At 33.5% G+C, this 57,671-nt stretch carries 58 protein-coding genes (2 of these 58 running past the window's edge); 29 read left to right on the forward strand and 29 right to left on the reverse strand.

What is annotated here, in order from left to right; all coding sequences use genetic code 11:
• From GJV85_RS01920 to rfbA, 16 genes are all read right to left on the reverse strand, one after another.
• Positions 1–663 carry the 5' portion of a glycosyltransferase family 2 protein gene (locus tag GJV85_RS01920; protein WP_207562194.1) on the reverse strand. Its footprint begins 243 nt before the window's first position, so 663 of the gene's 906 nt are visible here — the first part of the coding sequence; its start codon is at positions 661–663; the stop codon falls past the left edge of the window.
• A gap of 29 nt (positions 664–692) precedes the next feature.
• Complete coding sequence (locus GJV85_RS01925) at positions 693–1,109, reverse strand: HAD-IB family phosphatase (RefSeq protein WP_207562195.1); 417 nt, start codon at positions 1,107–1,109, stop codon at positions 693–695.
• 170 nt (positions 1,110–1,279) lie between these two features.
• Positions 1,280–2,011 carry an SDR family oxidoreductase gene (locus tag GJV85_RS01930; protein ID WP_207562196.1) on the reverse strand — a complete coding sequence of 244 codons (732 nt, stop codon included), beginning with the start codon at positions 2,009–2,011 and terminating at the stop codon, positions 1,280–1,282.
• A complete protein-coding gene (locus GJV85_RS01935; RefSeq protein ID WP_242689816.1) occupies positions 2,008–3,300 on the reverse strand; it encodes an FAD-binding oxidoreductase in 1,293 nt (430 codons plus the stop codon). Before GJV85_RS01935 ends, GJV85_RS01930 begins: the two co-directional genes overlap by 4 nt.
• A 3-nt stretch (positions 3,301–3,303) precedes the next feature.
• Positions 3,304–3,693: a GtrA family protein gene (locus GJV85_RS01940; protein WP_207562197.1), complete on the reverse strand. Its 390-nt coding sequence runs from the start codon at positions 3,691–3,693 to the stop codon at positions 3,304–3,306.
• Entirely contained in the window at positions 3,694–4,575 is an 882-nt protein-coding gene (locus GJV85_RS01945; RefSeq protein WP_207562198.1) for a decaprenyl-phosphate phosphoribosyltransferase, read from the reverse strand.
• On the reverse strand, positions 4,572–6,521 hold the full coding sequence (locus GJV85_RS01950; RefSeq protein ID WP_207562199.1) for a hypothetical protein: 1,950 nt from the start codon (positions 6,519–6,521) through the stop codon (positions 4,572–4,574). Before GJV85_RS01950 ends, GJV85_RS01945 begins: the two co-directional genes overlap by 4 nt.
• 102 nt (positions 6,522–6,623) lie before the next feature.
• Positions 6,624–7,301 carry an NAD-dependent epimerase/dehydratase family protein gene (locus GJV85_RS01955; protein WP_207562200.1) on the reverse strand — a complete coding sequence of 226 codons (678 nt, stop codon included), beginning with the start codon at positions 7,299–7,301 and terminating at the stop codon, positions 6,624–6,626.
• 14 nt (positions 7,302–7,315) lie between these two features.
• A complete protein-coding gene (locus GJV85_RS01960; RefSeq protein WP_207562201.1) occupies positions 7,316–8,542 on the reverse strand; it encodes a glycosyltransferase in 1,227 nt (408 codons plus the stop codon).
• Positions 8,542–11,325, reverse strand: a complete 2,784-nt coding sequence (locus GJV85_RS01965; RefSeq protein ID WP_207562202.1) for a glycosyltransferase — start codon at positions 11,323–11,325, stop codon at positions 8,542–8,544. The genes GJV85_RS01960 and GJV85_RS01965 overlap by 1 nt, the downstream gene beginning before the upstream one ends.
• Entirely contained in the window at positions 11,312–12,592 is a 1,281-nt protein-coding gene (locus GJV85_RS01970) for an ABC transporter ATP-binding protein (protein ID WP_207562203.1), read from the reverse strand. Before GJV85_RS01970 ends, GJV85_RS01965 begins: the two co-directional genes overlap by 14 nt.
• Complete coding sequence (locus GJV85_RS01975; RefSeq protein ID WP_255550559.1) at positions 12,592–13,401, reverse strand: ABC transporter permease; 810 nt, start codon at positions 13,399–13,401, stop codon at positions 12,592–12,594. Before GJV85_RS01975 ends, GJV85_RS01970 begins: the two co-directional genes overlap by 1 nt.
• The gene (gene rfbB / locus GJV85_RS01980) at positions 13,398–14,465 is read right to left on the reverse strand and encodes a dTDP-glucose 4,6-dehydratase (RefSeq protein WP_207562204.1); all 1,068 of its coding nucleotides are present in this window, start codon (positions 14,463–14,465) and stop codon (positions 13,398–13,400) included. Before rfbB ends, GJV85_RS01975 begins: the two co-directional genes overlap by 4 nt.
• Positions 14,466–14,467: 2 nt before the next feature.
• On the reverse strand, positions 14,468–15,334 hold the full coding sequence (gene rfbD / locus GJV85_RS01985) for a dTDP-4-dehydrorhamnose reductase (RefSeq protein ID WP_207562205.1): 867 nt from the start codon (positions 15,332–15,334) through the stop codon (positions 14,468–14,470).
• Positions 15,327–15,905: a dTDP-4-dehydrorhamnose 3,5-epimerase gene (gene rfbC / locus GJV85_RS01990; RefSeq protein ID WP_207562206.1), complete on the reverse strand. Its 579-nt coding sequence runs from the start codon at positions 15,903–15,905 to the stop codon at positions 15,327–15,329. Before rfbC ends, rfbD begins: the two co-directional genes overlap by 8 nt.
• The gene (gene rfbA / locus GJV85_RS01995) at positions 15,906–16,790 is read right to left on the reverse strand and encodes a glucose-1-phosphate thymidylyltransferase RfbA (RefSeq protein ID WP_207562207.1); all 885 of its coding nucleotides are present in this window, start codon (positions 16,788–16,790) and stop codon (positions 15,906–15,908) included.
• A 209-nt stretch (positions 16,791–16,999) separates the two neighbouring features.
• On the opposite strand from rfbA, the gene GJV85_RS02000 reads away from it, so the two are divergent.
• From GJV85_RS02000 to GJV85_RS02015, 4 genes are read left to right on the forward strand one after another with little or no spacing between them, the layout of a single operon-like run.
• On the forward strand, positions 17,000–17,476 hold the full coding sequence (locus GJV85_RS02000) for a hypothetical protein (protein WP_207562208.1): 477 nt from the start codon (positions 17,000–17,002) through the stop codon (positions 17,474–17,476).
• Complete coding sequence (gene nfo, locus GJV85_RS02005) at positions 17,466–18,356, forward strand: deoxyribonuclease IV (RefSeq protein ID WP_207562209.1); 891 nt, start codon at positions 17,466–17,468, stop codon at positions 18,354–18,356. The genes GJV85_RS02000 and nfo overlap by 11 nt, the downstream gene beginning before the upstream one ends.
• 47 nt (positions 18,357–18,403) lie before the next feature.
• Positions 18,404–19,648: an OmpP1/FadL family transporter gene (locus GJV85_RS02010; RefSeq protein WP_207562210.1), complete on the forward strand. Its 1,245-nt coding sequence runs from the start codon at positions 18,404–18,406 to the stop codon at positions 19,646–19,648.
• Between the two features lie 8 nt (positions 19,649–19,656).
• Complete coding sequence (locus GJV85_RS02015; protein WP_207562211.1) at positions 19,657–21,393, forward strand: ATP-binding protein; 1,737 nt, start codon at positions 19,657–19,659, stop codon at positions 21,391–21,393.
• Here the strand turns inward: GJV85_RS02015 and GJV85_RS02020 are convergent, their stop codons facing one another.
• Positions 21,394–21,795, reverse strand: coding sequence for a hypothetical protein (locus GJV85_RS02020; protein WP_207562212.1), 402 nt, complete (start codon positions 21,793–21,795; stop codon positions 21,394–21,396).
• Between the two features lie 367 nt (positions 21,796–22,162).
• Between GJV85_RS02020 and GJV85_RS02025 the strand changes: the two genes are divergently transcribed.
• From GJV85_RS02025 to GJV85_RS02095, 15 genes are read left to right on the forward strand one after another with little or no spacing between them, the layout of a single operon-like run.
• The gene (locus GJV85_RS02025) at positions 22,163–22,552 is read left to right on the forward strand and encodes an NAD(P)H-quinone oxidoreductase subunit 3 (protein WP_207562213.1); all 390 of its coding nucleotides are present in this window, start codon (positions 22,163–22,165) and stop codon (positions 22,550–22,552) included.
• On the forward strand, positions 22,534–23,043 hold the full coding sequence (locus GJV85_RS02030; protein WP_207562214.1) for a NuoB/complex I 20 kDa subunit family protein: 510 nt from the start codon (positions 22,534–22,536) through the stop codon (positions 23,041–23,043). Before GJV85_RS02025 ends, GJV85_RS02030 begins: the two co-directional genes overlap by 19 nt.
• The gene (locus GJV85_RS02035) at positions 23,044–23,850 is read left to right on the forward strand and encodes an NADH-quinone oxidoreductase subunit C (protein WP_207562215.1); all 807 of its coding nucleotides are present in this window, start codon (positions 23,044–23,046) and stop codon (positions 23,848–23,850) included.
• Between the two features lie 12 nt (positions 23,851–23,862).
• Positions 23,863–25,104, forward strand: coding sequence for an NADH dehydrogenase (quinone) subunit D (gene nuoD / locus GJV85_RS02040; RefSeq protein WP_207562216.1), 1,242 nt, complete (start codon positions 23,863–23,865; stop codon positions 25,102–25,104).
• Positions 25,104–25,325: an NADH-ubiquinone oxidoreductase subunit E family protein gene (locus GJV85_RS02045; protein ID WP_207562217.1), complete on the forward strand. Its 222-nt coding sequence runs from the start codon at positions 25,104–25,106 to the stop codon at positions 25,323–25,325. The genes nuoD and GJV85_RS02045 overlap by 1 nt, the downstream gene beginning before the upstream one ends.
• 25 nt (positions 25,326–25,350) lie before the next feature.
• Positions 25,351–26,277 (forward strand): hypothetical protein, encoded by a 927-nt coding sequence (locus GJV85_RS02050; protein WP_207562218.1) that lies wholly within the window; start codon positions 25,351–25,353, stop codon positions 26,275–26,277.
• On the forward strand, positions 26,270–28,762 hold the full coding sequence (locus GJV85_RS02055; protein ID WP_207562219.1) for an NADH-quinone oxidoreductase subunit G: 2,493 nt from the start codon (positions 26,270–26,272) through the stop codon (positions 28,760–28,762). Before GJV85_RS02050 ends, GJV85_RS02055 begins: the two co-directional genes overlap by 8 nt.
• Positions 28,763–28,765: 3 nt before the next feature.
• Complete coding sequence (gene nuoH / locus GJV85_RS02060) at positions 28,766–29,755, forward strand: NADH-quinone oxidoreductase subunit NuoH (RefSeq protein ID WP_207562220.1); 990 nt, start codon at positions 28,766–28,768, stop codon at positions 29,753–29,755.
• Between the two features lie 10 nt (positions 29,756–29,765).
• Positions 29,766–30,383, forward strand: coding sequence for an NADH-quinone oxidoreductase subunit NuoI (gene nuoI / locus GJV85_RS02065; protein ID WP_207562221.1), 618 nt, complete (start codon positions 29,766–29,768; stop codon positions 30,381–30,383).
• Positions 30,384–30,395: 12 nt separating this feature from the next.
• Positions 30,396–30,959, forward strand: a complete 564-nt coding sequence (locus GJV85_RS02070) for an NADH-quinone oxidoreductase subunit J (protein ID WP_207562222.1) — start codon at positions 30,396–30,398, stop codon at positions 30,957–30,959.
• Positions 30,956–31,264 (forward strand): NADH-quinone oxidoreductase subunit NuoK, encoded by a 309-nt coding sequence (gene nuoK / locus GJV85_RS02075; RefSeq protein WP_207562223.1) that lies wholly within the window; start codon positions 30,956–30,958, stop codon positions 31,262–31,264. Before GJV85_RS02070 ends, nuoK begins: the two co-directional genes overlap by 4 nt.
• Before the next feature lie 5 nt (positions 31,265–31,269).
• Complete coding sequence (nuoL, locus tag GJV85_RS02080) at positions 31,270–33,195, forward strand: NADH-quinone oxidoreductase subunit L (RefSeq protein ID WP_207562224.1); 1,926 nt, start codon at positions 31,270–31,272, stop codon at positions 33,193–33,195.
• 3 nt (positions 33,196–33,198) lie between these two features.
• Positions 33,199–34,752 carry an NADH-quinone oxidoreductase subunit M gene (locus tag GJV85_RS02085; protein ID WP_207562225.1) on the forward strand — a complete coding sequence of 518 codons (1,554 nt, stop codon included), beginning with the start codon at positions 33,199–33,201 and terminating at the stop codon, positions 34,750–34,752.
• Positions 34,752–36,257, forward strand: a complete 1,506-nt coding sequence (gene nuoN, locus GJV85_RS02090) for an NADH-quinone oxidoreductase subunit NuoN (protein ID WP_207562226.1) — start codon at positions 34,752–34,754, stop codon at positions 36,255–36,257. Before GJV85_RS02085 ends, nuoN begins: the two co-directional genes overlap by 1 nt.
• A gap of 31 nt (positions 36,258–36,288) precedes the next feature.
• Positions 36,289–38,643 (forward strand): tetratricopeptide repeat protein, encoded by a 2,355-nt coding sequence (locus tag GJV85_RS02095; RefSeq protein ID WP_207562227.1) that lies wholly within the window; start codon positions 36,289–36,291, stop codon positions 38,641–38,643.
• Here the strand turns inward: GJV85_RS02095 and dapB are convergent.
• The 8 genes from dapB to GJV85_RS02135 all read right to left on the reverse strand — a co-directional run bounded on the left by dapB (position 38,640) and on the right by GJV85_RS02135 (position 46,650).
• Complete coding sequence (gene dapB, locus GJV85_RS02100; protein WP_207562228.1) at positions 38,640–39,407, reverse strand: 4-hydroxy-tetrahydrodipicolinate reductase; 768 nt, start codon at positions 39,405–39,407, stop codon at positions 38,640–38,642. The two genes, GJV85_RS02095 and dapB, sit on opposite strands and share 4 nt — an antisense overlap.
• A gap of 57 nt (positions 39,408–39,464) precedes the next feature.
• Positions 39,465–41,921 (reverse strand): cyclic nucleotide-binding domain-containing protein, encoded by a 2,457-nt coding sequence (locus tag GJV85_RS02105; protein WP_207562229.1) that lies wholly within the window; start codon positions 41,919–41,921, stop codon positions 39,465–39,467.
• An 18-nt stretch (positions 41,922–41,939) separates the two neighbouring features.
• Positions 41,940–42,806 (reverse strand): sulfurtransferase, encoded by an 867-nt coding sequence (locus tag GJV85_RS02110; RefSeq protein ID WP_207562230.1) that lies wholly within the window; start codon positions 42,804–42,806, stop codon positions 41,940–41,942.
• A gap of 100 nt (positions 42,807–42,906) precedes the next feature.
• Complete coding sequence (locus tag GJV85_RS02115) at positions 42,907–43,920, reverse strand: NAD(P)-binding domain-containing protein (RefSeq protein WP_207562231.1); 1,014 nt, start codon at positions 43,918–43,920, stop codon at positions 42,907–42,909.
• Positions 43,921–43,948: 28 nt separating this feature from the next.
• Entirely contained in the window at positions 43,949–44,890 is a 942-nt protein-coding gene (locus GJV85_RS02120) for an NAD(P)/FAD-dependent oxidoreductase (RefSeq protein WP_207563113.1), read from the reverse strand.
• 34 nt (positions 44,891–44,924) lie between these two features.
• Positions 44,925–45,413 (reverse strand): hypothetical protein, encoded by a 489-nt coding sequence (locus tag GJV85_RS02125; RefSeq protein WP_207562232.1) that lies wholly within the window; start codon positions 45,411–45,413, stop codon positions 44,925–44,927.
• 9 nt (positions 45,414–45,422) lie between these two features.
• On the reverse strand, positions 45,423–45,743 hold the full coding sequence (trxA, locus tag GJV85_RS02130; protein WP_207562233.1) for a thioredoxin: 321 nt from the start codon (positions 45,741–45,743) through the stop codon (positions 45,423–45,425).
• 127 nt (positions 45,744–45,870) lie between these two features.
• Positions 45,871–46,650, reverse strand: a complete 780-nt coding sequence (locus GJV85_RS02135) for a histidinol-phosphatase (RefSeq protein ID WP_207562234.1) — start codon at positions 46,648–46,650, stop codon at positions 45,871–45,873.
• A gap of 77 nt (positions 46,651–46,727) precedes the next feature.
• Between GJV85_RS02135 and GJV85_RS02140 the strand changes: the two genes are divergently transcribed.
• The 6 genes from GJV85_RS02140 (at position 46,728) to GJV85_RS02165 (ending at position 51,674) form a co-directional block, all read left to right on the forward strand.
• Positions 46,728–47,429 (forward strand): chemotaxis protein, encoded by a 702-nt coding sequence (locus GJV85_RS02140; RefSeq protein WP_207562235.1) that lies wholly within the window; start codon positions 46,728–46,730, stop codon positions 47,427–47,429.
• Between the two features lie 97 nt (positions 47,430–47,526).
• Positions 47,527–48,819: a peptidase U32 family protein gene (locus GJV85_RS02145; RefSeq protein ID WP_207562236.1), complete on the forward strand. Its 1,293-nt coding sequence runs from the start codon at positions 47,527–47,529 to the stop codon at positions 48,817–48,819.
• 59 nt (positions 48,820–48,878) lie between these two features.
• On the forward strand, positions 48,879–49,805 hold the full coding sequence (locus tag GJV85_RS02150) for an exopolyphosphatase (protein ID WP_207562237.1): 927 nt from the start codon (positions 48,879–48,881) through the stop codon (positions 49,803–49,805).
• 28 nt (positions 49,806–49,833) lie between these two features.
• Positions 49,834–50,331: a 5-(carboxyamino)imidazole ribonucleotide mutase gene (gene purE / locus GJV85_RS02155; RefSeq protein WP_207562238.1), complete on the forward strand. Its 498-nt coding sequence runs from the start codon at positions 49,834–49,836 to the stop codon at positions 50,329–50,331.
• Between the two features lie 8 nt (positions 50,332–50,339).
• A complete protein-coding gene (locus tag GJV85_RS02160) occupies positions 50,340–50,813 on the forward strand; it encodes a DUF3972 domain-containing protein (RefSeq protein ID WP_207562239.1) in 474 nt (157 codons plus the stop codon).
• 3 nt (positions 50,814–50,816) lie between these two features.
• The gene (locus GJV85_RS02165) at positions 50,817–51,674 is read left to right on the forward strand and encodes a damage-control phosphatase ARMT1 family protein (protein ID WP_207562240.1); all 858 of its coding nucleotides are present in this window, start codon (positions 50,817–50,819) and stop codon (positions 51,672–51,674) included.
• A 21-nt stretch (positions 51,675–51,695) separates the two neighbouring features.
• Here GJV85_RS02165 and GJV85_RS02170 read toward each other — a convergent pair whose 3' ends face one another.
• From GJV85_RS02170 to GJV85_RS02180, 3 genes are all read right to left on the reverse strand, one after another.
• Positions 51,696–52,019, reverse strand: a complete 324-nt coding sequence (locus GJV85_RS02170; protein ID WP_207562241.1) for a hypothetical protein — start codon at positions 52,017–52,019, stop codon at positions 51,696–51,698.
• 94 nt (positions 52,020–52,113) lie between these two features.
• Positions 52,114–52,476, reverse strand: a complete 363-nt coding sequence (locus GJV85_RS02175; protein WP_207562242.1) for a hypothetical protein — start codon at positions 52,474–52,476, stop codon at positions 52,114–52,116.
• A gap of 8 nt (positions 52,477–52,484) precedes the next feature.
• The gene (locus GJV85_RS02180) at positions 52,485–53,822 is read right to left on the reverse strand and encodes a M6 family metalloprotease domain-containing protein (protein WP_207562243.1); all 1,338 of its coding nucleotides are present in this window, start codon (positions 53,820–53,822) and stop codon (positions 52,485–52,487) included.
• A gap of 100 nt (positions 53,823–53,922) precedes the next feature.
• On the opposite strand from GJV85_RS02180, the gene glyQ reads away from it, so the two are divergent.
• The 4 genes from glyQ (at position 53,923) to GJV85_RS02200 (ending at position 57,199) form a co-directional block, all read left to right on the forward strand.
• The gene (gene glyQ / locus GJV85_RS02185) at positions 53,923–54,807 is read left to right on the forward strand and encodes a glycine--tRNA ligase subunit alpha (RefSeq protein ID WP_207562244.1); all 885 of its coding nucleotides are present in this window, start codon (positions 53,923–53,925) and stop codon (positions 54,805–54,807) included.
• A gap of 85 nt (positions 54,808–54,892) precedes the next feature.
• Positions 54,893–56,686: an ATP-dependent DNA helicase RecG gene (gene recG / locus GJV85_RS02190; protein ID WP_207562245.1), complete on the forward strand. Its 1,794-nt coding sequence runs from the start codon at positions 54,893–54,895 to the stop codon at positions 56,684–56,686.
• A gap of 59 nt (positions 56,687–56,745) precedes the next feature.
• On the forward strand, positions 56,746–56,946 hold the full coding sequence (locus GJV85_RS02195; RefSeq protein ID WP_207562246.1) for a hypothetical protein: 201 nt from the start codon (positions 56,746–56,748) through the stop codon (positions 56,944–56,946).
• Entirely contained in the window at positions 56,933–57,199 is a 267-nt protein-coding gene (locus GJV85_RS02200) for a type II toxin-antitoxin system RelE family toxin (RefSeq protein WP_207562247.1), read from the forward strand. Before GJV85_RS02195 ends, GJV85_RS02200 begins: the two co-directional genes overlap by 14 nt.
• Positions 57,200–57,292: 93 nt before the next feature.
• Here GJV85_RS02200 and GJV85_RS02205 read toward each other — a convergent pair whose 3' ends face one another.
• Positions 57,293–57,671, reverse strand: partial view of an exonuclease domain-containing protein gene (locus GJV85_RS02205; protein WP_207562248.1) — the 3' portion only. It continues 362 nt past the right edge of the window; only the last 379 of its 741 coding nucleotides appear in the window; the start codon falls outside the window, past its right edge; its stop codon occupies positions 57,293–57,295.

Here is a 57,671-nt window from a genome sequence, read left to right on the forward strand (position 1 = left end):
GCCTTTCGCACCTATAGTATTATCTGCATGTTGTCTATACTTTATAGTAGTCTCATCCACATAGCATATCTTTCCAAACTTGCTAGCAACTAAACCTATCCACCAGTCATGCATGATAGCAGTATCTGGTATGGGCAAACTTTTTTGTGCTAATTCTCTGTTTATCATAACTGTACAACCAGTAATAGTGTTTTGTATTAAAAGATTATGAAATTTATTTTTTGATGGATCTATTTTTTGAAAATCCATAAAAGAGCTATTTATACTGTTGAGTTTTTCATCAACTACTTCCAAGTCAGTATGCACTAATAAAGGAATATTACTATATTGTCTTTCCATTTCTTGCATCTGAAGTAGAGTTTTTTCTAGTTTATCCTCTTCCCATACATCATCTTGATCGCAAAACATTATATAATCAGTATCGCTATCTTTAATTGCATATTCCAATAATTTCCCAAAACTTCTTTTTACACCAAGATTTTCTTTTGACTCAATTATTGTGACATCATAAGAACGAAGTATTTCTAATGTTTTGTCACGAGAACCATCATCTCTAGCTATTATCTCAAAGTTTTTATAAGTTTGAGATAATAAAGAGTCTAATTGCTGTTTTAAATATTTTTCACCAGTGTATGTAGAAAGGAGTACTTTTAATGTCTTCATAATAAATCTTTTATCTTAAATTGTAAATTTTAAAATGAAAAGAACTTATAGTTCTTTTCATTCGCTAGGTCCAACATCTCTTTATCACCTCGACTATCACGGTAAGCATAAATATATTCGTAATCGGCTAAAGTATATATTTCATTTATTCTGTTTACTTTTTCAATACCATAGCAGTTTTTAGTCAGAAGTTTTCCCATAATTGTAGTATTTCTTATCTCTAACTTTGTGGCAATTAAACCTAAATCCATTTGCTCACACCATGGTTTCAACCAACACTCTATTGATGCAGATACAACTACAATCATATGCCCTTGTTCTTTGTGCCATATAATCCTTTCTATTACTTTTGACTTTATTATAGTGTTAATATGATTTATTGAATACTCTTGTGCAACTTTTTTAAATTGTATCTCACCCATTCCTTTGAAAAAATAAGATAGCATTATCTATTTTGCTCTGGAATAAATTTTAGCTTGTATAAGCTTATGATAAGCGAAAGAAATAGCATTCAAAAAAAAATCTATAATCACCAACAGCAAATCTTATAAATTCCAACAAACAATCATCAGTTGTAATTGTGCCATCAAAATCAAAAAATGCTATTCTCATATAACTATATACTCATCTTTTTAAATATAAATTCCGGAATATGTTTAATGATGAGCATTACGTACTGCCAGATCCATTTTGTATAGAGTATGTTTTTTCCTGCTTGTTGTGCTTTGAAAATATCTTCTGCCACATCTATCGATTGTGCAGTTAATTTTTCTGGTAAGTCTAGGTTCTCAGTCATTTTAGTTGCTACGAAACCAGGCTTAACCGTTAAAACATGGACACTACTTTCGTAAAGTCTGTTTCTCAAACCGCTCAAGTAAGTACTAAATGCAGCCTTCGCACTTCCGTAGATATAGTTAGCTTTACGACCACGATCACCTGCAACGGAACTCACTCCAACGATGAAACCATTTCTTTCGTTTTCAAAGTCGTTTGCTACTATGTTTAAAAGACTTACCGCTCCCGTATAGTTCACATTTATAGTGTTTAAGGACTCATTCCAATCTTTCTCAACTAAATGCTGTTCATTCATGTATCCCGAAACTACAACAACTCCCAAGGGTCTCTCTTTTAAAGAGTTGTAAAAAGTCTCATGAGTATTAAATGCAGTGATATCAAGTTCAAGCAGTTCTACTTGATTATTTGAACGCACCTTTAAATCATTTGCAAAATCCTCTAGTTCTTTTGAATTTCTTGCCGCTAAATATAAATCGTACCCATTTTGAGCATAAACTCGAGCTACCTCTTTTGCGATGTCACTCTTTGCACCAACTATTAAAATATAACTCATAAACCCAACCTTTTACTTTGTAGTGAATTAAACTTTTCACTCATATTATTATCTTTTCTATATTTTTTAAATGTTTCTATTTTGGAGTATCCCTTTTCAAAAGTCTCTTGTGAAACCCGAACATCTTTTGTAAGGTAAATGCGTCCGCCATACTCTACGACTATCTCATCAAGTTGGTCAAGTAGTTCAAACAAACCATCTTCTATCTTGAAGTCCAAAGCGAGAGAGTACCCCTCTATAGGAAATGATAGATAGTTTTCATTACCTTTTCCATAAAGTTTTAAAACGGCAAGAAATGAGCCTTTTCCACTCTGGGATATCTTTTGGAGTATATGTTCAAGTCCATCGAAACTAGACTCTTTTGGAAGTATAAACTGGTACTGTGTAAAACCATTTTTGCCATAAATACGGTTCCAGTTCCTAATGCTATCAAGTGGATAAAAAAAGCTATCAAAATGTACTTTCTGCTTTGAAACACCTTCTGGTGATTTCCAATAGTAGAGCCAGTTAAAGGCTTTTACACTCCAGTTGTTTAGGGCAAACGAAGGAAAATTAAAAGGAATGTTGAGTTTTGATTTCGCCTTGTATTTTAAGTCTCCATCATCTGCGAAGTCTCCAACCATTAAAAGACACTTTCCAAGGTTCTCGTCTTTTGCGAGACAGTCTATCCATGCAACTGAATATGAAAGATGTTTATACTCTTCAAACGCAGCGAAAGTCTCTTGGAGGTTTTTAGTTTTTATGGTTGTCTGTCTGATAAACTGCGAGTTTATTTTTTTAAGAGCTATTTTAGCTGTTAGAATGACACCTGTAAGTCCCATTCCTCCACAAGTAGCGAGAAAAAGTTCATCACCCTTTTTAGCAGTTTTGATCTCTCCATCTGCTATCATAATAGTAAATTCTTGGACACATTCGCTAAAGCAACCCTCGATATGATGGTTCTTTCCATGAATGTCCGAAGCGATAGCACCGCCAACTGTTATGAGTTTTGTTCCAGGAGTTACTTTTAAAAACCAACTACGAGAAACATAGGAGTCAAGGATTTCGCTGAGTAAAACACCGGCTCTACAGTGAAGTATTCCAGAATTTTCATCGAAGTCTAAAAAGTAATTGTACGGTCTAGTATAAACGATATTTTCGTTTATCGCACTGTCTCCATAGCTTCGACCATTTCCAAATGCGATGAGTTCATCATTATTTTTTAAAGTCTCTTTTAGGCTGTATTCATCTGTAAGTTTATGAACTCTATTTTTTATACGAGGATACATTCCCCAGCTGATTAAACTCAAAAATTAATCCTTAAAAACAAATTTTTTATCTAAGTTGTATTTTATTATATACCCGATACCAAGACCGATAACTGCACCGAGATACTTCGCATTTTCATCCATAAAGAGATAATCAAAACCAATCTCAAATCCCCAAAATATCAAAGTCGTAAAAACTCCCATGAGTGAGTAAAGTACAAACTTTGTACCATTATCTCTTTTGCTTTTTGTCTCGTAAAAGAAGATGTACTTTTTATCTAAGATGTATTTGGCAATTAAACCTGCCATTGTTCCCATAAACATAGCAACATAAAGTGCAGCGATGTTTGAATATACTAAAAAGCTTAAATATTGGAATAGAAGGTTAAAAAGTGTAGAGATTATTGCGAAGATAGTGTATTTAATAGCGAGCATTTAATATAGTATCCATGAGAAAGAAACAATCCATGCAAGTATAGACATCTGCATAAAACGGTCTTTAATTACTATTTTAGTTGGCGAACCACCATCAAGATAGACAAAAGAAATCTGTAAATATCTCATAATCCCTAAAATCACAAACAGTGCTGTCAAGTAAAGATATTGACTATGAAACTTTTCTACAACTTCCGCGGAAGTAGTATAGATAGTATAAGCTACAATAACAACAGCTGCCATAATAGCCATAGCAGTATCTAAAAACTGTAAATTATAACCATCTATTACCTTTCTCATCTTCTTACCAGTATCTAGAAAAATAAGAACATCATCTCTCCGTTTAGCAAGTGCCATAAAAAGAGCTAATAAGAAAGTCATGATTACAATCCACATAGAGAGTACTATTCCAGTAACAGCTGAACCGATAAAAAGTCGAAGTACAAATCCAGTAGCAATAATTGTAACATCAAGAATAGCAATATGTTTGAGATATAAACTATAAGCGATATTCATTAGAACATAAGCGATAAGTATAGCCATTGCTTGCACTGAGAGTGAGTACATTAGGGCTATACCAACTACAAATAAGATACACATAATAACAATTGCTTGATGTTTTGAGATGGCACCAGAAGCTAAAGGACGACTCTTTTTCTTTGGATGTTTTTTATCTTCTTCTATGTCGTGATAATCGTTAAGAGTGTAAACAGCACTTGCTGTGAGTGAAAAAGCTGTGAAGGCGATTGCTGCATTTAGTAATAAGTCTGTATCTGTAATCTTTAATGCAAAGAAAAGTGGTAAAAAGATAAATAAGTTTTTTATGTATTGTTGTATTCTAAATAATTTTATGTATTCTTTAAAAGTTTGTACATATATCATTGCTTCTCCTCAGATGCTATAAAAGTCATTTGATATAGTATAAAATTTGCTTTTTTATCTATTGGGTCAAGTCTAATATTATGTATATATTTTTGATTGTTACTATTTAATCTAACATAATAATCTATTGGCTGATTTATACTATCTACATTAAGTTTCAGACTATTCTGAAATTCAAAGCCATCACCATAATCAAAAATAATTTCAAATGTACCCATTTCGCTACTTGCTATTTTCAATTCTAAAAAGTTTTTGTTAGCCATTTTAAAATTAATATCTTTGATGTAAAGAAATGGATCTAAGCCAACAGAATTCATTTCAAAACTATTATTTGTATAACTAAGCAGTCCTGCATCTTCATTACTCTGGATATTTTTCTCATTAAATGTTAGTGTTTTAGAGATCGTTGTTCGAGATAATGAAGAGATTTTTTTATAAACGACATAATTATGTCCAAAAACTCTAGGTAAAATAAAGATGGGCTCATAGTTAGTATTAAAATATTTATTTTGTAATACATCGGTTACAGGTTGATAAAATACTGTATCAACAATTACTACATAGTCTATGTCATGATTTTGCAAGAGTTGTACAGAATATTTTTTATATCCACCATTTTTCACTACTTCAGGAGTAACTAGACCCAATAAGTCCCAAACCTTTCCAGGTATCATATAGCCTAAATAACCAACTTCAAAAGCATAAATAGACACTTTGTCTTTCTTGTCCTCCTTCATATCTTTTAAAATAATCTCTGACATCTGTCGTCTTTCTTCATTTTTATATGTATTGAGACCTAGAAAATCATTTTTTAAATGTAAATATGTTTTATTAACTTCTCCTGTAAAAAAACCTAAGGCTACAACAACTAACAAAATATTTATTAGAGATAAAGAATATGTTCTAAAAGAACTCGATGTACAAACTTTACGATGAATAAATTCTATCATACTAGATAATACAATTACAAATAAGGATATAAATATTGGCAGTACTGGTGCATAATACCATGGAGAATGTGGCATATGCTTTAAAATAAACATGCCAATATATAAAAAGGACCAAACAAAAATAAGGTTGCTTTTATCTTTAAGGATGTTAACAAAAGATTGTACTATCCCTATAACAACAATAGAAGAAAAAATAATCATTAAAAATGGATACTTTGCTACTGTTAATAACTGAAAATAGAAACTTATATGAAATACTCCAGATACTTCATCACCAAAAAAATTTTTTGCTTGAAAACTATTTGGTAATATCCCACCAAAATAAAGATATAGAAAAAGTAACCAAAAAACAAAAAATATAAGTGGGTATTTTGCACTTAGAAGTATATTTTTCAATCCTTGTAGTAAACTAATATTGCCTAAAGTTATAAAATAGTGAATAAGAATAATAGTTGGGACCAAGATTCCATCTAACCTTGTCATAATAAGTAATACTGATATCCATGATAGCAAAACTAATTTTTCTTTGCTATATAAATAAAATGATAGTATTATCAAAAGAGTATATAAAGATGTTTCCATTCCGTAAGATAAAAATACATGCATAGTTGATACAGTAAGAAACAAAAGTGCAAGCAATGCTTTAGTTATATCATATTTATTTTTTAAAATTTTATATATAAAATAATTCGATAAAGACCAAAAAATAGAACCAAGGAGCATGCTCGTTGCTGGTATATCGAATCCTACTTTATGAAAAAAAGCTAATAACACAGTGTATAAAAATGTTGTAGACCCATATATTGGATTACTATCATATGCTGACCACGATATAATCCCATGTTCAGATAAATTTTTTGCAAATTGATATGTAATCAAGGCATCATCTAAACCACCAATATGCAATGTTCCAAGTAAAATAATTGATATGTTTAAAAGAAAAAACGACACTAATATTATTTTTTCATACCTCTTTATTTTGTTACTAATTTCCATTTCTAATCCTTATACTACGTTTCTTAGTTGTTACATCACGTATAACTTACTCATTCTTAATTTATTCTTATAACTCTTTATTTGGATTAACTTCAATCAAAATCATTTATTATCATCCTTTACATATTTCATTAAAAGTTTAATCAAATAATTGCTATCAAATTCTACCCCTACTGCACTTAAGTATTTGTCAACTATACAAGTATTAATCTTATAGTATCCACCCTTATCAATAGTATTGTAGATTGCTTTTATATTTAAAATATTTTCTATATTTTTTACTATTTCAAGTATTTCATATGTATGCATTGAAGCAATATTTAAGATAGTATTTTTTTCTAAATTTTTACTAATTATATAGTCTACAATTTTATAAACATCATCAACATCTATTAAATTACGTCCACTTTTTTTCCATATATCAAATGTTTTACCAGTTTTTATTTGTGTAGCTATAAAATTAATCAAGGTTGGACTAGTTGTTTTACCAACAACTTGAGGCAATCTAAAAATATAATAGTTTTGCCCACTATTTTGAACTAGTCTTTCCATATTAAGTTTATGTACAACATAAGGAGTATTTTTACTTTCCGGATCATCAACACTACATGTACCAAAATAAACAACCGTTTTTCCTTTGTTGTCATTTAGTACTGTTTGCAGGATATTTGATTCTCTTTTAAAATTATCTTCATCTTTTTCTTGAGAGTTAGATACTCCTTGAGCAAATATTAGAATATTTTCTTGATCTTTATAACTTGCAAATGCTTTTGCAAGCATCCCATTACCCTTAATCACTTGTTCTTCCCTAATGCATTCAAATATATATCACGATATGCTAAACATTGTTGTTCTATAGTAATTACTTGATAGTTCTTGTACATATTTGTTTTAATCTTGTTTAATTTAACTGGATTGTCAATTATTTGCTCAACAACTTTCCTTAAATCATTAACATTAGACATTTTAAATACAAACCCTGTTTTTTCATCTTCAACCATTTCCGGTAAACTTCCAATATTTGAAACAACTGGAGGTAAGTTTGCTGCTATCATCTCTTGAAGTATAATAGGATTATTTTCATACCAAGCAGATGGAATCAATACTACATCATTTTCTTTAATCAGTTTTTTAGTATCTTCTTTAGAATAAGAACCAAAAAAGTTTATGTTATTTTCATTTTTAATTTCTTCAATAACATATTCTCTTAATGGCCCATCTCCATATATATTTAATATAAAGTTTTGATTTTCTAAACTTTTAAATGCTTTTACAACTGTATCAATACCTTTATGTTTTGATAAAGTTCCTGAATACAGAAAGTTTATTTTACTATTATTGTTATAAATGCTATTATTAACATCTAGATATGAAAAATTCAATCCATAGGGTATATTTATTGATTTAAAACTTTCTAAAGAGTGTGTCATCATGTTATGTAAAAACTTTGAAGAGACAATGTTTGCACATGATTCTTCTAATATTTGACTTGCTTGTTTAAATCGCTTTTCATAATACTCTTTCTCAAGGCCAGTACACATTTTTTGGCACTGCTTCCCTTCTTTGGGTCCATCGCACAGAGCACCATTGTCAACTAGCATTTGAGCTTTATGGCAAATAAACCAAAAATCAGTTAAACTTAAAACATAGGGGATATTAATCTTCTTTCCTGCTTTTAAGAATGCATTCATATACATTAGATGACCTACATGTATAATGTCGGGATTAATTTTTTTAATTATATGCTTATGCACAGAACTTTCATTTTCAATGAAGTAACTATTATTATATGCTATATCATTACTTTTTACAGCTATAACACTAAGCCCTTCAAAAATATATTCTTTATATAAAATTTCATCCATTTTATGTTGATATGCCTCATCTGGTTCATAACTATATGTTAAAACTGTAACTTTATAGCCGAGTTTTTGCATATACGATGCAGTACCAAAAATCACTCTTTCTGTTCCAGAATAGTGGTTAGGGTAGAACTGATGTATTAAATATAAAACATGCATTATACACCCTTCCCAAGTTTTTCAAATAATCCATTTAAAAATGGAAATTTCTCTAAATACTCTTTTTTATTTGTACCGAAACGAACACCACTCCATGTTCCATAAGTATTCAACATAAATAAAATATACTCTGAAATAATTTTTTCATCTATTAAAGTATACTTGTTTTCAATAAAATTTATTGCTTCACTATTAATATGATGCATAGAATAAAACAAATCTCCTTTTTTCAATTCTATATTATTTTTAAAAAGTACATCTATAACATTCATAATATTAGCATCATATTTATATAAAACTTCATGAACATGGCTATATTCATCTTTTAAATATTCTCGACCTAATAAATTATCAAGTGAATTTGACATACTAACTTTGAATTTATTGAAAGATATAGGAGAATTAATATTTTTTATTTCATTTAAAAAAAATGCTAACACAAATGATGTTACTAAAATATCTGATAATTGATCATCTAAATTTATTTTTTCAGTATTTTTTTCAAACATATCTTTAACAACTTCTGTTTCCACCATAGCTCTTTTCATATAATAGTAGGCAGGTCTTAGATGTGAATGGAGAACGGAAACTTCCGATGTCATTCCTATTCTATGTTTGTCTTTAATAAGTCTCAGCCCTAAATCTAAATCTTCAGCATATTTCCCTCTAAATTTATATTGCTTGAATACATTGGCATCAACTAAGCAAGAAACATTATCAAGTTGAGCCAACTTTCTTGCATATGTAGGATTATCTATATATTTTTCAGTAATTTTTGTTTTTGATTCACTTATATCTAAAAAATCATTAAACTGCTTTAATCCATAACATGTATACAAATCGGCTTCTGCATTTGGTATTTGACTACAACTTAAAGCTACTAATTTTGTTTTTTTAAAAATATGAACAAAAGAGTGCAACCAAAAGTTTGATGTGGGAAGGGCATCTTGAACCATAAAAAGCACTACTTTACCACTGCAGGTATCAAAGCCAAGGTTTCTTGCATAAGAATGTGAAAAGTTTTTCTGTTCTATGGTGATAAACTTAATGTCTGAAAAATTCTTAATAAACTCCTTTGTCCCATCTTCACTCGAGGAGTCAACTATAATAATTTCTATATCATGAAAACCTTGTTGATTAATAAGTTGAGGAATTAATTTTGTCAAATCACGTAAACCATTATGTGTTGGTATTACAATAGATACTTTATCGTGGACTATAGAAATATCCTTTATGCTTGCATCATTTGTATGAAATACAACAGCTTTACTTTTATACATTCTACTATTATAAAGTTGTTTAATTGTAAATAATAATCCATTGACCTTAACATATGAGTAAATTTTTTTCATTAAATAATGCGATCGTTTATATTTTATAATAAACATTTTTATCTTATTTCTAATTTCACTTGGAAGTAGTCTTTTTAATCTATTTTTCAATCTCATATATTCTGCCAATGCAAGTAAATTCTTTGTATGTAATTCTAAATCTTTGATATGCTTTTGCATTAGTTGGATCTGTTGGTTTTTCTCTTGTTCTTTTCTTTCAATCTCTTGATGTTGGCTTTCAAGTTCTTGACGTTGGCTTTCAAGTTCTTGACGTTGGCTTTCAAGTTCTTGAGTTAATTGGTTTATCATAAAATTCCTATCTATAGCTATTTCATTTACACATGCTTGTAAAGCATCATTTGATATATGTAAATATCTAATATTAGCCATTAAAGATATTGTACCTTTTAGCTCTTGACTACTCAGATCTTCAAAATAAATTTGCGGGTCATGATATTCAAAAAAATAGTTTTTATCATGATGTGTACAATCATTCGCAGATATTTTAGGAAGCACATTTACTTCACTACCATCTAACTTGATAATACTTAACTTTTCTATCTCTATAACACAGCTATCATTTAATGGGTCAAGTCGTAAATTTGTAATATTTTCATAGTTTGATATATCGAAAGTGAATTCTTGGATTTCACTAGGTTGATTTACTGGAAGTTTTATTGATGATTCTTCGGATATGCCTTTATTTTGGTCTATGAAAAGTTGAATAAAGTTTTTCGTATATGTTTTATATTCAATAGAAAAATCACTTACCAAAGGCATATGGTATTTTTTAATTTCATATACATACTGATAACTCTCGCCCCATGATAATCTCTTAAGATATTCAGAGAATTCTTCTGGTAAATCAGTATAGCTATTTCTAAATTCTGTATTTTCAGGATTTAAAAATATTGCTGTTTCGTAAGTTCTAAAATATCCTGTTTTCGCAATCAAATCATCAAAAGTTTTTTTTGTAAAAAATCGTATATGAGTGTCATCTAATAGTCCAGTCGGACTATAATTAAATTCATTTTTAACAAGATTGATGAGAATAGAGTTATGAGCTATATTTGGTATAGAAATCAATATGCTGCCGTCTCCTTTTAAAAATTCTTTTACACTATTTAAAACTTTTTCAGGGTAATACAAATGTTCCAATACATCTGCGAAAATTATGTAATCAAATTTTATGCTTTCAAATTCCTTCCCCCAAGTGTAGTTTTCTATACTATCTACAATAATTTTTTCTGTATATTGTGATGCATCTTTCGCAGCTTTCTCGTCTATTTCAACAGCATATACTTTACAATCTAGCTGTTCTTTCATATATTTTGTCATTCGACCATTTGCTGGTCCAAATTCTAAAACAGTAGAGTTTTCTTTTACTCGTTTTACTAACACAGATATACTATTTCTATCTTCTAAGTTTAAATCACAATCATATTTGTTCATATTTATACTCGATTTCCTTGGGATATAGTGAGAATATACAAGTATCTACAAAATCACACGATATAATATTTATGGTAGTAGCTGAATGAATCCAGTGTTGTTGTATATGATTTAGCTGAGTACCTTCAGATAATGCTACTGTCACCAAATACTCTTTTGGATTAAGTTTTGGTACTTTAAACTCAATTATTACTCTAGTTCTAGTCTCTTTTTTGACATACTTGAGAGGAGAACTATACATATATGAATTAAAAGTGAGAATTTCGTTATTTAAAGTATCTTTTAAAAGCACACCAATGCCTACATTATGCAAATCAATGGATGTAGCAAATTCACAAATAAATTTTACTTGTGTCGCTTGTTTTAAGTTTGTGATAGAAATATTGTTTTCATCAAAAAAACCAATAGATTCTATAAGAGCTTTTTTTTCTCCAAAAGAGTCTAGTGTACTGATATTTTTTAAGTTAAGTTGAGAACTATCTAGTCTGACTATTTCTTTTTCTGCAGTATTTTCATTTCTTTGTGTCTCTATTCCATAAGACATAAATGACATATAGTTTTCTAAAATAAACTCCGGTTTGCCTTGTTCTTTTATTGTTCCATTGTTTAACCATACTACTTTGCTACAAAATTTGTTTATCGTTTGGGTGTCGTGACTTACAAATAGAATAGTTATGCCTTTTTCTCCAATTTCTTCCATCTTTCTTATGCATTTATTTTGAAATGCAGCATCTCCTACACTCAAAGCCTCATCCACTATTAAAATATCAGGGTCAACATTTATAGCAACAGCAAATGCAAGTCTTGCAAACATACCACTACTATATGATTTCACGGGCTGATAAACAAAGTCTCCAATATCTGCAAAATCTAAAATAGCTTCTAATTTAGATTCCATCTCATCATGCATATATCCCATAAGTGTACCTTGTAAATATATGTTTTCTATCCCTGTATATTCAGGATTAAATCCAGCTCCAAGTTCAAGGAGAGAAGCTATACGACCGTTTACATATACATGACCACTTGAGGGAGTAAGTACTCCTGTTATGATTTTAAGTAGTGTAGATTTACCTGCACCATTTTTTCCTATTATCCCTACTGTTTCACCTTTTTTTATCTCAAAACTCACATCGTTAAGAGCATAGAAGTCTTTGTGGTACTGTTTCTTTAGCGGATGTAGAGACTCTTTTAGTCTGTCTATTGGTTTGTTGTAAAGTTTATATACTTTTGTAAGGTGGTTTACTTTTATTGCTGTATTACTCATTATAGTACATCCGCGAAGTGTGGTCGAAGCTTTCTAAATACAACGGCACCGGCAAAGAAAAATACAAATGTTACAATCCAATATTGAACACTTAGATTAATCTTTTCCCAAAACCATGTATTGTAAATGAGACTATCTCTATAGCCCTCTATAATATAAAAAGCAGGGTTGTATTGAATTAGATGATGATATTTCTCTGGTAATATTTTTATAGACCAAAATATTGGAGTTAACCAAAACCCAAATTGAATAATAATAGTTATAAATTGTCCTAAATCTTTAAAAAACACAACTATAGAACTTGTCATCCATGAAATACCCAATACGAAAATTATCGTACAAAATAGATAGTAGGGTATCTGTAACCAATATATAGTGGGCATGTATCCATAGTATAAAAACATTCCAAATAAAAACAAGATAAAAAATAGATGAACAGTTAGAGCAGATATAATTTGAACTATGGGAAGCAAGGAGACTCTAAATACTATCTTTTTTACTAAAAAACTGTTCGATAATATTGCATTTGTACCTGTTTGTAGACTCTCAGCAATAAAAAACCATGGAATCATTCCTGCCATCAGCCATAGAATAAAAGGAAAATTGTCTACGGGCATACTTTTAAAACCTACTTGAAATACAAACCAAAATATACCAATCATTGCAGCCGGCTGAATAAATGCCCAAAGTATCCCTAAATAATTAGCCATATATCTTGACTTGAAATCATTTTTTGCAAGATCTAGTAATAATCTTTTATTTTTAAATATATCTTTTAAAAATCTGTAAAAAGTTCTTAAGAAGTTCAATTGTTTATGCCTATAGAATATTTATCCATATACCAATCAACAGTCTTAACTATCCCAGAGTCAAAATCTTCATCAGCCTTCCAGCCAAGTTGTGTTTCTAGTTTTGTTGCATCTATAGCATAACGTCTATCATGTCCTGCTCTGTCTTCTACGAAAGTTATGAGCTCTTTGTATGAAGAAATGGATTGCTTTGCTTCGCTCGCAATGACGGGGGATAACGAGAGTGGAACTTTTTCATCTAGGATAGTACATATAGAGTCTACTATCTGAAGATTAGTTCTCTCGTTTCTTCCACCAATATTATATACATTAGCTTCTTTGCCTGTATGGTAAACTAAATCTATACCTTTACAGTGATCAAGTACGTATAACCAATCTCTTATGTTCTTACCATCACCATAGATAGGAATAGCTTCACCGCTAAGTGCTTTGCGGATAATAGTTGGTATTAGTTTTTCATTATGTTGTTTAGGACCATAGTTATTTGAACAGTTAGTTATAACTGTATTCATTCCGTATGTCTCTTGGTAAGACCTTACTATCATATCGCTAGATGCTTTAGAAGCTGAGTATGGAGAGTTAGGTGCATATGGCGTCTCTTCAGTAAAGAGGTCAGTTTCGTTTAGAGTTCCGTATACTTCATCTGTTGAGATGTGGTGAAACCTACATCCTTTGTAGTTCTCTTTGTAATTGAATGGTTTATCCATCCAGTATTTCTGAGCAACATCAAGTAGAGTGAAAGTGCCGTTTACATTTGTCTCTATGAACACACCTGGGTTTTTAATAGAGTTGTCAACATGAGATTCAGCAGCAAAGTGAATAACGCCATTAATGTCATACTCGTTAAATATAAACTCTACTAGTTCACGATTACAAATATCGCCTTTGATGAATTTATACTTAGGGTTGTTCTCACACTCACTTAGGTTAGCTAAGTCACCTGCATATGTTAATAGGTCTAGATTGATTACATTATACTCTGGATACTTCTCTAAAAAGTAGGGTACGAAGTTGCTTCCTATGAAACCTGCACAGCCTGTTACTAAGATGTTTTTCTGTTGCATTATTATTTTTTTTCTCCCATAACTGTTAAACACTCATACAAACTATCTTTCCAGTAGGGGATAGTAATGTTAAATTCTTTTTTTATCTTTGATTTGTTAAGTAGGCTATAGTGAGGCCTTTTTACGGGTGTTGGGTATTCCTTTGACTCTATAGGATTAACCTTACACTCTATCTTAGCAATTTTCATTATCTCTTTAGCAAAGTCGTACCAGCTAAGTACTCCTTCGTTTGAGTAGTGATATGTTTCTACTTGTTGATTATTAATATTTGGAATTATATCTAAAATTACTTTTGCTAAATCTTTTGCATAAGTTGGTGTTCCAACTTGGTCAAATATAACTCCAAGAGAGTCTTTGTCTTTACCAAGCCTCAACATTGTCTTCACAAAATTAGCTCCGAATGAAGAGTAGACCCATGAAGTTCTAATGATGATAGAGTTTAAAGGATTAATATTATTCATAGCTTTTTCACCAGTAAATTTAGTCGTGCCATAGACTCCATTAGGGTTTGTCGTGTCATCTTCAACATATGGCTTGAAGTTCTCACCATTAAAGACATAGTCGGTTGATATATGGACTAGTTTGATGTTTTTTTCTTTTGCTAATTCTGCTAGATATTTTACAGCTAAATGATTTATCTTGTCTGCATTCAGTTCATCTTCTTCCGCTTTATCTACAGCTGTATATGCGGCACAGTTTATAATGGCGTTTATGTTGTTTATATCGATGAAGTTTTTAACTTCACTAAAGTTTGTAATGTCTAGTCTGCTTCTATCTGTAAAAAAGAAGTTGTACTCATAGTTGGATGATATCCCTCTTATCTCTGAACCTAATTGACCGTTTGAGCCTGTAACTAGTATATTAGTCATTATAGTAGTTCATTCCATATTCAAATAAATCATTAGTCTGAGATAGTTTAGGTTGAACCTTGTCTTTAGCAGATAGGTTCAATTCGCTTGGCGGAACTTGCCAATCTATATTTAGGTCATTATCATTAAATAATATTCCTCTATCATTTTCTGGAGAGTAATAGTTATCTACCTTGTAAGCGAAGATAGTATCATCTTCAAGCACTACGAAACCATGAGCGAATCCTCTTGGAACTAACATCTGTTTTTTATTCTCAGCACTTAATTCTACTGCCACATGTTTACCAAATGTTAGTGAGCCTTTTCTGATGTCTACTGCAATATCAAGAACACGACCTTGAATAACTCTGACTAATTTAGTTTGAGCAGCTGGAGCTAGTTGGTAATGTAAACCTCTTAAAACACCACGAGAAGACTTAGATTCGTTGTCTTGGCGGAAGTTTATTTTATAACCTAAGAATGATTCTAATTTATCGGCTCTAAAAGTTTCTACAAAGTAACCGCGTTCATCACCATGAATGGTTGGCTCACATATGACTACATCTGGTATGTTGGCTCTTAGAAAATTCACTTACAGTTTACCTTGCTCAGCACGAGAGAGTAGGTACTGACCATATTGATTCTTCTTGAGTGGCTGAGCTAGTTCTATGAGTTTTTCTTTAGATATATAGCCCATCTCAAAAGCTATCTCTTCAAGACATGCTACTTTAAGAGATTGACGGTTTTCAATTGTTTGGATGAACTGTGATGCTTCTAGAAGTGACTCGTGAGTTCCTGTATCTAGCCATGCATAACCTCTACCCATAAGTTCAACTTTAAGTCTCTGCTCAGCTAGGTAATCTTGATTAAGAGTAGTTATTTCTAACTCACCTCTGTTGCTTGGTTTAACGTCTTTAGCTTTTTTTACTACGTCGTTAGGATAGAAGTAGAGACCTATAACTGCATAGTTAGATTTAGGATTTGTAGGTTTTTCTTCTATTGAAGTTACATTACCTTCTTTATCAAACTCTGCAACTCCATAACGTTCAGGATCTTTTACATAGTAACCAAATACTGTAGCTTTATTTTCAGCCTTTGCATTTTTAACTGATTTAGATAGAAGTTGAGTAAGTCCATGACCGTAAAAAATATTGTCGCCAAGAACAAGACATACATCATCATTACCTATAAATTCTTCTCCAAGTATGAAAGCCTGTGCTAAGCCGTCCGGTGAAGGCTGAACAACGTAAGAGAACTGCATACCTATGTCTGAGCCATCGCCTAACAATTCTTCAAACCTTGGAAGATCTTTAGGAGTAGAAATTATAAGAACTTCAGTAATACCTGAAAGCATTAAGACAGAAAGCGGATAGTAAATCATAGGCTTATCATAAATAGGAACCAACTGCTTACTCACACCTTTGGTTATTGGATATAAACGAGTGCCGCTTCCGCCTGCTAGTATTATGCCTTTCATGTATTTAAATGCCTCCATTTATGTTATTTAAATTAGTTTTATATAAACAGATTATAGTGTACTTTAGCATTGTCTTTGCTGAAAAATATTTGATTTATAAGAATGTAGCAATATGCTTTGATGAAAATATTTGAAGATTAAACCTGTGAAAGTGAATTGTAAGTTTAATTTTAAGTCCTTACTTTACTTTCAGCGCTATAATTTCAAATATGAAATATTTACTAATTATATTTATACTTATTTTTAATGCATGTAGTATTAAAAACTACAAACTAAATGAGAGTAAAATTTTTATAATTAAATCTCCTCAGTTGAAATTCTCAGATCTAGGATACTTGCGAAGTAGCGATGACAGTGTTGAGTTAGAGCTTTTTATTGCTGGTAAACCTATTCAAAAGATAGAAATAAATCATCTTATTTGTGTGAATGAGGGTTGTATGAGTAAGAGTAGTTTTAACGAGGAGTATTTATGTGAATCATATCCAGATGATTTACTCCAAAACATACTCTTAGGTCGCGCTATTTATAATTCAAAAAATATGAATAAGAAAAAAAATAGTTTTACTCAAACAATTAAAAATGAAAGTGTAGATATAAGGTATGAAGTCTCATCAAAGATGATATTTTTTAAAGACAAAACTAATAACATAATAATCAAAATAAAAAAGGTGAATAATGAAAAATAATAAATTTGTAGGAGCGCACTGCTCGGCAAGTGGTGGCGTTTATAACGCAATAACTAACGCAGAGGCTATAGGCGCAAAAGCGTTTGCGCTATTTACTAAAAACCAACGCCAATGGGTTGCAAAAGATTTGGACGCTGAAACTATAGATAAATTTAAAAGTATGTTAGACGCTAGCGGCATACTTCCTAAACATATACTGCCCCATGATTCGTATCTTATAAATCTAGGACATCCTGAAGTTGAAAAACTGGAAAAATCAAGAACTGCTTTCATAGATGAACTGCAGCGTTGTGAACAACTTGGACTAGACCGTTTGAACTTTCATCCTGGTAGCCATTTAGCAAAGGTTAAAAAGTCAGATAAAGAAAACATTGAAATAATGAAACCTATAGAAGACGTTTGTTTAGACGTTATAGCGGAGTCGATAAACATAGCGCTAGATAAAACGCACGGCGTTAGCGCGGTTTTAGAAAACACTGCTGGACAAGGGAGTAACCTTGGATGGCGTTTTGAGCATTTAGCGCATATTATAGATAAAGTAGAAGACAAATCTCGCATTGGCGTTTGTATAGACACTTGTCATATGTTTACAGCAGGATATGACATTAGAACTCGTGACGTATATGACAAAACATGGGCGGAGTTTGAAAAAATAGTAGGTTTTAAGTACCTAATGGGAATGCATATAAACGACTCTAAGCCACCACTAGGCTCTCATGTAGATAGACACCACTCACTTGGAAAAGGTGAAATAGGGCTAGATGCATTTAGATTTATCATGAATGATGAGAGAATGAATGATATACCATTAGTGTTGGAAACAATTGATGAGACTATTTGGAAAGAAGAGATAGAACTTTTATATAGTTTTGTGGATTAAGAAACAATAGTGTAGTATTACTTAAAAACATAATAAGGATAAAAAATATGAAAAAAATAGTTTTAGTGTCTATAGCTGCAAGCTCGGTTTTAATGGCTGGTGGGTATAAAATTCCAGAGACTTCAACAAACTCGGTAGCATTAGGTGGGGCGAATATTGCTCACACCAAGAGTGCTGATGCAGCTTATGATAATCCAGCAAATATGATTTTTATGTCTGAAAAGCATCATATGGAAGTGGATTTAATGTATGTAGGCATTAGTTCTACTAATTATGAAGGTTCATATACTGATCAGACAGGAACAACAACGGGTCATAACATCAGTTCTGAGAATGAAACTTTTCTTATTCCATCTTTACATTATGTATCACCAACTATTGGGAATGCAAAAGTCGGTCTGAGTATTGTTGTTCCAGGTGGACTTACTAGAAGATGGAAAGAGGATCCAGCTAAGAAGTCTGCTGAAGAGTTTACCCTTAGAATAGTTGAAGTAAACCCTACTGCAGCATTTAAGGTAAATGAAAAACTTGCTCTTGGGGTAGGTTTTAGAATAGTTCACTCAGAAGGTGTTGTTAAAGCTACTCCATCTTCAAACGCACTTGTTCCTATTTCACAAGATATGTCTGGAGATTCTTTAGATTTTGGATATAACTTAGCATTAGCATATAAGCCAAATGCAGATATAGAAATTGGACTTACATATCGTTCACAAGTTAACCTAACAGAAGAAGGTAGTGCTAACCTTGTTTATACACAGTTTACGCCTCCTGCTACTATTACTCCAGTAATGAATGGTACATATGATGCTTCAATCACAGTACCTCTTCCAGCTACATTTGCAGCTGCAATAGCATATACTTTACCTAGTGACACAACGGTTGAGCTTGTATATGAACATGCTCGCTGGTCTGCATATGAAAATATAAATTTTGATTATACTAATCCAACAGCAGAAGCAGTCTTTGGAACATCACGATCTAAAAACTGGAACGATACCAATACATTTCGTTTAGGTTTAACTCAAGAGTTGGATTCTGCAACTTTAATGGCTGGATTAGTGATTGATGAGACGCCAGTGCCAGAAGAGACTTTAGGATTTGAGACTCCTGGAAGTGATTCTATATCTGTGTCACTTGGTGCTCGCTATGATGTAAATGAGAAAATGGATGTAGCTTTTGGAGCTTTATACTCAATGAAAGAGGACAGAGTTGTTAAAAATAATAGCATAGATGGTAAGTTTACTGATTCAAATGTAATATTAATTTCTGCTGGTGTTGGGTATAAATTTTAAGGATTTTTTTGAAAAATTTAATTAATTTTCTCTCAGAAAAAAAGATTGAAAAATCTGATATTTTTGTACATTTAAAATGTAATAATACTGAGGCTATGATGCTTCAGTATTTAGCCAAACAGTATATGACTGGACAAGATGATGTTCTTGTCTTAGATCTTCTTCAAGAACTTTTTAGCATTGATGATTATGCATACTTAGATCATTTAAGTGAACTTAAAAACCTACTAGAACTTGGTTGGATACATCAACAAAGCTTTACCCCAATGAAAATATCAGATGTTACTCCTTTAGAGCTTTTAAATACAGCAGTTGGCTTAACACCATCTTTTTTAAGACTATTGCAAGAGGGAACGTTAGAATATGATTTACCTGATGTTAAGCCTTATTCAGATCACTTAGAGTATCTTCAAGATCAATTTTTTAGAATTGAACTTTATCAGAAAATGAGCACTATTCGACAAAATGTTCATGAACATTCCCTAGGGATAGATAGAGTACAAAAAAAACTGCAACTACTTGAAACTAGAATAGCTGAGAGAGTTGCTCAAACATCAGAGAATCTTGTTTTAGATAAGTTTTTTAAGCAAAAAAAGATGACTAATCTTGATCAAGTGATTTTTATTGCACTCCTTCGTGAGGAGTATAGTTCAACTGATGCAAGTTTAAGAGAGATGAATTCTCTTATAGATTTGATATCCTTGGATGATTATGAACGTATTAAAAATCGCTCACTTTTAGAAGATGGCTCAAACCTTCTGAGTAATGATATTATAGATTATGAAGAGATGCTAAACCCATTTGGTGGTATAAGTCGTGCATTTTATATTGTGGATGAGGTGCTTCAAAGTATTATACATCCTCAAAAAACAAAAAAAGTAACTCGACTGAAACTAAATGCTCTAATAGAAGAACAGGACATATTTGAACTTGTAGATAGTGATAGTTCTTTAGAAGATGTTGTGTTAAATGAAAAAACAGAAGAGACGCTTCATAATCTAATGCGTCAAGTTGATAAAGAAGTAGTCTCGCGTTTAGTGAAGTGGGGTATCAAAGATAAAAAGAGTGGCATTGATGCTCGTATAATATTTTATGGAGCAGCTGGAACGGGTAAAACGATGACAGCCTACTCTTTAGCCAAGTCTCTTAAACGCCAAGTACTTGCATTTGATTGTTCTAAGATTTTATCTATGTATGTAGGTGAGAGTGAGAAAAATGTTCGTAAAATATTTGACACTTTTTACGAGCTAAGTGAAAAGACAAAAACAGAACCTATACTACTTTTAAATGAAGCAGATCAATTTTTAGGAGCTAGAAGTAGTGGAACTATAACCGGTGCCGATCAGATGCATAATCAGATGCAAAATATTTTTTTAGAGCAGATCGAAAATTTTCGTGGAATGCTTATAGCCACTACAAATTTACTTGAAAATATAGATAAAGCATTTTCAAGACGTTTTAACTATAAGATAGAATTTAAAAAGCCGGATAAATTACAAAGAGAGAGACTTTGGGAGCTAATGCTACCAGTTGATGCCCCTTATGAAAAAGGTTTTGACTCTAAAGAGTTGGCTACTTATAGTTTAACAGGTGGACAGATAAATCTTATAGTTAAAAACACAGCATATAAGGTTGCAGTTAAAGAGAAACCAGTATTTAAGATAAAAGACTTTATTGATGAAATAAATAGAGAAAAAGATGCAAATTTTGATAGTGAAAAGTCTATGGGCTTTTTAAATAAATAACTAATATCTATGTTTACTCTTTTTTTCATCATATGTGAAAAAAAGAACGGTTATCCATATCATTGCCAATCCTGCGACAATTTCATAGCCTATGAGCCAGACTATTAAAAATGAATCAGTATCTGCAAAAACACTATTTTTGAAGTTTCCACCGGCTATAAAGTATGTTAGAAATAGATAACCAAAAATATAAGGGATACTAACAGCATAGACTGTAAACATAGTCCCTTCCCAACCTTCAGGTGCAAGTGTAATATCTTTTAAACTTAACTCTTGTTTTGCAAAAGAACGAGGTCCTTTAGGTTTTTGATGCTTTTTTTGATGCTCTTTGCGAGAGATAAAATCATAGTAAGTTCTATTTTTTTGCTCAATTTTGTATTCAATAGAATTGTCATCTGCCATAATCAAATCTCCTCGCTTTTTGTCATGAATTATTATAGCACTCTTTAGTGATATTTTAGTGATTAGTTAAAAATTAATGTATTTTAATAAGCTTAAAACCTATCTCTAATAATATAACATATTACTATTTTACACACTTGTTTTAGCTCCTAAAATTTACAATGTAGCAAATTGTGACAGTTAAATAAGAGTTAAAGATCTAATAACTTTTATTTAATACTCTTTTTGATATAGTGCAGTAACTGTTTTTTCCTATACTAAAAGTGCATATTATCCATATGTATAGGTGTTTTAGAGTATTGGAAAACAAATATTTTCAAGGGTTATATTTTTTATAAGTATGGCTTTTAATTTTAAAGGTAGGTATATGGAACATATAGTGACTTCAAATCCGTATTTTGGGGTATTTGTACTTTTTGTTTTAACATTTGGTGCATTTACGATGACAACGACCATCGCTCGTTTAGCGAGTCGTGCACTAGCGGCAAAAGATAGCGAAAAAATTAAACTCTCTGTTTATGAGTGTGGACCGGAAGTAACAAGACAGGCAAACAGAATATCACCACAGTTTTACCTCTTTGCACTTTTGTTTCTACTGTTTGATGTAGAGATCGTATTTATGTTCCCTTGGGCAGTTGACTTCAAATTATTGGGTTGGTTCGGTTTTGCTGAGATGTTAATGTTTATATTATTATTAACAATCGGTTTTGTATATGCATGGAAAAAAGGAGCCCTAGAATGGCACAACATAAAGTAAACTATACACAAGATGGTGGATTGCCAGTTGCACTTACAAGTATTGATAAGATTGTAAACTGGGGTCGTTCAAACTCACTATGGGCATTGACTTATGGTCTTGCTTGTTGTGGTATTGAGATGATGGCTTCAGGTGCTTCTCGCTTTGACTTTGACCGTTATGGAACTATCTTTCGTGCATCTCCTCGTCAAGCGGATGTTATGATCGTTGCTGGAACGCTAACTAAAAAACATGCTGAATTTATTAAGCGTTTATATGATCAGATGACAGAACCTAGATGGGTGATATCTATGGGTTCATGTGCAAATACAGGTGGTATGTTTAACACTTATGCAACTGTTCAAGGTTGTGATAGAGTTATTCCTGTTGACTTATATCTTCCAGGTTGTGCACCCCGTCCTGAAACACTCCAGTATGGCGTCATGTTACTTCAGAAAAAAATTCGTGCAAACAAAGCTGGAAATGCACAAAAAGCTAAAAGGTTAATGTAAATGAGAGCCTATACACCTAAAGATGATGTACAAGCAAAAGCTTACTATACAGATAGATATTACGTAGCGCCACAAGTGCCTAAGCAAGAAGTAGAGAGTGATGAAGTTTTCGCACAGGACTTAGCGGCGATTAAAGCGAAGTTTGAAGTTAAAGAAGCATATATTCAAGTAAAGCAAATGGTTGTATATATCAACGCTAATGATATATATAGTCTGCTTGAGTTTATGAGAGATGAGTTGGAATATACGCAACTTTCAGAGATGTCCGCTATTGACTGGTTAGCAAAAGATAACACTTTTGAAATCTTTTATCAGATGTTAAGTATGAATAAACGCAAGCGTATTCGCATTAAGTATTTTATTACAAATGGCCAGGCTGTTGATAGCGTTGAAAAACTTTTCCGCTCAGCTGATTGGTCTGAACGCGAAATGTTTGATATGTTCGGTATTGAAGCAAACAATCATCCATTTATGAAAAGAATCCTTATGCCATATGATTGGCAAGGGAATCCACTTCTTAAAACTTATCCATTAGAGGGTGATGAGTTTGCAGCATGGTATGAAGTAGATAAGATCTACGGTAAAGAAGCAAGAGATGTAATAGGTCCAGAAATCCGTGATACTGCAAAAGTAGATCGCTATGACTCTGAACGTTTTGCACGCCTTGGTTATGAAGTACCTAAGGGAACTAAAATTACAGGTGATGAGCCTAAATCTGAGAAAGCTTACCAAGAAGATGGTGGCGTTTTCTTAATTAAAAAATACGATAAAGAATCATCAGTTATTGTTGATGATCCACAAAGATAGGGTGGTAGAAATATGGCACAGGTAAAAAATAGATTAACACCGTTTTTTGAAAATATTACTTTTGATAGAGACGATAATGAGTTAGTACTAAACTTTGGTCCACAGCACCCATCTGCTCATGGACAGTTGCGTTTAATGCTTCACTTACAACAAGAACAAATAGTAAAAGCTCATCCAGATATTGGATATCTTCACCGCGGTATGGAGAAGATGGCTGAGAACATGATATACAATGAGTTTATGCCTACAACTGACCGTATGGACTATATAGCTTCATCTTCAAATAATTATGGCTTTGCGCTTGCAGTTGAAAAGCTAATCGATGTAGAAGTGCCTCGTCGCGCAAAAGTTATTCGCATGATGCTTTTAGAAATTAATCGTTTAATGTCTCACCTTTTCTGGTTAGCTACAACGGCACTGGATATTGGCGCGATGACAGTTTTCCTTTATGCATTCCGTGAGCGTGAATATTTAATGGATATTATAGAGGGCTACTGTGGTGCGCGTTTAACGCATGCTGCTATTCGTATAGGTGGAGTTCCTTTAGATATTCAAGATACTTTTATCTCTCAACTAAAAACGTTTTTAGATAAGTTGCCTCAAAATATCAAAGATTATGAGGACCTTCTTGACACTAACCGTATTTGGTTAATGAGAATGGAAGAAGTTGGAACAATTTCTAAAGAGATGGCGCTATCTTGGGGCTGTACTGGACCAATGCTTAGGGCATCTGGTTTCGCATGGGATATTCGTAAAGAAGAGCCATATGAGCTATATGATGAAGTTGAGTTTAACGTGCCATATTCGGACAAAGGCGACAACTTCGCACGTTATCGTATCTACATGGAAGAGATGAGAGAGTCTGCAAAGATTCTTTATCAAACAATAGATATGTATGAAGAGACTGTCAAAAACAATCAGACTGAGCTTATGGCTCATTCTCCAAAATATATTTCAGCTCCAAAGTTAGATATTATGACTCAAAACTACTCTTTAATGCAGCACTTTGTACTTGTAACGCAAGGTATGAGACCACCAGTAGGTGAAGTCTATATTCCGACTGAGTCTCCAAAAGGTGAACTTGGTTTTTATATTAACTCTCAAGGTGGACCATATCCATATAGATTAAAACTTCGCGCTCCATCTTTTTGGCACACGGGAATATTGACTGACCTTCTTCCTGGTCACTATATTCCAGACGTTGTCTCTATAATTGGTACAACAAATATCGTATTTGGTGAGGTTGATAGATAATGAAACGTTATGATTTAAGACATTTAAAAAATGAGTTTGAACCTCGTATGAAAGAGATTTTAAACGAGCATAAAGCAAAAGAAGTAGCGATATTTCTTTTTGAAATTGGTGATTTTACTACGGTTCAAAGAAGTGCAGATCTCGTTAAAGAGGCTGGCTATGAGTTAATGAACTCTTTAAAGTTTAACGAAGTCGATTGGACTATCGTAGTTAAGAAATAGGTATATAAAATAAATGGATGCACTAATGAGTTCAAAAAATTTAGATTTAGAATTATTTCAAAGATTTATGAATGCATATAGTTCAATAAGTGCTAGAAAAGACTATAGAGGCTCCTTAGACAAAGTAAAAGAGTCAGATGCAATTATTGTATTGGGTACAAGAATTTCATCTGAAAGTCCAGAATTGTATGATTCTTTAAAAATAGCCTCAGAAAAGAACTATGCAAAAATTTTGTATGCGCATCCTATTGAAGATGTATCTATGCAAGGCATAGCTACTCAGTTTATGAAATATGAAGCTGGTTCGGAAGAGGGCGTTATAGCATTGTTTGCCAATTATATATTAGAAAATAGTGTTTTACCTGAAGATAAAAGAGCATTTTTAAATGATTTAGATTTAGGAAACCTTGAAGCAGAAAGCAATATAGGCGAAGAAGAGTTTGAAGGGATGATTCAACTCTTTGAAAACTCTAAGAGTAAAATAATTATCATAGGTAACGACGTAATGGCACATGACAGAGCGGAGAATATTGCAAAGCTATGCGCCTTGATTGAGAATAACTCGGAATTTTCTTTACTTGTAATTCCTGATGAGAGAAATGAAATTAGTTTATCCTCTCTTAGCGAGGTTGATGGCGAATTAGAGAAGGTTGAAGAGTTGCCTGAATTTAATGGAACTGTGATCTATAATATAAACAGACTTGAAGATAGCGACAGTCGTTTACGTGGTTCGGAGCAGTTTGCTAGAGCGGCTAAAATCTCTGATGGAGATTTTATTTCAATTTCATTTGCTGGATTAACTATCAATAGAGAATTTAAAATTGAAAATGAATTAAAAGGAACGATTGCATTGAATCCTACATTCGACATTGCTGTGGACACAAGAAGATATAAGTTTGAGAGATCTGAAATAAACAAAATTAATCCAAATAGTGAGAGTAACAATGAGTAAAATTAATATAAATATCGACGGTAAAGAAATACAGACGCAAGAGGGTGAGTTTGTACTCAACGCAGCTCGTGCAAACGATATCTACATTCCTGCCATATGTTATATAACAAGATGTAGTCCAACGCTAGCTTGTCGTATATGTCTTGTAGAAGCTGATGGTAAACAAGTATACGCATGTAACGCAAAAGCTAAAGATGGTATGAACATTACGACTACCACAGAGGCTATTGAGAAAGAACGCCGTGCCATCATGGAAGTCTATGACGTAAATCATCCTCTTCAGTGTGGTGTTTGTGATCAGTCTGGTGAATGTGAACTTCAAAATTATACACTTGAAATAGGTGTTGATTCTCAAAGCTATACAGTTAAAGACGTTGACAGAAGCTCTCATGATTGGGGCCACTTACACTATGATCCAGGTCTTTGTATTGTATGTGAGCGTTGTGTAACTACTTGTAAGGACATGATAGGCGATAATTCACTTAAAACTATAGCTCGCGGTGGTGATCCACTTAACGCTGAGTTTAAAGAGACTATGCCTAAAGATGCATATGCAATGTGGAATAAACTTAACAAATCTGTAATCGGTTTAACAAATGGTACAGATGATTTAGACTGTACGTCTTGTGGAGAGTGTGCTGCTGTTTGTCCAGTTGGAGCGCTTGTAAACACAGAGTTTATGTACACATCAAATGCATGGGAGTTAAGTCAAGTGCCAGCCACTTGTGGGCACTGTTCAGCAGGTTGTCAAATTTCATATGATGTTAAGCATACGAGCATAGAAAATTCAGAGGACAAGATTTATCGCGTTATGAATGAGTGGAACTATGTATCTTTATGTGGAGCGGGACGTTATGGTTTTGATTATCAAAATGCTGATGTTGTAAAAGATGAGGCTAAGTTTAATGCTACGGTTGAAGCGTTTAAAAAGGCTGATACAATTAAGTTTACTTCAACTATTACAAATGAAGAAGCACTTATTCTAGAGAAGCTAAAAGATAAATATGGGTATAAGCTTGTAAATAATGAAGCTAAATCTTTTCAAACTTTCTTAAAAGATTACTCAGAAGTAAGTGGAAAATCCCTTTATGGAACTACTCTTCAAGACGTAGCAAATACTAACTTTATAGTAAGTGTTGGAACAGCTATTAAAAGTGACAATCCTAATGCAAGATACGCCCTTAATAACTCTTTAACGGTTAACAAAGGCGCTGCGTTATATTTTCACCCAGTTAAAGATCCAATAGTAGACGATATGAGTAAAAATCTTCTTAGTATTAACCATAAGCCACTTCAGGAAGAGACAGCACTTTATCTAATACTTGACCTTTTTGCGGATAAAGAAAAATTGCCAACTGACATTGTTGATTACCTAGCGTCATTTCACTCTACTAAAACTGTAACGGTTACTGAAACTATTAAAGAAAAAGTAGTTGAAATCGTTAAAGAGATGAAAGTAAATGAAGAGACTGGTGAAGAAGAAGAAGTTGAAGTGGAAAAATCTAAAATGGTTCCTAAAAAAGTAAGTAAAGATGTTGAAGTAGATGATAATAGACTCGCTACTATGTTAGGTCTTGGCGATGATTTTGCAGAAACTTTAGAGAAGTTCTTAAAGAAAAAAGACTCTTTTTCATTAATCGCTGGTCCAGATTTGTATAATCATCCAAACTCAAAAAACTTAGCTCGTTTGCTTGCATTAATTGAAAAATATTCAGAATTTGAACTTGTAATGATTCCAACATTAACAAATACGTTAGGCGTGGCGCTTATAAATGAGTTATCTGATGAAGCTGGAAGTTATGCTATTGGTTACAACACTAAGGCTGATTTCACTATTTCTGCATTAGGTGATGGAGATATGGATATGCCAGCTATTAACCAGCAAGAGGGAACTCTTACATCAGTGAATAAACGTGTAAATCCTACGAATGCAGCACTTGGATATGGTGGATATGAATTAAATGATATTGCTAACGCACTTGAATTAAATAAAGAATTAACAGTTTCATATACAAAAGAATTACCAACTGAAAAAGGTTTCTCAACAGTTGAGTTTGATTCGTTACCAAATCACTACACTAATGCAGGCGAAGAGATACGTGGATATGAATTGGAATCATTACCAGCGACTTTATCGGCAGATGAAAGTGTTACGAAGATTGATGAGTCACTATCTATAGATGGCACTATTGTTTATATGGCTAATCCAGTTAGACAGTTTAGTGAATTTACAAATAAGACAACACAACTTCGTGAAGAAGCTGGACTGTACATGAGTGAAGCATCGTTAAAAAATTCTGAATTTAATTCAGGAGATAGCGTGAAGATTAAAACTGGAAATGGGGAAGTTATTACAACTATAATTAGTGATAATAAAATAGCAGGTGAGATTGCTTTAGTACCGACATTTGATAGTAGTAAATTAAACTCTGAAACTCTGTTTAGTGATTATCGCTTTAACTCAGCTTCAATACAAAAGGTGTAATATATGGATACAGGATATTTAATAGAAACGATAATCAAAGTCGTTGTTATTTTACTAGTGTTTTCAGCATTAGCAGGTATAGGTACGTACTTTGAACGTAAAGTACTTGCATTTATGCAACGTCGTCTTGGGCCAATGAATGTTGGTCCATATGGACTACTTCAGTTTGGTGCAGATGCAATTAAACTTTTTACAAAAGAGGATATTATCCCAACAAATGTTGTAGCGGGAGTGTTTAAAATTGCACCTGTTATTACAGCGGCTACTGCATTTATGGCTGCTGCAGCGATTCCATTTTTGCCACAGTTTACAATATTTGGATATACGGTTCATCCAATTGTTGCAGATATTAATATTGGTATTTTGTATATTCTTGGTGTGATGGCTATTGGACTTTTTGGTCCACTTCTTGGTGGTATGGCATCGGCAAATAAATTCTCTTTACTTTCTGCGGCTCGTGCCGCAGCGGTTTTTATCTCATATGAGGTTGTAAGTGGTTTAGCTGTTTTAGCTCCAATTATGATGGTTGGTTCACTCTCTTTAATTGATTTTAATAACTATCAGGCAGATGGCATTGGCTCTTGGATTGTATGGTCTCAGCCAGTAGCGTTTATCCTTTTTTGGATTGCGGCATTTGCGGAAACTGGACGTACTCCATTTCACTTAATTGCAAATGATCATGAGATTATTGATGGTTTTGGTACTGAGTACTCTGGTATGAGATGGGGTCTATTCTTCATAGGTGAGTATGCAAATATGTTCTTTATATCTTTTGTTATTCCTATCATCTTTTTAGGTGGTTTTGGTGATGGAAGTGTTTTAGGTGCTTTTGCACTACTAGGTAAGATGTCATTCTTCTTCTTTTTCTTCTTATGGACAAGAGCGGCATGGCCAGATGTTAGACCAGACCAACTCATGTGGTTATGTTGGAAAGTACTTATGCCAATAGCTGTGATTAATATTGTAATCACTGGCTTTGTGACGATGTTTTAAGGGGATATGAATGAGCAACGAGCAATTTAATGATAGAAATGTAGCTGATAGCGGCTACTATCTTGTAGATATAGAAGATTACCCTACTGATGGTTGGGGTAAATTTAAACGTGTAGTTGAGAGAACATTTAGAGGCGAGCTTTTTGTCGGTCTTTGGGTAGTTCTTCGTGAAATGATAAAATTTGACATTCATACAATTCAGTATCCTGCTGAAAAAATGCCTATTGGTCCACGTTACCGTGCTGTCCACGAGATGAAGAGACTATGGGAAAGTGATGCTGAGAGATGTATTGGTTGTGGTCTTTGTGAAAAGATTTGTATCTCTGATTGTATTCGTATGGACACAAAAATAGATGAAAACTCTCGTAAAGAGGTCTCATCTTATACGATTAACTTAGGTCGTTGTATATTTTGTGGTTACTGTGCTGAAGTTTGTCCAGAACTTGCTATTACACACGGTGGTGAGTATGAGCAGGGTTCAGAACAAAGAGAGCACTTTGTAGACTATGAGTATATGCTTACTCCTATTGATACAATGAAAGCTAACGCTCAAAAAGAGTTTGAAGGTTTTGGCGCGATTACGCCACATGAAGATGAGCGTGTTAAGAAAACACCTCTATCATATTAAGGAGTTTGGAATATGTTTGAAGCAGTAGCATTTTATTTATTTGCATTTTTAACAATTTCGATGTTTTTCATAGTTGTAACAACATCACAAGCGTTATATGCATTAACTGCGTTAGCAGCAGGAATGATTTTTATATCGGCATTTTTCTTTATTCTAGGTGCTGATTTTTTAGGTGCAGTACAGATTATAGTTTACACTGGTGCAGTAATGGCACTTTATGCATTTGGTATGATGTTCTTTGATACGACGAGAGAAGTAAAAGAGAAACTTGGTAACAAATATATTATTCTAGGACTTACGACATTTGCAGCAGTTTTAGTTGTTGTAATATTTAGTGCTCCAATGGTTTCATCAAATATTACAGCATTTTATCCAATGGTAGAAGGTGCTGGAAATACTCAAGAAGTAGGTTTAGTTTTATTCACTAAGTACCTAGTGCCATTTGAGGTTGCCGCAGTAATGCTTTTAGTTGCTATGGTAGCTGGAATTGTACTAGCTGGAAAAAAGATGGACAACTCTCTTACTCTTATGAGTGAAGTGGAGATAGACGAAACAAATAAGAAGGTGCTTTCATGATGGAAATTGGTTTAAATCATTACCTTGTACTATCAACAATTCTATTTGCTATAGGATTGGTGGGTGTAATGAAGAGAAAGAATCTTCTACTCCTATTTTTTGCTACAGAGATATTACTTAACTCTGTAAATATCGCTTTTGCAGCGATTTCACACTACTATGGTGACTTAACTGGTCAGATGTTTGCTTTTTTTGTAATAGCAATCGCTGCATCTGAGTTAGCTGTAGGTTTAGGTCTTTTAATTGTTTGGTTTAAACGCCACGGTACAATTGACTTAGATACAATGACAAGCATGAGAGGATAACAGATATGGAAAAATATTTATATATCGCACTTTTCGCACCTCTAGTAAGTTCTTTGTTTGCAGCACTTTTTACTGCTACGCCAAAGAAACCTTTTGTAGGTATAGTTGCAAGTTTACTTATATTTACAGCATTTGTAAGTAGTTCAATCCTTTTAACGCACATCTTAGGTGGGGGAGATATTGTACATGTTGAGTTAATGACTTGGATGGCAACTGGTAATCTTTATATTCCATTTGGATTTGTAGTTGATCAGGTATCTGTAACAATGATGATGGTCGTATCTCTTGTATCGACTATAGTTCATATCTACTCTATAGGTTATATGGACCATGACACTGGATTTAACAGATTTTTCTCTTATCTTTCAGCATTCGTATTTTCAATGATGATTCTAGTTATGAGTGATAACTTTGCTGGTCTATTTATAGGATGGGAGGGCGTTGGTCTTTGTTCTTGGTTGCTTATTGGTTTCTGGTTTCACAAAGAGAGTGCTACTTGGGCTGCAAATGAAGCGTTTATAATGAACCGTATTGCTGACCTTGGAATGTTGATCGGTATATTCTTAGTATATTGGAACACAGGTACGCTACAGTATGCTGAAGCTTTTGCTGCTATGCCTGCTTTAGATCATGAAACTCTTACATGGATGGGTATATTTCTTTTCATCGGTGCTATGGGTAAATCTGCTCAGTTTCCACTTCATACTTGGCTTGCAGATGCGATGGAAGGTCCTACTCCAGTATCAGCACTAATTCATGCAGCAACAATGGTAACTGCAGGTGTTTATTTAGTTGTTCGCTCAAACGAGCTTTATAGCTTAATCCCTAATGTTGGATTATTTATAGCAAGTTTAGGTGCTTTTGTAGCGATTTTTGCAGCTACTATGGCCCTTGTTAATCGTGATATAAAAAGAGTTATTGCTTACTCAACACTTTCACAGTTAGGGTATATGTTTGCTGCTGCTGGTCTTGGAGCTTACTGGGTAGCACTATTTCACCTAATGGCGCATGCTTTCTTTAAAGCACTACTATTTCTTGGTGGTGGTAATGTTATGCATGCTATGAGTAATGAACTTGACCCATTTAAAATGGGTGGACTTGGTAAAAGCATGAAATGGTCGATGATAATGATGACACTTGCATCAGTGGCTCTTGCTGGTATATTTCCACTTGCTGGTTTCTTCTCAAAAGATTTGATTTTAGAAGTGGCATTTGTTGATCATCATTTTATTATTTATACAGTTTTATTATTTACTGCTGGTCTTACTGCATTCTATTCATTTAGAATTATTGCACTTATTTTCCATGGAGAAGATAGACATACAGCTTTAGGTTTTCACCCTCATGAAGCATATAAGTTTATGCTTATAGCAATGAGTCCTTTATTAATTTTAGCAATCATTGCTGGCTTTACATTGAAAGGTAGTTATTTTGAAATGGTTACACAGCTTTTACCAGGTACTGAATATCATGTACATTCAGCTACAACATACTGGATTATGACTATAGGTACACAGTTATTTGTAATGGCATCAATTTTCTTTGCATATAAAAAATATATGAGTAAAGATATTAAAGTTCCAGATGGTACAAGTGCGATGGAAAATAGTTTTAAATATAAACTACTTATAAATCAGTACTATATTCCATATTTTTATGAAGAGTATATAGTTAAATCATATAGAGAACTTTCAGTTATTTTTTGGAAACAGATTGATCAAAAAATTGTTGATGCAACTGTTGATGGTATAGCAGGTATTATCTATTCTACAGGTAAAAATACAAGACAAATGCAGAGTGGAAACTTATCTACAATGCTTACATGGATGGTAGCTGGTACTGTAGCACTACTTTCGTTAGCTGTAGTTTTTGGACTAGCAGTTAAATACTCTGATGAGATTAAAACAATCTTATCAGGCTTAGGAGTTTAATAAATGTTAGATCACATTTTATCGATTTTAATTTTCTTTCCAGCACTCGCAGGTGTGTTTGGTTTTATGATCCATAAGGATGGAATGAGAGCCTATGGTACTGCAGTTGCAGCTATTGAATTTGCTTTATCTTTATGGCTATGGTTTGCATTTGACTCAACTGTATCTGGTATGCAGTTTATGGAAAACATTCCTTTAGTTCCAGCATTTGGAATTAATTACATTTTAGGTGTAGATGGAATATCTTTATTTATTATTATTCTTGCAGCTTTCTTTACAATGATTGGTATAGCGTCTTTAACGGATACTCCAAATGTTAAAAATATGATAATTACGCTTCTATTTTTACAGATGACTATGATTGGCGTATTCGCAGCTCTTGATGCAATTGTATTTTATGTCTTCTGGGAACTTTCACTTGTACCAATGCTTTATATCATTGGTGCATGGGGTGGACCTTTACGTATATATGCATCAGTTAAGTTTTTCTTATATACTTTTGCTGGTTCATTAGTAATGCTTGTTGGTATGTTATTTATGGCTTACTTCTTTTATCAAGCGACAGGTGTATGGTCATTTGCTATTCTCGACTGGTATAGATTGATTTTACCTGAGTCATTTCAGCTTTGGTTATTTGCTGCATTTTTTATTGGTTTTGCGATTAAAGTGCCAATGTTTCCATTTCATACATGGTTACCATATGCACACGGTCAAGCTCCAACAATAGGTTCAGTTATACTTGCAGCAATTCTACTTAAAATGGGTACATATGCATTTATCCGTTTTTCACTACCACTGTTTCCAGATGCATCTGTATTTTTTATGTTTCCAATAGCTATTATTGCTATTATAATGATTATATACACTGCGATGGTTGCTTATGCACAAGAGGATGTTAAACAAGTTGTTGCTTACTCATCAGTTTCACACATGGGTGTTATCGTTCTTGGTACGTTTGCATTAAACGTTGAAGGTATTTCAGGTTCTATTTTTCTAATGATCGCTCACGGTGTTGTATCGGGTGCACTATTTTTACTAGTTGGTGTTATATATGACAGACGTCATACGAAGCTTATGAGTGAGTTTGGTGGTTTAGCGCATGTTATGCCTAGATATGCAACAATCTTTGGTCTAATGTTAATGGCTTCAGTTGGTATGCCTCTTACGATTAACTTTGTAGGTGAGTTTTTATCTCTCTTAGGATTTTATCAGCAGTCACATATCTTAACTCTTTTAGCAGGTATTGCCATTATAGTTGGTGCTATATACATGTTAGCGGCATATAAGAAAATGTTCTTCGGAGATGTTACAAATGAGAAGAATAAAAATCTTCCTGATGTTAGTAAACGCGAATTACTAGCACTTATTCCACTCTCTATTATTACTGTTTGGTTAGGTATTTATCCTAAGCCTATACTTGGACCAATAAATACATCAGTTGAGTCTGTAGTACAATTAATGCATAACAAAGCAACAACGCAAGAAGCTAAAAGTAGAATTCCTAGTGTAATAACGATAACTCATGGTACTCAAGCTTCAGCGAAGGAGGCACACTAATGTTAAGTCCTGTAAACGTTTCTTTAGAGTCTTTAAATTTAATGACTCTAGCACCAATGCTTATTCCAATAGTTGGCGCACTTTTTATTTTAGTTATAGATCTTTTTAAATCAAATCTTGATAGATCTCTTTATGTTATGGTAAGTATTCTCTTCTTACTTTTAGACTTTGGAGCGGTTAGTGATGCTGCAGGAGTATTTAGTAAGGATGGTATTGTTTTAGGTGTATTTGATGTAATGCTTATAGATGGTTTAGCACTTTTATCTCAGTTTATAATTGTGGGTGCTTCAATATTCTTTATTCCATTAGCTCTTACAAATAAGCGTTTTCATGAAACGTCATATCCAGAATTTTTTGCACTTTTCTTATTTATGATTGGTGGATTCCAGTTTATGGTTGCAAGTGATAACTTAATCTTAATCTTTGTAGGTTTAGAGACAGCTTCATTAGCACTATATACTCTTATCGCTCTTCATAACCGTGACAAGTCATTTGAAGCAGCAGTTAAGTACTTCACTATGGGTGCTTTAGCAGCAGGTCTTTATAGTTTTGGTGCCATGGTCTTTTATGCACTTACTGGATCTGTTGAAATTAATCAAATAGCTACAGTGCTTGCTGCAAATTCATATGCAGATATTGGATATGTACTTATCGGCGTAGTATTTATGCTTGCTTCATTTGGGTTTAAACTCTCTATAGTTCCATTTCATACATGGACACCAGATGTTTATGAGGGTGCATCATCTTCAATGGCTGGTTATATGTCAATCGTCCCTAAAATAGCAGCATTTGTAGTTGCTATGAGAATCTTTGAATTTTTAATTCATAGTGGTGTAGTTTGGTTAGAGATAGTACTTTATGTATTTGTAGTGGTGACAATGACTGCTGCAAATATATGGGCATTAGTTCAGAGTGATGTTAAACGTATGCTAGCATATAGTTCTATATCTCATGCAGGTTTTGTTATGGCAGCTATTTTAATCGGAACTACACAGTCAAATAGTGCACTATTTTTATACTGGATACTATTTAGTTTTACTAACCTTGGTTCATTCTCTATGCTTTGGATATCTCGTCAAAAAGAGCTACCTCAAGGTCAAGCAACTGATCATAGTTTTGAAAGATTTTCAGGTATGATTAAAACATCACCTATTGCAGCAGTAGTGATGGCTATATTTATGTTAAGTCTTGCTGGTTTACCGCCATTTGCTCTATTTTGGGGTAAGGTATATATGATAAGTTCTGCAGTAACAAGTGGATATACTGTGCTTGCACTTATTATGGCACTTAACTCTGCAATCGCTGGTTACTATTACATCAAACTGATAGTATTTATGTTTATGAAAGATCCGGTTGAAAATGGAACAGTTGAAACTATTGCTAATTCCTCTACAGCTTTAAAGACTATAGTTGGGTTCTCTTTAGTAGGAACTATATTTGCTTTTGTAGCATTAAATCCACTACTAGAGTTTGTCACATCTTTTGTATATAATAGTGGTTACTAGATTATAGTAAAAAACTACAGGGGAAGAGAATTTGTTTAAATGGATACTCTTACCCATCCTCTTTATTAATCTTTATGCACTTGAAGTTTCTATGGATAGTGCTAAAGATGATTTCTTACGCTATTCAATTCTAAATATTTCAGACTCTAAAGATTTTGTTTGTGAAGAACAAAAAAATGATTTTGAGGTTACAACTGAAATAATATGTGCATTTTTAAAAAGACCATCGCAAAGTATAAAAAAAATACAAAATGATTTTTTTAAAGTTGATACATTTATAAAAAAGGATACATTTTTCATATCTGTAAAGCCTTATCATAAAATTAAATTAAGAGCTGAAGTATTTGATCTTACAAAAGATAGTACTACATATGAAGCAGATGTGACTCTGTCGAAAAAATGGATTATCTTTGGATATGAAGATAAATTACCTCTTATTAAAAATATTCAAAGACCAGAAATAAGTATTAATTTTCCATTTTTTTCAGACAAAGACAAACTTCCATATGTAGGTAGCTTAGATATTAAGGGAAATCCTGTACATATTAAAAAGGTAGGTGACGTAACAGATTATCTTCAGGTAAAAAAGTACTATAAAGCGAAGAAGTATGAGCAGTGCATGGAACTAGCAGACGATATTTTGATGAAGTATCCAAATACACTCTTTAAAGCAGAACTTTTATATTACAAGATAAAACTATACTCTAAATTAAAAGATTATGACAATGTTATTAGTCATTCAAAAGTTTTTTTGAGGGAATACTCTTCAGATGAAAATATTCCAGAAATTCTTTCCTATACTGCAAAGGCTTATGCACAAATTGGTATTAACATAGACGCAGACTACTTCTTTGATAGACTCTTTAGTGAACATCCAGACTCTGTTTATACACAATGGGCTTATATTTATAAGGGTGAAATGTTTGAAGCATCAGGTGGGGACTCTAAAGCAGTTTTTTACTATAAAAAAGCTCTTTATGAAACACAAAATGTGGATGTAGCAGTAAGTGCAGCATATAAACTAGCATTTATTAGACAGTCTGAGTCTTTTAAAGACTCAGCAAAATATATAGATAAAATCATTAATGCAAACCAATCTTTTTTTATGCATGACCTAAGAAAATCTAAGACAATTATGCATAATTTTGCTGATGGCGGTGACTATGAAACAGCGCAAAAGATTGCTAATGCTTTACTTAATTCGATTGATGCTACAAACGATGATTATGAAACATACTTAAGTGAAAAAGCTCTATGGCTAGCAAAGACTGATAATAAACAAGATGCTTTAGTCGCTTTAAATACCTATCTTAAACAGTTTCCTGATGGTGAGTTTGAGCATAGAGTCCAAATTGCAAAAGACGCACTCTTTTTTGATACAACGGAGTCAAACAGTTCGGTTAAACTTGTAGAGTATGACAAACTTATAGAAGATTACGCGAATGATTCTATTGGTAACCGCGCTCTATATGAAAAAGCTAAGTTACAACTCTCAGAGGGTATGTACAGTAAGGTCTTAGAGGCTAAAGAAGAGCTTTCATATTTAGATATTCAAGAGTACTCTGACACAGATGAAATGATTAATGAAGCGGCTATTGGTGTTATGAAAAAATCATTAGAATCTAAAGAGTGTAAAGATGTACTAGTAATCTCAAATGATTATAACATCACTCTTTCAAATGAATGGGATGATGGGATATATGATTGTGCAATGATGGGTGGAGATTATCAACTATCTAAAAACATAGCAGAGAAGAATTTAAAATCTGAAGATATATCATTAAGAAAGAAGTGGCTCTATAGATATATAAAAGTTGACTTTGCTACTGGAAATTATAGCAATGTAATAGATGCCTCAAAAGATCTAATAGCACTCATTGAAGATGACAAGGATTCTGAGTATAAAGATATTTATAGATATATCTTTGATACATATGATAGAGTTGAGAAAAAAGATGAGATGGTATCAGCTATGTCTAAAATTGAAAATATTTTTGGGACTACTTATATAGATATTGATAGATACATTGCAGTAATGTCTATAGGAAGTAAGAGAAAAGATGACACAATGGTAATATCATTTGGCTCAAAAGTGATGGATATACAGAGATCTTCAAACTCAAAAGCTCAAAGTCCATATGTTGAGTTTACACTTTATCAGTCATATATAAATAAAGAAGATTATATTAAAGCTTTAGAGGTTATAGAGTCTTTAGATAATGTAGAACTTGATAAAACACAAAGAGCTAGACAAAAGTACTTATTAGGGACAACATTAACAAAGCTATGGAGAGATGATGAGGCTAAGGTGGCATATAAACAAGCTATAGAAGCAGATGGTGAATCTGCTTGGGCAAAGTTAGCAAAGAGTGCACAGGAGATTTAAAGCTCTAAGCAGTCACTTATGCTATAAAGACCAGCTTCTTTGTCGCTTAGCCATTTACCAGCACGAATAGCTCCTTTAGAAAAAGTACTTCTAGAGGTTGCGGTATGGTTTAACTCTATAAATTCACCATCATTGTAAAACCCTACAGTATGGCGGCCAACTATATCACCACCACGAAGAGCCATTACTGAAATCTCATCTTTGGATCTCTCGCCAATATTTCCATCTCTACCACTCACTCTTACATCTTCTATATTTAAACCTCGACCATTAGCCGCAGACTCACTCAGAGTAAGAGCAGTACCACTAGGAGCATCTTTTTTATGTTTATGATGCATCTCTACTATTTCTATATCAAAGCCTTCTAGAGCAGCTGATGCCTGGTATACTAGCTTGTTTAAAAGTGCAACTCCAAGAGACATATTTGTAGCATACAAGATAGGCATAATTTGACTTGCATCTTTTAAAAGATTTAATTGATGAGTATTTAATCCTGTAGTACCTATAACAAGAGGTTTTGGTGTTTTTGTTGCTTGTTCAAGGAGTGCTTCACAAGCATCAGGAAGAGAAAAATCTATGATGATATCAGAGGCACTTAAAAAAGATTTCAAGTCAGAAGTAACTAGAACGGATGGATCGATTGAAAAGTCTAGTGTGCCTCTAACATAGACACAACTCAAACTCATATCAGGAGTAGATTTCAAATCTTCAAGAAGTAACTTTCCAACACGACCACTTGCACCATATACACCAACTTTTATCATTATATTGCCTTTAAAAATAGTTTTTAAAATGATACCAAATATTTAGCCTATTTTGCATTAACTTTTATCAGCAAGGGTGTGCTCTTTCATCTCTATAAGCTTTTTTATCATCTCTTTCATCACCTTTGTGCTAACCTCAGGATTTTGAAATAAAAGTTGTTTAAACTCTTTTTTAGAGATAGTAATAGCGGTAGTTGGTTCAATTGCTCTTACAGATGCAGTCCTTTTAGTATCACCTAAGAGTGCAATCTCACCAAAGTAATCTCTTTCACCCAGAGTAACTGTCTCAATTGAATCAACCTCCGCTACTGCTTTACCTTTTATAAGAATATATAGAGTATCTCCTACTTTGCCCTGTTCAAGTATATACTCATTAGTGGAAAATGATTGTATCTGGGTGGCTTTACCTAAAAGTTTTAAATCTTGATACTTTATATTTTGAAAGAGCGATACTCCATTGAGGTACATCATTCTCTCATATGTTGTAAGTTCATTAGTATTGTTAATGATTTTATCTACCAAAGTAATGACATCGTTATTAGAACTCTCTTTAAACCTATCTAGATTAATATCCTCTATAAGAGTTTTAGGATAGAGTGTAGTTGCTAATAGAGCTGCAGTTGCTATTTCAAGAGATTGGTGAGTTAATAACTTGACAACCAGCAGTTGATTATTATGTTCTATAGGATTCTTATCTCTTTTGTCAATAGCTTTTTTTAGTGATAGTATTTTTTCAGCAATATCCCTATCCATAAAATTTAAACTATCTGCATTCAAAATAAAACTATCATCTACTTGCTTGCCTTTACTAATATTAGCGAGAGTTTTGATCATGCCTTTGTGGTCTTTATAAATTACAAAGAGTAAAGAGAAAAGATCTTTAGCAAGAAGATTAAACTCATTTTTAATTATATATTTTAAAAAAGCTATCTCTCTTGAGCTATCATTGTAAATCGAATTTTCTATATGTAGTAAAGCAGAGAGCTCGCCTAGTAAACTTAAAACTTCTGAGAGAAATTTTTCATTAGAGTTTAAGAGAGAATCCATAATGTTTTTATGAATTTTATCACTTATACAGAATTGCTTTTGAAGAGATTTTATATATTCATCTTCTAGCTCAATATGTTCATCTAATGCATTTTTAATTACTTGTTTATAACTCTCTTGCTGATAGATCCTCTCGCTAGATTTTTCAACACTATTATCAAAGAGTTCACCATTTTGTAACTTGATACTTCTCATAACTGAGAGGTGATCTTTAGCAGATATACCAATCTGTTCACGAAGTTTTTCAAGTATAATCATGCTCCCTTCGTTTAAAATACCCTCTTTCAAAAGATCTTTTACACTCTCTTTGTAAGTATTGAGTCTATCTTTATTATCTCTATTTTTTGTGATGTATGTATAATAAATTTCTTTTAGATTTACAGCGATTGGTTTCTCTGATGTCCATGTACTCAATATTTTAAGTGCAAATCTCTCTTGAATAAAAAAACTCTCTTCTCTAAAAATCTCTTTATACAAAATCATTGAAGAACTTGCTACAATGAGAAAGTAAAAAATTGCATAAGTGATAGGGTATTGCATATATGTTGGTGCTCCAGCGAAGGCATAAAATGCATTAAACGCCATGAATGAAGCTACAGTTTTAACTCTGTGCGAGACAGTCTGATAGTCAGCATTTTTAAATATTTTCTTTTTCCATAAGTAAGTTTCAATGGATGAAAATATAAAGTAGCTAACAAGTGCAAATAGAGCTAACGTCAGTGGAGCTGCTAAAAATGTTGGTATATACGGAGCAAAGAAAAAACCAGGACTTAGGGGTGATAGTTCATTGTAGCTCCAGTCTCCTGAGAAATAGTAAGCAAAGCTTCCTGATTGTAAATAAAAGTAGAAGTAAAAACCTAGTATAAGACCAGTGAATGAGTAAAAAACAAACTTTTTTTGAGTATTAGCTCCTTCTCTCCAATAGTTTGTCTCCATATCGATATCTGGACAGTGTAGTTTACATCCTGTACAGGTAGAACATTTAGAGTTTACTAGGTAGTTTTTTGCGTTTGAGATAGTATAGATTCTCTCAACAACACCAACAGGGCAGAAAAAGTTACACCAACTTTTCCCTGTATAGACTAGGTTAGTGAAAAATGCTGAGAGTATGACAAAGATAAAAAATAGAGCAAGCCATGTGCTATCAAAATTTAAAATAGTTAACCTAAGAGTCAGTGCTAAAAAAAGTAAGAAGTACTGCAAAAAATAAAAATTCTCTTCAAACCATTGTGGTACTTTTCTCTTTTGAATCCAATTAAGGTTTTGAGAAACTTTGGAAAAAAAAGCTAGAGGGCATATATTTCGAAAGTTTGAAAATCCAAAAAGAAGAATTATTAGAGGTAAGAGAGGTATAATAGCAGTCCATACCAGTGATACACTTTTATCGATAAAAAAAAGCATAGGAATGATTGAAACAAACCCTATTACTGATATGACTTTTATACTACTATAAAATATTTTATGCATTTATAGCTCTATTAGTTACTATTTTACCAGAGGAGTGTCATCAAGGTTACCCCATTCTCTCATGGAAGCATCATATATCTTTACATCTTTAAATTTAAGATGCTGTGTAAGTATATACCAGTTCATAGAAGCTTCTAATCCACCTGTACAGTAAGTTATTACTTCTTTATTTTTATTTAGAAAGTTGTTATCTAGATATATGGCTTTTAGCTCACTATCTTTTCTTACTCTGTAGTCAATATCAAATTTATCTCTCCAGTAAGAACTTTTAGCTTTTGGGATATGCCCTAATCTTTTTACACCTGGGGATTGTTTTTTACCATAGTAATATTCACTTGGTCTTGCTTCTATCATAGCTACTTTGCCAATTCTATCGAGTACATAATCCTTATCTACTAAAATATTAGCATCAAAGTTAGCTTTGAAATTACCTCTTTTGGGAGTTGTAGTTTTTTTAGAGATTAGATTATCAAACTCATATTCACTTACCCAGTCAGGGTATCCGCCATTGAGTATAGATACATTCTCTAATCCATTAGCTACGAGTGCTAATGCTATATAACTAGCTTTTAGTATATCTTTGTCAATGTTATGACCATAAAGTACAACTTCAGAGTCATTATTGATACCTAGAGATTGTGCTAGTGTTTGTATATCAGATGAAGAATTAATAAGTTGATACTTACCTACTTGATGTCTAAACTTACCAGCATCAATACTAATGGCATTTGGGATATGTCCTTCGTTAAATACTTTTGTATCTGTTGTGTCGAGAATAACTAAGTTTTTATTGTCTAGTTTCTCTTTGAGCTGCTTTGGTGTTATAAAGGCTTCACTTGAGAAGAGTTGGAGTCCTAAAAGTAAAAGTGAGAGTAAAAATTTCATTTTGTGTCCTTAAGTGTTAAATTATTGTTGTAGTTTAACAGATATAGGAAACATTTTCATTACAATAGTGCCTAGAATTTAAACACTATTGAAAAGTTTATTAAAGTTTAGAAGCAATATCCTTTAGAGCAAAACTTGCATGGTTAAATGCAAGCGCAATGCTACCTTGATCCGTTACAACATCACCTATAGTATAGAGACCTTGAACATTTGTTTCCATAGTCTCTTCATTATATACAGGAACATCCCATTCACCAGTTTTAACGCCAGAGTTTACAAGAAGGTCTTTTGGAGTTGTACCACCAAGTGCATAAACAGCTCTATCATATTCTGATTTTGTGCCATCAGTAAAGTTTACTAGAATTTTTCCATTTTCAGAGGGCTCAACACTCTCTATATCTACACCCATTTTATTAAGGATTTTTCCATTGTCTAGATATTTGGTACACATCTCTGTGTTAAGAGGGTTCATTCTTGTAATATCGGCTTTTCTGTAGTTTAGAGTTACAACACAGTCTTCCATACCTTCTAGTTCCACTAAACCGTAAGCATACTCGCCAGCAGTGTCTCCACCGCCGACTATCATAACATGCTCGCCATTTTGAACTTTTGAAAGATTAAAGTTAAGTAACCCTTTAATCTCTCTTGGAAACTTATACTTTGGTTTATTTGGCTTACCCATACGACCGACTGAGAGAATAACATTTTTTGCTTTCATTTTCTCAATACCTTCAGCTACTTGATCGTGGCCAAAAACCATCTCAAACAGTCCATCTTTATCTTTAGTTACTCTAAAAATATCATGGTTATACTCAAACTTATCAAGTACTCCAGCATCTTTTAGTTTGTCGTCCATCTGCTGGATATACTCTTCTTTAGAACACTCATCAAATGTTACATTACCTGTAAATTCAAACTTGATTCCCATCCAGTCCTTATCTACACGTTTGCCTTTTTTGTAAAACTTATGGATCATGTCATTGTGGTGAGGTGCTTTATCTATTACAATAATATTTTCGATTCCAGCAAGTTTCGCTTCAATAGCAGATGCCATACCACCAGGTCCAGCACCAATAATTGCTATATCTACTACTTTTGAATTATCTTGAATCATTTTTTATCCTTTAAATTTATAAATTCTTTTAGTTTAGAAGTTCATCCACATATGCAATAGCCTGAAGGGCTGCAACAGCACCATCACCTGCCGCACTTACAACCTGCTTAGGAGCTGCTATGCGCATATCACCTGTTGCATATAATCCGGGTACAGATGTTGCCATAGAGATATTTACTATCACTTGACCTTGATCATTCATATCACATAAAAAGCTACCATCTTCTTGAATTAATGTCTCATTATTAACATCATTTCCAACAAATGTAAAGATACCAGGTACCTCTATATCTCTAGTTTCACCATCTTTATTGATTACTCTAAGTCCTGTAACTCCAGCAGTCTCATCACCATAAACTTCATCAGGTGTAGAGTTTAATACAAATTCAATATTTTCTGTATTCTTTGCACGTTTGATTGTATTTGGAGCGGAGCGAAAAGTATCACGTCTATGTATCAGGTAAACTTTTGAGCATATCTTTGCAAGGTAAAGTGCCTCTTCTAACGCAGTGTCTCCACCACCAATTACGGCAACTTCTTTACCCTTATAAAAAAAACCATCACAAGTAGCACAAGTACTGACACCCTTGCCAAAAAACTCATCCTCACCACTAAAGCCAACTCTACGAGGAGAAGAACCCGTTCCGACTATAACACTATGAGCATCAACAGTTTTTCCATCTTCTTTATGAATAGTAAATAGATCACCATCTTTTGTAATACGAGTGACACTTACCATTTCATGGACTAGACCAAATTTTTGACACTGTGCTGGCCATGGCATCATTAAGTCCATTCCTGTAATTTCACCTATGACACCCGGGTAGTTTTCAATCTCTGAAGAGTTAGTAATTTGCCCACCAGGCATACCTTTTTCAAACATAGTTACATTTTCTAGGCCGCCGCGTGTAGTATAGAGGCCAGCAGTAAGTCCAGCTGGTCCACCACCAACTATTGCACAATCTAATATCATATTATTCTTCCTTGGAATTGTTTAGTTTTTCTCATAGTGAATTGACTTGTTGGGACAACTCTTTTAAATTATCTAGTTTTCTTATCATACTATCTTGTTTATAAAGTGAGTTCTTATCTTTTTTTATAATAAATATAGATGGAGACTCATATATATTAAAACGCTGTATAAATTTAAGTGAAGTAGATGTACCTGCTCTTAAAAACGTTGTTGTAGACGTATTTTCTCTAGCCATATTATAGTGATCAATTGCTAAGATATGTATATTTAGATCTGTGTTTGCTAAAAGGTCCATAGTTCCTTTTTCTTTAGAAGAGTAGTATACAACTATATATTTATCTGCTTTTGGGGTGAAAATATTGCTCTTTTCATAAAAAGACCACTCTTTGAAATTTATAAATTTGTATTCAGAAAATTTGTAGTTAAAGTAAGCAAAGGCGATAGCTATCATAGCTGCACCAAAAAAAGAGGCTAAAAGAGTGGAAAGAGAAAAGAGACTCTTGCCGCCTTTTCTTGCCACTTTAAAAAATTACGCTAAAAGAGAGTTGATCTTGTCAGCAAGAGCTTGTTTTGATTGTGCTCCAACAACTTGGTCTACCATTTCTCCATCTTTGAAGAACATAATAGTAGGGATTGAACGGATACCAAACTTAACAGCAATATCTTGCTCTTCATCAGTATTTACTTTACAAATTTTAGCTGTACCATCAAAATCTTCTGCTAATTCTTCAATTACAGGAGCGATCATACGACATGGTCCACACCATGGAGCCCAGAAGTCTACTAAAGAAACACCTTCGCTTAAAGTTGATTCGAAATCTGAACTAGTTAATTCTATATATTTACCCATAAGTAAATCCTTTTTATTGTTTGTATTTGAAGTATTATACAGGGGATTTGATTAATTATATCTTTAGTTATCTCTCTTGAGTAATAATTATGAAAATAATAAGAAGTGCCTATAACAGTAAATATGTTTAAAATCTTAAAAACTTTTTTTGGCGTTTGTTAAAGTAAGCGCACTCAGTATATCCAACTGCTTTTGCCATTTTTACCACTTCTTGGTTAAAGAGACTAACCTGCTCAGGTTTGTGCGCATCAGAACTAAATGTTATGGGAATATCTAAATTATAGGCATCTTTTAAAAGAGATAGAGAAGGATAAGACTCTTTGACATCTTTTCTAAAACCTGCAACATTTATCTCTAAGACCATATCTGCTTTTTTAATGGCTAAAAGAGCATTCTTAGCCATTTGTGAAATATCACCCTTAGGCATAAATTTAAAAACTTTAATAAGGTCTAAATGGCCTACTATGTCAAAAAGTTTTGAGTTTGCCATCTCTTCTATGGTGTCAAAATATTTTTGCCATATTTCATCTATATCCTGTTCATGCCATTTTCCTATAAATTCAGGATTGTCAAATCCCCATCCCTCAATAAAATGTACGGAACCAATGAGATAGTCTACATCTGCATTGAGTACCCTTTGATCCATATGACCCTTGAGGTAATCTACCTCGTAGCCTAAAAGTATCTCTATTTTATCTTGGTACTTTGCCTTGGTAGAGAGAACGTCTTGCTCATACTTTTTCATCTGCTCAAAACTCATGCGGTACTTTGGATCAAAATCCATAGGAGCATGGTCGGAGAAGCCAAAGACAGCTGTTTTAGCCTTAATAGCCGCTTCTACATACTCATCTATTGTGCCCTGGGCATGATTACAAAGTGGAGTGTGGTTGTGAAGATCAACAATCATTTTTCTCTCTCATTTATATATTTTATGTTATTATAGTGATAATTAATAAATTGACCAATTTTACATGGAGAATTTGTATGACTCAAGAAGAATTAGATGCTTTAATGGGTGGCGATGTAGATGAACTTGATACACTTGAAGATGAAGTAGTAGAAGAGTTTGAGCCAGAAGTCAATGAGATAGAGGAGCCTATCAAAAAGGATAAGCCAGAAGCACCATATGGCTACTCTGAAAAGAATGCACACCATTGGCCAGAACCAGCAACTAATGAAAATAAAATGGTTCACCAACTTGATGATGTCACAAAAGAGAGTGAAGAAAAAGCAAGTGAAATTTTTGATATTATTGAAGTCATAAGCAGTGATTTAATGGATAAAGAGGAAAATATTACAAATGTAATAGAAGTATTAAATAGTAATTTAGAACTCTTTAAGACTTTAAGTGAAAAATTTCCTGATGTAGAAGCCTTTAAAATACAATTAGAAAAAAATAATGAAGCACTTAATGATGCGAATTTGACGTTAGAGATGATACAAACAAGCGGAGATTCAATTATGAATGTAATGGATATTATGCAGTATCAAGATATTCATCGTCAAAAAATTGAACGTGTTATAAATGTTATGAGAGCTCTTTCAAAGTATATGAATACTCTCTTTGAGGGCCGTATAGATGATGATAAACGTGTAGCTTCAGCACAACATATCGCTGGTGATACACATAATGATGTGGCTTCTAACGATGACATAGAAGCACTTTTAGCACAGTTTGGACAGTAGTTTAAATTCTTAATCAAGCTACCAACTCTTCTTTGGTAGAATTCCTCAAAATTTATTAGCTATGAGTTTGAAAACTTATAGCACTACAAGAGAAAACATGAAAAAAGTAGAATTACTCTCCCCTGCAGGGTCATTAGAAAAACTAAAAATTGCATTTGACTTTGGTGCCGATGCAGTCTATGGCGGTGTTTCACACTTTTCTCTTCGTATACGCTCTGGAAAAGAGTTTAGTATGGAAGATTTTAAAGAGGGAATAGAATACGCACATGAGCGAGGTAAAAAAGTTTATGTAACTATAAACGGATTTCCTTTTAACTCACAACTCTCCCTCTTGAAAAAGCATATAATAGCAATGGCGGAGTTAAATCCAGATGCATTTATCGTTGCTACTCCAGGTGTTTTAAAATTATGTCATGAGTTAGCTCCTGGTATGCCACTGCACCTCTCTACTCAAGCAAATGTTATGAATGTTCTTGATGCTCAAATATATCATGAGATGGGTGCAACTCGTATTATTACCGCTCGTGAAATTTCTCTTAAAGATTTAAAAGCGATTAAAGCAGAGTTACCAGATTTAGAGCTAGAAGTTTTTGTACATGGATCAATGTGTTTTGCATATAGCGGGCGTTGCCTTATCTCTACACTTCAAAGTGGCCGTGTTCCAAATCGTGGAAGCTGTGCAAATGATTGTCGTTTTGAGTATGAGATGTATGCAGCTAATCCTGATACGGGAACTCTTTTTAGACTTGAAGAGGAAGAGGGTGTTGGTACTTACATTATGAATGCTAAAGATTTAAACTTGGCTTCACATATGCAAGAGATTTTGGATAGTGGTGTTGTAGACTCTGTAAAGATAGAAGGCAGAACAAAAACAGCTTACTATGCTGCTACAACCGCTAAAGCATATAGAATGGCTATTGATGATTATTATGATGGAAAAATCGATAGTGATAGATACCAATATGAGCTGCAATCCTTACAAAATCGTGGCTATACAGACGCTTATTTAGTCTCTCGTCCATTTGAGAGAAATGACACTCAGAGTCTAGATTTTTCTATGCAACTTGGTACTCACCAGGTGAGTGGAATTGTAAACGCAGAGGGTACACACTTTTTATGTAAATATAAGACACTTCCTAATGATGAGATGGAAGTTGTATTTCCACTAGGAAGTGAAGTTGAGATAGTGGATAATGAAACTGGCTCTACTTACGAGAGAGATGGAAAGTTTTTCATGCAACTAAAACATATTAAAGCAAAAAATGGAAAAATCCTTCCAGAGATACATAGTGGTAACACAAATGAGATAGAACTTCCCACCTCATTTCCTGCATATACATTCTTTAGAGTCCCTGCAAATTCTAATATGGGGACAAACCCAAAACACTAATAATTCTTTTAAATATTTTAGTTATAATATTCCTAATTAATCATGATTAGGAGTTTTGTATGTCTGGAAAATACCGTTTAGTTACTAGAAGTGATATGGATGGTTTAGTTTGTGCTGTGATTTTAAAACAGTTAAACCTGATAGATGAAATAAAATTTGTACATCCCAAAGATATGCAAGATGGAACTATTACAATCACTGAAAATGATATTATTACAAATCTTCCCTATGTTGCTCAAGCTTATTTAGTATTTGATCATCATGAGAGTGAAACTATAAGAAATAAGGGCGCCGATAACCACATAATTATTGCGGATGCTCCCTCAGCTGCTCGTGTTGTATATGATTATTATGTTAAAGATAATGACCTCTCAATGATTCGTGAAGATATGATGGTAGCTGTTGATAAAGCAGATGCGGCACAATTTTCTAAAGAAGATATACTTAACCCTAAAGGATGGGATCTACTAAGCTTCTTAATGGATTCTAGAACAGGTCTGGGTAGATTTAGGGAGTTCAGAATATCTAATTATGCACTTATGATGGATCTTATTGATTATTGTCACGACCATGGTATTGATGACATTATGAAACTTCCTGATGTAGCTGAGAGAGTAGAACTCTTTAACAAGTATGCAGAAGACTTTAAAGAGCAACTTCGTAGATGCTCAACTATACATAAAAACTTAGTAGTACTTGATTTAAGAAATGAAGAGACTATTTATCCTGGAAACCGTTTTATGATTTATGCGATGTTCCCACAGACAAATATTTCCATTCATGTAATTATGGGATTTAAAAATCAAAACACTGTTTTTGCAACAGGCAAATCTATCATTGACAGGAGCTCAAAAACAAATGTTGGTGAGTTAATGCTTAGCTATGGTGGTGGTGGACACGGTGCTGCTGGGACATGTCAAATAGATAATGATAAAGCAGAGAGCGTCTTAAAAGAGTTAATTAGTACAATCAATGCCGATGGCTAATTTAAATTATAATTATTAAGGAATCTAGATGAAGTTTGTATCGATTGTTATTGGAAGTAAAAGCGACTATGAGGTAATGAAATCTTGCTCAGATACATTTGAGGCATTTGGGGTTAATTATGAGATGATTATTTCATCTGCTCATCGCTCACCTGAGAGAACAAAAGAGTATGTACTTGATGCGGAGAAAAAAGGCGCTCAAGTTTTCATTGCAGCTGCTGGTATGGCAGCGCATTTAGCGGGCGTTCTTACTTCTAAAACAATCAAGCCAATCATTGGTGTTCCTATGTCAGCTTCAGCACTTTCAGGGATAGATGCACTTCTCTCAACCGTACAGATGCCAGCTGGAATGCCAGTTGCTACAGTAGCTATAGGTAAAGCAGGTGCAATTAACTCAGCATTCTTAGCTATGCAAATATTAGCACTGAATAATGAAGAGTTATCTGTAAAACTAAAAGAAGATAGAATCTCAAAAGCAAAAAAAGTTGAGATGGACTCTTTAGAAATTGAGACTTTAATACAATAGGGATTTATATGAGCTGGATGAGTGATGAAGAGTATATTGAGCTAACAGGGTTAAGTTTATCTGCTATAGAAGACTTAGTGGATCATGGTAAATTGACTATAAAAGTCGAAGATGGCGTTAGATACATTGACCCATCAAAAGGTACAAGAGAGTCTGTCGTTCCAGCTAAACTACAAGAGCTCTCAGAACGCAATACTCATGAGATGATTGTGCAACCTGAGTTTGTTGAAAAAACAATAGGCACCATAATAAATCTTCATGAAAAAGTACTTGACGCTAAAGATGAGACTATCGAGGCCGTCAAAGTAGAAAACAAGTTTCTTCGCGAGGCATTAGAATCCCTTCAAGAACTTTATGATGAAGATAGAAAGACTATTCACACTCTTCAAGAACAACTCAAACTCTCTCAACAAGAAGTAGAGTTTATGCGACGTAAGTATAAGCTTATGTGGAACAAAGCTATCGCTGACCATACTGACTAATTTATGAATATTGATGAAGCGTGCGTCGCATGTATAATAAATCAGAGCATGAAAGTATCAAACGCCATAAACGCAGACGATGAACTCCAAAAAAAACTCACTAATTCAGTTGAGAAGATGAGTGAAGATTTCTCATTTAGTAAATCCCCTCCAGAGATTGCCGCAGACGTATATGAAAAAATGGCGTACTTAGCCAACAAAGCAGACTTATATAAAGAGGTAAAAGAGACGTCGACTAAAAAAGCGCTCTCTTGCGTGCCTGCACTAAAGACTAGACTCAAAAAATCTGATAACAAACTACTTACAGCTACAAAGATAGCAGTTGCAGGAAATGTGATAGATTTAGCCGCAGCAGTAGAGTTTGACTTGGATGAAGAGTTACAAAAAGTTTTTCATACCGATTTTGCGCATAATGATTTTTCTCTTATGCAAAAGAAGATAGAAGAAGCAGAGACTATTTTAATCATTGGCGATAATGTTGGTGAACATATATTTGACCATCTGTTTATAGAGATGCTCAAAGAGCTCTATCCAAGGAAGTCGTACACTTATATGGTAAGAGGTAATCCCATCATTAATGATGTAACGATACTTGAGGCAAAAGAGGCTGGTTTTGATAAACTCTGCACACTTGTAGATAGTGGTGTTAATACCCCTGGTTTTGCTTACACTCATGCAAATGAAGAGTCACAAAAGATCTTTGATGAGGTAGATTTAGTTATCTCTAAGGGAATGGGAAATTATGAGTGCCTAACGCCACCTGTAAGAGAAGGTATATGCTTCTTACTTAAAGTGAAATGTGGAGTTGTTGCAGCTGCTTTAGATAAAGAAGTAGCTGACATTATCTGTAAGGTAGTTTAAGCCTTTTATATTCTCTACTAGTTAGATAGTCTCAATATCTACAAGCTCAACGCGAGAACACTCTTTTTTAAGTAGTTTTCTATTGTTAGCATCCTCTTCGGCTAAGGTCAAAAGATCCGCAAAATCATCTTTTTGAACTTCAAGAGTATAAAGCTCCTTAGTCGTTTCTATGTAAAGTGATGCACTCTCTTTTGAGCCTAGAGATATATTTCTATGTCCTTTTGCAAACTCAGATTTAATGACTTTTAGCACTTTTTCATTTGAGAGTAGTTGTTCTAAAGAGATTTTTTGATTCATATCTCCACTGCATAAAATTTTGTAAGTTATCAGCATATTGCCATCCATAATAGATCTCCTATTTGATGGGACTATTTTACACTAAAAACTCCTTATATAGACTCTTTATGGCATTTTGCAATATTTATCGAGAAAGTTTGAGTTAGTGTTTAAATTTTGAACGATGAAGCTTTTGCTTTTCACCCCATAGTTTATATAACTCTTGATGATTTAGTTTATTGACTCTGCCTATCGCTCTAGCTCTTTTAGAGTTGTTTTTTTCATACTTAACACCTGAAGCTTTAAGCTCATTTTTTTCTATCTTAGCATATTCAAAGTTTTTACTTTTTTGGTTGTACTTGAGTATCTCGCCATCTTGCGTTATAAGCCAATTTAGGTGCTGATTTCCTTGAGCTTTAGCCATAAACGTAGTTCCATCGGCGTTTTTAAGTTCTCTCTCCTTTGTAAAGGCTGGAGCTGAGAAAAGTGAAGTTGTAATGATTAGAGATAAGAGTATAGTTTTCATAAAAATCCTTAGTTTATATTAAGAGACATTATCGAGCCCCTTGATGATACATTTGAAAATAGACCTCCAAATGAGCTCACATTTCCCTGATAAAAAAGTGCGTCTTCATCTCCACCATTACGCCGAAAATCAATAAGACCAGGTTGCGCCTCCACTAAATCAACACCTTTATTTGTTGTACTTGCATTTACGCTGTTGTCGTCAAAATGCGTTTGGGTAAGTTTTGTTTCATCTATCTTCCACAGAGCCATACCACCATTAAAGATACCATCTAAGGAGTAAAGGCCTTTGTCATAGCCACTATTATTGCGATTTTCTAAAAGATAGTAACTTGTTGTTGTGAGTGGAATTTTTATAAGATCATAGTCAACTGAAGAAGTTTGAGTCAATGTTGTGCTTCCTTTAACAGACTTAGGAGTAACCCAATTATTATAGTATTTACTCCAAGCACAAAAGTGTGTAGGTGTATTACCAGGCTTATCTAAACTATTTTGCATACCCCAAGTTCCAGCACCCATAAGACCAAAATTTCCTATTCCTCCAGTAGCACCGTTGTTTGACATATTATAAAGATCAGGAAGATTAAACGCAGAGTGTCCAAGTTCATGTGCAATTATTCCTATAGTTGCATCATGAGGGTTTAAAATATCGTGTTTTTCACCAAATAAGGCGAAATTACCTTTTTCTTCGCATCCCATAAGAGAGACACTATCCAAAGTAGGAATTATATTCGAATTTTCTATGCAGGATTCATGTGCCCAAATACTATTAATATCACTTCCTATTGTCTCATATGCATCTTCAAATCCTGCAATTATGAATATCAAGTTTAATTCATCTCTTGTTATATGGCCATTAGCATCTTTATCATAATTTGAAAAATCTATATTTGAGTCAAGCTTCTTTAAGGCATCTGATAAACCACTATATACAGTGTCCGCAAAATAATCTGAGTTATCAGTTATTAGGTTTGGGTGATTTATATTTAATTTGACAGATGCCACACCATTATTTATTATACCGCTACTCTCAACTACTTTTGAGAATTCAAAATTATTATTACTTACTTCAAGATAGTAGTGGTTTAGTTGATGCGGACTTTTACCAAAAAGCTTATCACTCCAGACTTGTTCTGAGGAACTAATTGATTGATTATTGTAACTAACAAGAACTGCCAACATCGGTATGGATGATTTGGCAACAGCATTACTAGGTGCTCCCAATGTGGTATCTGTTGTTTGTTCTTGAGTTGTAGTGACATTTGTATCAACATTTTCTGATGAGCTTACTCCTCCACATCCAATAAAAAAGAGAAGAGATAGTAAAAGTAGTATTGTTTTTATCATAAAATAGCCATTCATTTTCCCTAATTATACAGTGAGCTTTATTAATAAACAAGCCCTACCAAGATATAATTACAAAATTTTAAACTGTCTAGGAAATACAATGATAACTTTTAGCGAGATGTTACTAAAACTACAAGAATTTTGGATGAATGAGGGGTGTAACATTGTACAGCCTTATGATATTCCAGCGGGAGCGGGGACTTTTCACCCTGCCACTTTTCTTCGTTCTTTAGACTCAACTCCTTGGGCTACAGCTTATGTAGCACCATCTCGTCGTCCAACAGATGGGCGTTATGGAGAAAATCCAAACAGACTTGGTTCATACTATCAGTTTCAAGCGCTTATAAAACCATCACCAGATAACATTCAAGAGCTCTATTTAAAATCTTTAGAGTATCTAGGTCTTGACGTATCTAAGCACGATATCCGTTTCATAGAAGATAACTGGGAATCACCAACTCTTGGAGCTTGGGGTCTTGGCTGGGAAGTTTGGCTAAATGGTATGGAAGTAACGCAGTTTACATACTTTCAACAAGTTGGCGGGATAGAGTGTAATCCCGTGGCAGTTGAGATTACTTATGGAACAGAGCGTTTAGCTATGTATCTTCAGGGTGTGGACACTATCTTTGACATAGTATGGAACGAAGATAAAAATGGAAACAAAACACTCTATAAAGACGTACATAAAGAGAGTGAAATAGAGTTCTCAAAGTATAACTTTGAAGTTGCAGATACTGATATGTTGTTTGCGGAGTTTGAAGCTAAGAGTAATGAGTGTTCACGCACACTTGAAGCTGGTCTTCCTCTTCCCGCTTATGACCTTTGTATGATGGTTTCAAATGTATTTAATGTTTTAGATGCAAGAAAAGCTATCTCACAAACTGAACGCCAGAACTATATGTTGAAAATTCGTGAACTATCAAAAGGGTGCGCGGAACTTTATAAAGCTCAAGAAGAAGATAGAAACAAAAGAGTTAATGCCTAAATATATGTCAATATGACATATCAATAAAAGTAAATATATTTTTTGGATATAGTTTAAAAAATGAACTATAGACAAAGAGGAAAGTATGAAACTCACAAAAGAGCAAGCGTCGAAGTTTGAAAAACTTGGTATCAGTAGTTACTCTGAACTTGCTCTTATCATTCCCCACTCTTATGAAGATCTCAGACTTCATGAAAAACTCACTCCACATACGTTTCAACTTATAGACGCGACCGTTGAGTCAGTTTATCGCGCACCAAATAGTATTCAAGTAACTTTTTTTGCACATAATTTTGCTCACAGTATAACTGGCGTTTTGTTTCGTCCTAAGCCTTATATGATGCATCAGTTTCAAGTGGGAAGTCGTGACTACTACTATGGAATGATAGAGTGTAAAGTAGGACAATGCAGTATGAGCATGCCTAAAAAAATGACGACTATTGGAGAGATAACGCCAAAGTATAAGTGTGGACTTAGAAGTGACGCAATGTGGCGTTTTATACAAAAAGAGTTAAAGGTGAAAAAGCTTTTAGAAGAGGGTATCCCACAAAATATAGCTGAAGAGATTTTGAAGTTTCACTTTGATGGAGAAGCGTTTATAACAAAAGAGGAGCTACAAAGTAGTTCTCTTGAAGCACTCAAGTTTATAGAATTGCACGGCTATATGAAAGTACTTGCGAGTAAACGCAGGTACTTTGAGCCACTTGTTTCAAAAAGGAGTGAATATGACTCATGGAGCAAAACACTCCCTTTTGAGCTAACGCCTGAGCAAAAAACCACTATAGATGATATAAAAGAGGATTTTTCTAAAAACATAGCTTCTAAAAGAATGATAGTTGGCGATGTGGGAAGTGGCAAGACTATGGTTATATTAGCTTCAGCGTTTATGATGGCACCAAATAGGTCTATACTCATGGCTCCAACAACTATCCTTGCAAATCAAATCTTTGAAGAGGCGCAGAAGTTTTTACCTGCATTAAAAGTTGCACTTGTGACAAACAAGAGTAAGAAGCTTGATTTGAGTGAATATGATTTTATCATAGGGACGCATGCTCTACTTTATAGAGAACTTCCCTCAACGGCTTTAGTTATGGTAGATGAGCAACACCGTTTTGGAACACAGCAGAGAAATATGCTCGAGAAGTTAGTGAGCGAGGGTGCGAAAAAACCGCACTTCCTTCAGTTCTCAGCAACACCAATTCCTAGAACGCAGGCGATGATAGAATCAGCCCACATAGACGTAAGTCTTATAACCTCTACTCCATTTACAAAAGACATAGATTCAAAAGTGATACATAAGAGTGATTTTCAAGAGTTGTTAAAGCGCATAAAAGAAGAGATAGATAAAAATAACCAAGTACTTATAGTCTATCCGCTAGTAGAGCAGAGTGAAGTTTTAGAGTACCAAAGCATAGAAGAGGCTCGAGGATACTGGGAGAAAAATTTTGCTAACGTATATGTAACGCATGGAAAAGATAAGGAAAAAGAGCAGGTGCTTTTAGACTTTAGAGAAAATGGAAATATTCTAATCTCGACTACTGTTGTTGAGGTTGGTATATCTTTGCCTCGTCTTACCACTGTAGTTATAGTAGGGGCGGAGAGACTAGGCCTTTCAACTCTGCATCAGCTTAGAGGTCGCGTTAGTAGAACGGGACTTAAAGGCTACTGCTATCTTTATACAAATCAAGAGAAGTCTGAGCGTTTAGAGGAGTTCGTAAAGACTACAAGTGGTTTTGACATAGCAAATTTGGATTTGAAGTTTAGAAAAAGTGGGGACCTGTTAAAAGGTTCAAACCAGAGCGGAAATCAATTTAAGTGGTTTGATTTCGCTACTGATGAAGAGGTTGTAAAGGCTGTGAAAAAATCTATAAATCCTTAGTTACTTTTACTATAAAATGATTTTAGATATAATTTTGACAATTAATGCAAGGAGCTATTATGACAATGCCAGTAAATTTGCATCCTCAATATATAACTAATGATAATGGAGAAAAAGTATCTGTAGTTATAGATATGAAAGAGTTTCAAAGTATGTTAGAAGATATAGAAGACTTAACTGCCATAGCAGATAGAAAAGATGAAGAAACAACATCACATGCAAAGTTTTTAGAAGAGTTAAGAGCAGATGGCACTCTATAGTATAAAATGGAAACTATCAGCTAAAAAAGAACTTCGTAAACTAGATAAAAAAGAGATACCAAGAATTATAGAAGCAGTAGAAAACCTAGCTTTAAATCCTCATCCATCAAATCATAAAAAATTATTAGGTAGTGAGCATAACTTTAGAATTAGAGTTGGCAATTATAGAGTTGTTTATTTTATAGAAAATAATGAGCTTTTAATTGAAATCATTAGAGTTAGGCACAGAAAAGATGCTTATAGTATAAAATAATGATGATTATTTTATTCATAAACAATTATACCTTCCTTTATTAAATTAAAATTAGAATATATTTTTACTAAGCTAGATAGTCTTGTTAAGGAATTACATACCTAAAACAGTGTTTATGGAGTATCTCATATCATCATCAAGATTATCCATAGAACTTAGCATCCATCTTAGATAACCCGCATCTTCGCGAGCTACTTCAGCTAACTCTTTTCCCTTGTGTTTTCCAAATCTAAATGTTTTAACTAAAATAGGTGTGTTTGTTAAATCTACCATTTTTTCAACTGGATTTTCACTTGGATAAGCTTCGCTAACAGCAAGCTTTAGTTTAGAGAGAAGAAGTTTTAAAACAAGTACATCACCTATGGCATCATGTGCTTTTACAACTATGCCAAGTGCATCTGCTTCTTTTTTCTCTTCTTTATAAAGCTCCATTTTATAACGAAAGTACTGAAGTCTGTGAGCATCTTCATCT

This window comes from Sulfurimonas aquatica, from assembly GCF_017357825.1.
Lineage (GTDB): Bacteria > Campylobacterota > Campylobacteria > Campylobacterales > Sulfurimonadaceae > Sulfurimonas > Sulfurimonas aquatica.

Excerpts from the sequence above, each read along its gene's own strand:
- GJV85_RS02135 (WP_207562234.1), bottom strand. The coding sequence starts at position 46,650 with ATGATTGTTGATCTTCACAACCACACTCCACTTTGTAATCATGCCCAG.
- dapB (WP_207562228.1), bottom strand. The coding sequence starts at position 39,407 with ATGATAAAAGTTGGTGTATATGGTGCAAGTGGTCGTGTTGGAAAGTTA.
- nuoH (WP_207562220.1), top strand. The coding sequence starts at position 28,766 with ATGGATACAGGATATTTAATAGAAACGATAATCAAAGTCGTTGTTATT.
- GJV85_RS02055 (WP_207562219.1), top strand. The coding sequence starts at position 26,270 with ATGAGTAAAATTAATATAAATATCGACGGTAAAGAAATACAGACGCAA.
- nuoD (WP_207562216.1), top strand. The coding sequence starts at position 23,863 with ATGGCACAGGTAAAAAATAGATTAACACCGTTTTTTGAAAATATTACT.
- nuoK (WP_207562223.1), top strand. The coding sequence starts at position 30,956 with ATGATGGAAATTGGTTTAAATCATTACCTTGTACTATCAACAATTCTA.
- glyQ (WP_207562244.1), top strand. The coding sequence starts at position 53,923 with ATGATAACTTTTAGCGAGATGTTACTAAAACTACAAGAATTTTGGATG.
- GJV85_RS02150 (WP_207562237.1), top strand. The coding sequence starts at position 48,879 with ATGTCTGGAAAATACCGTTTAGTTACTAGAAGTGATATGGATGGTTTA.
- GJV85_RS02170 (WP_207562241.1), bottom strand. The coding sequence starts at position 52,019 with ATGGATGGCAATATGCTGATAACTTACAAAATTTTATGCAGTGGAGAT.
- GJV85_RS02025 (WP_207562213.1), top strand. The coding sequence starts at position 22,163 with ATGGAACATATAGTGACTTCAAATCCGTATTTTGGGGTATTTGTACTT.
- GJV85_RS02110 (WP_207562230.1), bottom strand. The coding sequence starts at position 42,806 with ATGAAATTTTTACTCTCACTTTTACTTTTAGGACTCCAACTCTTCTCA.
- rfbB (WP_207562204.1), bottom strand. The coding sequence starts at position 14,465 with ATGCAACAGAAAAACATCTTAGTAACAGGCTGTGCAGGTTTCATAGGA.
- GJV85_RS01970 (WP_207562203.1), bottom strand. The coding sequence starts at position 12,592 with ATGAGTAATACAGCAATAAAAGTAAACCACCTTACAAAAGTATATAAA.
- GJV85_RS01950 (WP_207562199.1), bottom strand. The coding sequence starts at position 6,521 with ATGGAAATTAGTAACAAAATAAAGAGGTATGAAAAAATAATATTAGTG.
- rfbA (WP_207562207.1), bottom strand. The coding sequence starts at position 16,790 with ATGAAAGGCATAATACTAGCAGGCGGAAGCGGCACTCGTTTATATCCA.
- GJV85_RS01960 (WP_207562201.1), bottom strand. The coding sequence starts at position 8,542 with ATGCATGTTTTATATTTAATACATCAGTTCTACCCTAACCACTATTCT.
- GJV85_RS02175 (WP_207562242.1), bottom strand. The coding sequence starts at position 52,476 with ATGAAAACTATACTCTTATCTCTAATCATTACAACTTCACTTTTCTCA.
- GJV85_RS01925 (WP_207562195.1), bottom strand. The coding sequence starts at position 1,109 with ATGCTATCTTATTTTTTCAAAGGAATGGGTGAGATACAATTTAAAAAA.
- nuoN (WP_207562226.1), top strand. The coding sequence starts at position 34,752 with ATGTTAAGTCCTGTAAACGTTTCTTTAGAGTCTTTAAATTTAATGACT.
- GJV85_RS02105 (WP_207562229.1), bottom strand. The coding sequence starts at position 41,921 with ATGCATAAAATATTTTATAGTAGTATAAAAGTCATATCAGTAATAGGG.
- GJV85_RS02050 (WP_207562218.1), top strand. The coding sequence starts at position 25,351 with ATGAGTTCAAAAAATTTAGATTTAGAATTATTTCAAAGATTTATGAAT.
- nfo (WP_207562209.1), top strand. The coding sequence starts at position 17,466 with ATGAAAAATAATAAATTTGTAGGAGCGCACTGCTCGGCAAGTGGTGGC.
- GJV85_RS02010 (WP_207562210.1), top strand. The coding sequence starts at position 18,404 with ATGAAAAAAATAGTTTTAGTGTCTATAGCTGCAAGCTCGGTTTTAATG.
- GJV85_RS02145 (WP_207562236.1), top strand. The coding sequence starts at position 47,527 with ATGAAAAAAGTAGAATTACTCTCCCCTGCAGGGTCATTAGAAAAACTA.
- GJV85_RS02085 (WP_207562225.1), top strand. The coding sequence starts at position 33,199 with ATGTTAGATCACATTTTATCGATTTTAATTTTCTTTCCAGCACTCGCA.
- GJV85_RS01945 (WP_207562198.1), bottom strand. The coding sequence starts at position 4,575 with ATGATATATGTACAAACTTTTAAAGAATACATAAAATTATTTAGAATA.
- nuoI (WP_207562221.1), top strand. The coding sequence starts at position 29,766 with ATGAGCAACGAGCAATTTAATGATAGAAATGTAGCTGATAGCGGCTAC.
- GJV85_RS02020 (WP_207562212.1), bottom strand. The coding sequence starts at position 21,795 with ATGGCAGATGACAATTCTATTGAATACAAAATTGAGCAAAAAAATAGA.
- trxA (WP_207562233.1), bottom strand. The coding sequence starts at position 45,743 with ATGGGTAAATATATAGAATTAACTAGTTCAGATTTCGAATCAACTTTA.
- GJV85_RS01940 (WP_207562197.1), bottom strand. The coding sequence starts at position 3,693 with ATGCTCGCTATTAAATACACTATCTTCGCAATAATCTCTACACTTTTT.
- GJV85_RS02000 (WP_207562208.1), top strand. The coding sequence starts at position 17,000 with ATGAAATATTTACTAATTATATTTATACTTATTTTTAATGCATGTAGT.
- GJV85_RS02200 (WP_207562247.1), top strand. The coding sequence starts at position 56,933 with ATGGCACTCTATAGTATAAAATGGAAACTATCAGCTAAAAAAGAACTT.
- GJV85_RS02180 (WP_207562243.1), bottom strand. The coding sequence starts at position 53,822 with ATGATAAAAACAATACTACTTTTACTATCTCTTCTCTTTTTTATTGGA.
- GJV85_RS01930 (WP_207562196.1), bottom strand. The coding sequence starts at position 2,011 with ATGAGTTATATTTTAATAGTTGGTGCAAAGAGTGACATCGCAAAAGAG.
- GJV85_RS02160 (WP_207562239.1), top strand. The coding sequence starts at position 50,340 with ATGAGCTGGATGAGTGATGAAGAGTATATTGAGCTAACAGGGTTAAGT.
- GJV85_RS01955 (WP_207562200.1), bottom strand. The coding sequence starts at position 7,301 with ATGCTTGCAAAAGCATTTGCAAGTTATAAAGATCAAGAAAATATTCTA.
- GJV85_RS02030 (WP_207562214.1), top strand. The coding sequence starts at position 22,534 with ATGGCACAACATAAAGTAAACTATACACAAGATGGTGGATTGCCAGTT.
- purE (WP_207562238.1), top strand. The coding sequence starts at position 49,834 with ATGAAGTTTGTATCGATTGTTATTGGAAGTAAAAGCGACTATGAGGTA.
- GJV85_RS02140 (WP_207562235.1), top strand. The coding sequence starts at position 46,728 with ATGACTCAAGAAGAATTAGATGCTTTAATGGGTGGCGATGTAGATGAA.
- GJV85_RS02115 (WP_207562231.1), bottom strand. The coding sequence starts at position 43,920 with ATGATTCAAGATAATTCAAAAGTAGTAGATATAGCAATTATTGGTGCT.
- GJV85_RS02035 (WP_207562215.1), top strand. The coding sequence starts at position 23,044 with ATGAGAGCCTATACACCTAAAGATGATGTACAAGCAAAAGCTTACTAT.
- GJV85_RS02045 (WP_207562217.1), top strand. The coding sequence starts at position 25,104 with ATGAAACGTTATGATTTAAGACATTTAAAAAATGAGTTTGAACCTCGT.
- GJV85_RS02165 (WP_207562240.1), top strand. The coding sequence starts at position 50,817 with ATGAATATTGATGAAGCGTGCGTCGCATGTATAATAAATCAGAGCATG.
- recG (WP_207562245.1), top strand. The coding sequence starts at position 54,893 with ATGAAACTCACAAAAGAGCAAGCGTCGAAGTTTGAAAAACTTGGTATC.
- GJV85_RS02070 (WP_207562222.1), top strand. The coding sequence starts at position 30,396 with ATGTTTGAAGCAGTAGCATTTTATTTATTTGCATTTTTAACAATTTCG.
- GJV85_RS02195 (WP_207562246.1), top strand. The coding sequence starts at position 56,746 with ATGACAATGCCAGTAAATTTGCATCCTCAATATATAACTAATGATAAT.
- nuoL (WP_207562224.1), top strand. The coding sequence starts at position 31,270 with ATGGAAAAATATTTATATATCGCACTTTTCGCACCTCTAGTAAGTTCT.
- GJV85_RS01965 (WP_207562202.1), bottom strand. The coding sequence starts at position 11,325 with ATGAACAAATATGATTGTGATTTAAACTTAGAAGATAGAAATAGTATA.
- rfbD (WP_207562205.1), bottom strand. The coding sequence starts at position 15,334 with ATGACTAATATACTAGTTACAGGCTCAAACGGTCAATTAGGTTCAGAG.